Origin of the sequence: Nocardiopsis sp. NPDC058789 (assembly GCF_042745575.1) — a bacterium.
Classification (GTDB): Bacteria; Actinomycetota; Actinomycetes; order Streptosporangiales; family Streptosporangiaceae; genus Nocardiopsis; species Nocardiopsis eucommiae.
This window is the reverse complement of record NZ_JBHYOW010000018.1, coordinates 1-57,671: the sequence shown is the minus strand read 5'-3', so window position 1 is coordinate 57,671 and position 57,671 is coordinate 1. Positions and strand designations below refer to the sequence as shown.

Below are 57,671 nucleotides of genomic sequence, written 5' to 3'. Positions count from 1 at the left end.
CATGTCGGACTGGCGCAGGATCGCGTCGAGCCGGTCGCCGCGCGCCCAGCGGTGCGCGGTCCAGACGAAGCCGAGGTCGGGCTGGCGCAGGAACGACACACGGTGGCGCGCCTCCACCTCGTTGAGCTCGCCCCACAGCCGCGTCATCTCGGCCAGCGCCTCCTCCACCCTGCCCTCGGGCAGCCTCGGGTAGGCGTCGTCGTTGCGGCGTGCCTCGTAGACCAGCGCCGCGGCGCAGGCGGCCAGCTCGACCGGGTTCAGGTCCTCCCACACGCCCCGGCGCAGGCACTCGGCCACCAGCAGGTCGAGCTCGGAGTAGATCTTCGCCAGCTTGCCGCCGTCCTCGGAGACGTCGTCGCCGGAGAGGTACTCCAGGTCCTCCAGCACGCCGCACACCCGGTCGAAGGTCCGGGAGATGACGTGCGAGCGGCCCTCCACACGGCGGCGCAGGGCGTCCGTCTCCTTCTGGAGTCGGAAGTACCGCTCGGCCCAGCGGGCGTGGTCCTCGCGGTCGGAGCAACCGTGGCACGGGTGCTCCCTGAGCTCGGCGCGCAGCCGCTGGACCTCGGGGTCCTCCTGGGCCCCCCGTCCCCTGCCCCGCTCGAAGGACGGGTCGGTGCCCCGCTCCTTGAGCTTGTTGCGCAGGGTCGAGGCCAGGTCCTGGCGCGAGCGCGGTGAGCGCGCGGAGAACGACTTGGGGATGCGCATGCGCCCCGAGGGGTGCACCGGCACCGGGAAGTCGCTGGAGTTGACCCGCTTGACCTGCTTGTCGACGGTGAGGACCAGCGGTGCGGGCAGGTCGTGCCGCAGGCCCGGGTCCAGGACCACCGCGTGGCCCGAGTAGCGTCCCGCCGGGATCCGGATGATGTCGCCCGGGCGCAGCCGCTCCAGGCTCTCCAGCGCCTCGTCCCGGCGCTGGGACGAACGGTTCCTGGCCAGCAGGGACTCGCGGTCGCTCAGGGCCCGCCGCAGACGGGCGTACTCCATGAAGTCCCCGAGGTGGCACTCGGCGGCGCTGGCGTAGCCCTCCAGGGCCTCCTCGTGCTTGCGCAGCTGCTTGACCAGTCCCACCACGGCGCGGTCGGCCTGGAACTGGGCGAAGGACGCCTCCAGCATGTTCCGGCTGCGCTGACGGCCGACCTGGCCGACCAGGTTCACCGCCATGTTGTACGAGGGTTGGAAGCTGGAGTTGAGGGGATAGGTGCGCGTGCCCGCCAGGCTGGCCACCGACTCGGGGTCGGTCCCGGCCTGCCACACGACGACCGCGTGCCCCTCCACGTCGATTCCACGCCTGCCCGCACGTCCGGTGAGCTGCGTGTACTCACCGGGGGTGAGCGAGGCGTGGGTCTCGCCGTTCCACTTGTCGAGCTTCTCGATCACCACCGTGCGCGCGGGCATGTTGATGCCCAGGGCCAGCGTCTCCGTGGCGAAGACCGCCCGGATCAGCCCCTTCGAGAACAGGTGCTCGACGATCTCCTTGAAGGTGGGGAGCATCCCCGCGTGGTGCGCGGAGATGCCCGCCTCCAGGGCGCGCAGCCAGGAGTCGAAGCCGAGCACGGTCAGGTCCGCGCGCGGGATGTCCGCGCAGCGCGACTCCGCGTACTCCCGGATGTGGGCGGCCTCGTCCGGGGTGGTGAGCACCAGTCCGGAGGCCACGCACTGGCGGACGGCGTCGTCGCATCCGGCGCGGCTGAAGATGAAGGTGATCGCCGGGAGCAGGCCCTCGGCGTCCAGTTCCTCGATGATCATCGGCCGCGAGGGCGGGGCGAAGCGGGTGCGCGGACGCACGTTGCCCCGGGCCCGGGTCTGCGGGTGGCGCCGCCGGTTGGCCAGCTGGGTGGTGCGGGAGTCGTCCTCCGCCGTGCGGGTCAGGTAGGGGTTGATGAGCAGTTTGCGCCCGCCCACCTGGATCTCGCGTGGGCGCTGGTGCTGGGCGCGGCGTCGTTCCCGTTTGCGCCTGCTCCGGCCGCCGCCCCCTTCACCGTCCTCGGTGCCGTCCCCACCGCCGGTCTCCTCCGGCCGTTCGTCGACGAACAGGTCGTGGATGCGCCTGCCCACCATCACGTGCTGCCACAGCGGGACGGGGCGCTTCTCGTCGACGATCACCGTGGTGTCGCCGCGCACCTGCTGGAGCCACTCACCGAACTCCTCGGCGTTGCTGACGGTCGCGGAGAGGGCGACCATCCGCACCGACTCGGGGAGGTGGATGATCACCTCCTCCCACACCGCGCCCCGGAAGCGGTCCGCGAGGTAGTGCACCTCGTCCATGACCACGTAGGCCAGCCCGCCGAGGGTAGACGACCCCTCGTACAGCATGTTGCGCAGCACCTCGGTGGTCATGACGACCACGGGCGCCTCACCGTTGACGCTGTTGTCACCGGTGAGCAGGCCGACCTGGTCGGCGCCGTAGCGCCGGACCAGGTCGTTGTACTTCTGGTTCGACAGGGCCTTGATCGGCGTCGTGTAGAAGCACTTGGTGCCCTCGTTGAGGGCCTGGTGCACGGCGAACTCACCGACCACAGTCTTGCCGGAGCCGGTCGGCGCGGCGACCAGCACCCCGTGTCCGCCCTCCAGGGCCTTGCAGGCCCTGATCTGGAAGGGGTCGAACTCGAACCCGTAGAGCCCCTGGAAGGCCTCGATCGCGGCGCTGGAGGCGTTCTGGCGCCGGCGGAAGGCGGCGTAACGCTCGGAGTGACTACTCATAGGATTCCCAGCCTATGAGGTCAGCTCCAGCATCTCGACCGACTTCGGCACCACCTCGCACACCAGCGTCGGAATGCCCGTGGGCTCGCCGTCCGCGTAGGCGGTCCCGGCCTCTCCCCGGATGGTGACGACGCGTCCCCGCCTGAACACCACCTCGTCCAGGCCCAGGTGGGTTCCGGCGAAGACCCGCGGGAAGAGGCGCAGGAACCGGCCGAGCGGTCCCTTCCTCACGAAGACCACGTCGAGCAGCCCGTCGTCGGGGACGGCCTCGGCGCACACGTGCATGCCGCCACCGTAGGCGCTGGTGTTGCCGACCGCCACGAGCATGCCGGGTTCACGGATCCGTTCGTCGTCCACCTCGATCTCGAAGTCGATGGCCTTGAAGGAGCGGAGCTCGGCCGCGAGCCCGACGAGGTAGCCGAACCGGCCCATCCCGAACCGGAAGTTGTTCACCCGCTCGTTGACCCGGGCGTCGAAGCCGCAGGCCAGAACGCTCATGTAGTACCGCTGACGGCCGTCGGCGGTGGTCAGGCGGATCACGTCGCTGGCCCGGGTGCGCCCGGCCAGGATCGCCTCCGCGATCTGGTCGGCCGACCCCTCGGGGGCCCCGAAGGCCCGGGCCACGTCGTTGCCGCTGCCAGCCGGGATCACCGCGAGGGGCACCCCGGTGCCGACCACTCCCTGAAGAACCTGGTGTACCAGGCCGTCGCCGCCCACCGCGACCAGAGCGTCCGGGCGGTCCGCGGCGGCCAACCTGGCCAGCCTGCGGCTGTCGGCGGCCGATCGGCCCGTGTAGACGTGCACGCGCGCGCCCTGGGCGCGCAGGGCCTCCTTCAGCCGCACGGCGATGATCGCGGCGCGGCGACGGCCGGAGGCCGGGTTGACCAGAAGGGCGACATGAGGGGACATATGCCGGTCCTTACCTACCCACAAAGGGGAACGAAAGGGTGTACGGGGTCAGGTGAGGAGCCCGTACACCCGCGCGCCCGGGTGCGGGTGGTCCGATCAGTCGTCCTCGGTCGTGGACTCCCGCTCGGATTCCTCACGTTGGCGGCGATGGTACTCCTCCATCGCCTCCGGCGTGTTCAGCGGGGAGGGAACCCAGGTCGCCTCGACCTCGGTCTCGCCGCGCTGGATCGCGGCCTCCTCCTCGGTGAGGTACTCCTCCGGGATGTCGAACTCACCGTCACGGGCGCCCAGGACGAAGGCCTCCCATTCGGCGGGGGTGAAGAACAGGGTGCCCTTCTCCGGGGACTTGCCGTCGCGCACCGCGCGGAAGCCGTCCTCGAACTCGGCGACCTCCACGACCGCCTCGGACTCCTCCTTGGACAGCGAGGAACGCAACCACACCGCGTGCGTGGTGTCGTGCCACTTCTCGTTGCCCATGGCCTCGGGCGGCAGGTCCCTCTTGGCCTCTGTCTGCTCGCTCATCAGCACTTCCTAGTCCGGGAGCCCGCTCGGGAGGGGGCTCCTTGGTGTCCCAGCGGTGGGAGGGGGCGGACGGCGGTGCACGGCCCGGACGTCCGGGGCCTCCCCAGCCGAACCCTAGCGCGTCACGCGACGGCTCAGGAGCGCTTGCCGGAGCCGCCGTCGGAGTCGGTCTCGCCCAGCGGGGCGGGCGTGTAGTCCAGTTCCGAGGGCTGGTCGTCGAGCTCGGATATCTGGTCGTCGTCCAGCTCACTGGTGGGATCGCGACGCTTCTTGCGGCGGTCGTTGAAGAAGCAGAACACCTCGGCGATCTCGAAGAGGATCACGAGGGGAACCGCCAGCGCGAGCATGGAGATCGGCTCGGCCGGGGTGATGATGGCGGCGATCAGGAAGGCGGAGAAGATGATGACCCGGCGCCACTTGGCGATGGTCTCGTGGGTCAGGATGCCGACGATGTTGAGCAGGACCACCAGCAGCGGCATGACGAAGCCCAGACCGAACATGCTCATCATGATGAGCATGTAACTGAGGTACTCACCGATGGTCAGGTACGGGTCCGCGTCGTCGGGCAGGAACCCGAAGAGCATCTGGAGCGCGAGCGCGGTGATCGAGTAGGCCAGGGCCGCGCCGGCGACGAAGAGGATCCCGGCCAGCGGGGCGAAGATGTAGGCGTACTTCTTCTCACCGCTGTGCAGTGCCGGGGCCACGAAGGCCCACAGCTGGTAGAGCCAGAGCGGGGCCGTGACCAGAGCCCCGACGAAGATCCAGACCTTGAAGGCGACGAAGAAGGCGTCGAAGGGTCCGGTGACGATCAGCGAGCAGCCGCCGCCGTCGACCACCTGGGACGCGGGCAGCGAGCAGTAGGGCTGGGTGAGGAAGTCCCAGATCCGGTCGTAGAAGACGAAGCCGACCACGGCTCCCAGACACAGGATGAGCAGGACCTTGGCCAGCCTGTTGCGCAGCTCGCGCAGGTGGTCCATGAGCGGCATCCGGGCGTCCGGGTTGGCTGATCGGCCTCGGGACCTCATCTTGCGGTCACTCTCTTCTCCTTGGGCCCGCTCCGAGCGCGGACGCTCCCCGCTGACGACAGCCGACCGGCGCGGCACCCTCCGGTACCACGCCGGTCCACCGGAACGGTCTAGTTGTTGTAGGTCTGGTTGGTCGGCTCACCGGACTCGTTCACGATGCGCTGGCCGGGGGGAAGCTGCGGGTAGCCCTGCTGCGGCTGCTGGTTCTGCTGCGGCGCGGGGTTCTGCTGGGCCTGCTGCGCCTGCTGACCCTGCGGCTGCTGCTGGGCCTGCTGACCCTGCTGGTCCTCGGACTCGTTGTTCTCGTCGTCGACCAGGCCCTTGCTCTCGGCCTTGAGGATACGAGCACTGCGCCCCAGGGAACGGGCCAGGTCCGGAAGCTTCTTGGCTCCGAACAGCAGAATGGCCAGGATCACCAGGATGGCGATGGTAGGTCCGTTGAACGGTCCCATGGTTCTACCTCTCTGTGGGGCGCGACCAAGCGCCTCTGATGGTACGCGCGTTCGTCCGCGGGGCCGTCATGTCCCAGCACCGCCACGGCGGACGCGCTCACGCAGGTCAGCGCTGCTCGCCTGGTACCCGCCCGCCGCCCGTGCCACCCCATCGGACAGCACCGAGGCCGCGCGGCGCACCCTCAGACCGAGGGCGCCGACGACGAGCACTCCTGCGCAGAACACGACGCAGAGGACAGCGAAGGCGATCACGGGTTCACCATATCCCGTCCGCGATGACCTACACCCCACCCCCCGGTGAACAGGTGCGCGTCACTCCGGAGACGAAGTGGTCTCGACCAATTCGACGCGGTTCCGAGCATCGCGGTAGTGCCCCAGGGCACGCTCGGCCTCGGCCCTGACATCCTTCGCCAGCGCCAACGGAGACACCACGCGCCCCTCCCGTCCCAGGGACAACGCCAGCCGGGACACCCAGGCGGGGGCCGGGGTACGCAGGGTCGCCCTGGCCTCGCCGCCGGGCAGTTCGGTCACCGCCTCGCAGACGTAGTCCTCGGTCACCCAGCGCGCGGAGGGCTCCAGCGCCAGCGTCACCAGGGCGTCGCGCTCGGAGCGCTGGAGGACCCCCGCGGACAGGTCGCGGCGGGCCACGCCCTCGGGCACCTGGGCGGCGAAGGGCAGAAGGGTCAGTTCCAGGACCCGGTCCAGACGGAACAGCCGCACGGCCTCGCGCAGGTGGCAGTAGCCCTCCAGGAAGGTCTGGCCGTCCTGGACCACCAGCCCCATGGGATCGACGTCCCGCTCGGTCACCTGGTCCAGGTAGCCCGACAGGTACCGCAGGTGCAGACGCTGGCCGCCGTTGAGGGCCTCGGCGCAGCGCCGCTGGGTCCGGGCCACCTGCTCGTCCACCTCGACCCGTACCTGCACGGCGTCGGCCAGGTCGCTCACGGCCGCACCGGCGGCCGTGCGCAGCTTCTCGCCCACCCGGGTGAGCGCCCCGCCCTCGATCCCCTGGGCCTCGGGCAGCGCCTCCAGCAGGGACAGGCCCACCACCAGGCTGGCCGCCTCGTCCGCGGTCAGCCGCAACGGCTGGGCCAGGGTGTCGGCGTTGGCGATGATGATCTCGCCGGTCTCGCGGGCCGCGTCCAGGTCGACGTCGATCAGGTCACCGGGGGTGTACCCGGGCAGACCGCACATCCACAGCAGGCTCAGATCGGAGACCACCTGCTTCTCGCTGAGTCCGAAGTGCCGGGCCACCTCGGGCACACGCACGTCACGCCCGAGCGCGTACGGGACCAGCATGAGGAGTCGGCGCAGCTGGTCGGCGGAGCGGGGGCCGCGCGCCGGAGCCTCCACGCCCTCCCGTTCCATCGTCGCGTCGCCCTCCTCGGCCACGGCTGAGCCCTCCACCACCCCGGCCAGGTGGTCGGCCATCGCCGCGCGGACCTGCTCGGGCTCCACCACCACCGCGCGCGAGCCGTGCGAGGCCACCTGGCGCACCAACCCCGTGGTGCTGGTGTAGGGCAGGGTGAGCGTGTCCCAGCCGTCACCGGTGCTGTCCCGCTCCCCCGGGACCACGCGGAGCGCGAGGCGGCGCAGGTCGTGAGCGGCCTCGGTACGCACCCGCAGGGTCGCGGTGCGCTCGGGCACGGCGCTCTGCTGGGAGACCACCGAGCGCAGGTCCACCCCCTCGGGGACGACCACGTCGGGTCCGGTCCGCACGACGGTGACACCGCCCCGCATCCGGCCGAGACGGAACACCCGTCGGGCGTCACGCAGCCGGTCGTGGCCGACCACGTACCAGTGGCCGCGCAGGTTGACGATGCCCCACGGCTCGACCTCCCGCCGCTGGGCCGTGCTCTCCCCGGGCTTGCGGTAGTCGAAGGAGATGGGACGGCGGTCGCGGACCGCCTGCCACACGGGGCCGAAGGCGGGTTCGTCGGTGCGCATGGCGGGGGTCAGCCCGGGCGCCGCCTCGGTGTCCACCGGAACCCCGGCAGAGCGGAGCTTGAACAGGGCGTTGGCGGCGGCCTCGCCCAGGGAGGCGTGGCGCCAGGCGCGGGCGGCCAGGCCCAGCACGACGGCCTCGTCGGGCAGGAGCTCGATCTCGGGCAGCTCGTAGTCCGAGCGGGAGATCCGGTAGCCCTCCTCCCCGCTGACGGCGTCCCCGGTACCGACCTGGATGGGGATGCCGCTGTCGCGCAGCTCCCGCTTGTCCCGCTCGAACATGCGCTTGAACGCCGACTCGGTGTCCGCCTCGGCATACCCCTGCACCGTCGCCCTGATCTCCTGGGCGGTCAGGTGACGCCGCGTGGACAACAGGCAGATGACCAGGTTCAGTTGCCGTTCGGTCTTCCTGCGCGACATCGTCCGCACTCCTCTAGCCCGCTGTTCTGCCCGCTGTGGTGGACCGGGCGGGGCCGCGAGGGCGCGTCCTCCCACCTTCGGTTCAGGTCCGACGGTACCGTGCCCAGCATGATCCGGTGGCGCCGCGGTGAAGTCCTTCAGATCCTCCCCTCCTGGCCCGGGGTCCGCGTGTGCGCGGTGGCCGTGCCCGTCGGCGGGGACGGGCCGGACCAGACCGTGACCTGCACCGCCCTGGCCTACACGGACCTGGTGGGAGCCCCCGAAGTGGGCGACACGGTGCTGCTCAACACCGGAGCCCTGGACCTCGGGCTGGGCACCGGCGGATACGCGATGGTGGTGGCGGTCCCCGACCGCCTGCCCGCCGACCGCGAGGGTCCCGGGCACCTGGTGAAGGCCCGCTACACACCGCTCCAGGCCACCGTGCTGGGCGCGGACGAACAGGGCGCGCCCCACCACGAGGCGCTGCGCACGGCGGAAGGGGTCGACGGGATGCCCGTGGTCGTGGCCGACCTGCACTCCTCGCTGCCCGCCATCCTGGCCGGGGTGCGGGTCGAGCGCCCCGGGACACGGGTGGTCCACGTGATGCTCGACGGCGGCGCGCTGCCCGCCGCGTTCTCGAGGATCCTGGGGGCGCTGCGGGAGGACGACCTGCTCCGGGGGTGCGTGACCACCGGTCAGGCCTTCGGCGGCGACCTGGAGGCGGTGACCGTGCACTCGGGTCTGCTCGCCGCCCGCCACGTGCTGGACGCGGAGATCGCGGTGGTCTGCCAGGGTCCGGGCAACCTGGGCACCGGCACCCCGTGGGGGTTCTCCGGTGTCTCCTGCGGCGAGGCGGTCAACGCGACCGCCGTCCTCGGCGGCCGCCCGGTCGCCAGTCTGAGGGTCAGCGAGGCCGACGCCCGTGAACGGCACCGGGGGGTGTCACACCACAGCCTGACCGCCTACGGGCGGGTGGCCCTGGCCCCGGCGGACGTCGTGGTGCCCCGGCTGCCCGGGTTCTTCGGCGAGCGCGTCCGCGACCAGGCCTGGCCCCTGGGAGAGCGCCACACGCTGGTGGAGGTGTCCGTGAACGGCCTGGAGGACGAGGTGCGCGCGCTTCCGGTGAAGGTGTCAACGATGGGGCGCGGGCTGGACGAGGACCGGTCGGCCTTCCTCAGCGCGGCCGCCGCCGGGCGTCACGCCGCGACGCTCATCGCGAGTTGAGGTCACGCCCCTCGTCCCGGCCGATCCGCTGGTCGGAGTCGTGGCTCCCGTCGTACTGGGCGCCCGGGTAGGGGATCTCGAAGCCGGGGATCGGCGTGCGGCGGGTCGCGGCCATCATGTGGTCGGAGGGCACGTCGAAGTACCTCCCGGGCCGGAACATGGCCAGGGAGGTCGGTTCGGCGCGCACGCCCTCGTCCACCCGGAGCGACTCCGGCACGAACACCCTTCCGTCGCCGCAGGTCACACCCCATTCACGCCCCGGACCAGCGGAGACGATCTGGCCCGCGTCGCCTCCCTCGACCTCGTCGGAGAGCCGCCCGCCGCACAGGGTGATCCGGGCGCCGCCGAACATCGCGAAGGCGCCCGGGTAGGGGTCGGCCAGGGCGCGCACCATCCGGTCCACGTCCCGTCCGGCCGCCGCCAGGTCGAGGTGGCCGTCGCTGGGGCGGCGCCGGGGCCACTCCGAGCCGTGCCCTCTCTGGGGGCGCCGGGGCGCGTTCCCCTCCAGGAGGGCGTCCAGGTTCCGCACGAGCAGTTCGGACTGGAGGTGCCCGGTACGGTCGTACAGCCCGGACGCGGTGACGTCCTCGGCCACGTCGAACCAGATCCGGTCGACGACGTCTCCGGAGAAGGCCTCCCGTGTCAGGTGGAAGAGGGTGACGGCGCTGGAGCGCATGTCGCGCAGGATCGTCCACGGGATGGGGGCGCGGCCCCGTCCGACCGGGAGCGGGGAGGGGTGCAGTCCCACGCCGCCCAGGGGCAGTGAGGCCAGGACGTCCTCGTGCACCAGCTGCGACCAGCCCGCGACCACCATCAGGTCGATCCGGTGGGCGGCGAGGGCGTCGCGCACCTCGTCGGTGTTGATGTCGGCCGCCCGCAGGTGGGGCAGGCCGTGCCGACGGGTGACCTCCTCGAAGTCCGTGTAGCCGGAGCGGTGCGCGAGCTCGGCCGGGTAGGAGACCACCAGGCTCGGCGGGCTCCCCTGGGCGCAGAGCTCCTCCAGGGCCGGGACCCCGAGGCGCAGGCCCGACACGTAGCAGTACCGCCGCTGGTCCGGCATGGCTCCCCCTCGCCGCTGCTCTCCGTGAGCCACCGACTCTACGCACGCTGACCACGCCTTCTCGGCAGCGGCGCCCCGCTCTGCGTGTCACCGTCTCCGTCGCGAGCGCCGTGATCGTGCCGGGCGGACGGACCGGACGCGGACGGACACGCCGCCGCCCCCGCGTGCTCTGGGCTCGCGGGGGCGGCGGTGCGTGTCGTTCGGGGAGGGGGCTACTCCTCGGTCTCCTCCGGGTCCTCGGCGACCTCGTCGCCACCGGCGTCCTCCGCGGGCTCCTCCTGCTCGGGCGGCGGCGGGTTGTCGTAGGCGCCCAGCACGTCGACCACGAACACCAGGGGGCCGGCCGGAGCACCCATGGCCTCCTCCTCGGTGTTCCCGTACGCCAGGTCACCGGGGACGACCAGCATGACGCGGCTGCCGACCTTCTGGCCGACGATGCCCTCGTCCCAGCCCTCGATCACCGCACCGGCACCGATGGTGGTGTCGAAGGGGATCCCGCCCTGGTTCCAGGAGGAGTCGAAGACGTCGTGCTCGCCGTTCTCGTCGGCCTCCCAGCGCACGCCCGTGTACTGGACGATGACCTGCTGGCCCGCCTCGACCTCGGCGCCCTCGCCCTCGATCAGCGGAGTGACCTCGAGTTCGTCGGGGGCGTCTGCGTCGGGGACCTCGATCCGGGGCTGGCTGTGCCCGTCCTGCGTCACCGTCGGCAGGTCGCCGCCGCCGTCGCTGGACTGCTCACCCGGGACGACGGCTCCCTTGCTGAACCGGTCGACCATGTCGATCACCAGGACGCTGGCACCCTCGGGGGCGGGCTGGCCCATGGACTCGGCCTGGGTCTTCTCCTCCTCGCTCAGCGGCGGGAAGACGTAGACCGCACGGCTGCCGATGGGCTGGCTGACCAGGGTCTCGGTGATGTACTCGGGCATCTGGTCCATGCGGATGAGGTCCGGAGCACCGTTCTCGTAGCTGGACTGGCCCTCGACCGGCTCACCCTCGCCGGGCGCCGTCCACTGGTACTGGACGACGTTCGCGATGACCAGGTCGTCCGCGCCGACCAGGGCGTCCTCGCCCGCGCCCTTGCTCACGACACCCGAGATCTCCTCGTCCGGAGGCTCGATGTCGGGGAAGGTGATCTCGGGCTCCTCGCCGACATCACCGGTGACCTGGGGCAACCGGGAGTCGAGCGTGTCGTCGTTCATGCTGAGGAAGGCGGGGGTACGCCAGTCCTCCGGGAGCGAGGAGCAGCTGGAGACCGCCAAGGCGATGGCGGTCAGTGGCACCGCGAGGGCGGCAGCACGTCGGTGCATGGGTCACAACCTCTGATTTCCGGCTCAGGACAGGGTCACACTACCGAACAGTCGGAGTGTGGCCAGCCCCTGGAGGCTTCCCGATCGGGTTTTCGGCCGAGGGGAATCCGGACGGGGCGACCTCCGAAAGCGAAGAGGCAGGTGGGAGCAGCACCGAGGCCCCGGGGTGGCCGTCTCCGGCCGACCCCCGGGGCCGTGCGAACGCGCCGGGTTCACATCCCGGCGATGAGCTTCTCCACGCGTTCGTCCACGGACTTGAAGGGGTCCTTGCACAGCACGGTGCGCTGCGCCTGGTCGTTGAGCTTGAGGTGCACCCAGTCCACCGTGAAGTCGCGCCGCTGTTCCTGGGCCCGCCGGATGAACTCGCCGCGCAACCGGGCCCGCGTGGTCTGCGGCGGCACGGACTTGGACTCGAAGATCTTCAGGTCACCCACCACGCGGTCCATCTGGCCGCGGTTCTGCATCAGGTAGAACAGGCCGCGGTCGCGGTGGATGTCGTGGTAGGTGAGGTCGAGCTGGGCCACCCGGGGGGAGGACAGCGTGAGGTCGTGCTTCTCCCGGTAGCGCTCCAGCAGCATGTACTTGGCCACCCAGTCGATCTCCCGCTGGACCGTCTCCAGGTTCTGGGTCTCCACCGCCTCCAGCGTGCGCTGCCACAGGTCCAGGACGCGCTTGCCCACCGCGTCGGTCCCGTGCCGGTCCACGTAGCCCTGCACCTTCTCCAGATACTCGCGCTGGATCTCCAGGGCACTGGCCTCGCGACCGTTGGCCAGGCGCACCTTGCGGCGGCCGGTCATGTCGTGGCTGACCTCGCGGATCGCCCGGATCGGGTTCTCCAGGGTGTAGTCGCGCATGACCACCCCGGCCTCGATCATCCGCAGCACGAGGTCGGTGGAGCCCAGCTTGAGCAGGGTGGTGGTCTCGCTCATGTTGGAGTCGCCCACGATCACGTGCAGCCGGCGGAACCGCTCGGCGTCCGCGTGGGGTTCGTCGCGGGTGTTGATGATGGGCCGGGAACGGGTGGTCGCGGAGGAGACGCCCTCCCAGATGTGCTCGGCGCGCTGGCTGACGCAGAAGAGGGCCCCTCGGGGCGTCTGGAGCACCTTGCCCGCGCCGCAGACGATCTGGCGGGTGACCAGGAACGGGATGAGCACGTCGGCCAGGCGCCCGAACTCCCCGTGCCGACCGACGAGGTAGTTCTCGTGGCAGCCGTAGGAGTTGCCCGCGGAGTCGGTGTTGTTCTTGAAGAGGTAGATGTCTCCGGCGATGCCCTCCTCGTGGAGGCGCTGCTCGGCGTCGACCTGCAACCCCTCCAGGATGCGCTCACCGGCCTTGTCGTGGGCCACCAGGTCCACGAGGCTGTCGCACTCGGGGGTGGCGTACTCGGGGTGGCTGCCCACGTCCAGGTAGAGGCGGGCCCCGTTGCGCAGGAACACGTTGCTGCTGCGCCCCCAGGAGACCACCCTCCGGAAGAGGTACCGGGCGACCTCGTCCGGCGACAGGCGGCGCTGCCCCCGGAAGGTGCACGTGACCCCGTACTCGTTCTCCAGCCCGAAGATCCGTCGTTCCACGCGGCCTCACCAACTTCCGTCACCGTGGCGTCGACGACGGGGCCGCGTCGTCCACACCAGCCCGGCCGGTGCGGCGCCCGGGTGGCGCCGCACCGTTGTGCTGTCAGATCACTCGTCGGCCTCGTCCCCGGCGGTGCTCCGCTTGCCCTCCTCGATGAGGGCGGACAGGCGGTCGCCGTGGATGCGGCGGAACTTGCGGTGCTCCCTGGAACGCTCCAGGACGGCGACCTCCAGGTTGCCGGCCTCCAGTTCGCGCTCCTCGCCGTTCTCGTGGGCGAGGGCGTGGGTGGCCGCGTTCAACGCCGCGCTGAGCGGCGCGTCGGCGGCGAACCGGTCCTTGAGCTGGCTGGAGACGTGCTCCGAGGAGCCACCCACCGCGACGAAGCCCTGCTCGTCGACGATGGAGCCGTCGAAGGTGATGCGGTAGATCTCGTCCTCGGCCGCCGTGTCGCCGACCTCGGCGACCACGATCTCGACCTCCCAGGGCTTGAGGCTCTCGCTGAAGACGGTGCCCAGGGTCTGGGCGTAGATGTTGGCGAGCTGACGGCCGCTGACGTCGCGGCGGTCGAACTGGTACCCGCGCACGTCCGCGAAGCGCACGCCCATGAGGCGCAGGTTCTCGAACTCGGGGTAGCGGCCGACCGCGGCGAAGCCGATGCGGTCGTAGAGCTCACTGATCTTGTGCAGTGTGCGGGACATGTTGTCCGCCACCAGCAGGATTCCGCCCTCGTACTGGAGGACGACGGCGCTGCGGCCGCGCGCGATGCCCTTGCGCGCGTAGTCCGCCTTGTCCTTCATCTGCTGTTCAGGGGCGACGTAGAACGGCATCGACACCGCGGATCGTTCCTTACCTAGTCGGGAGAGGTCTGGAGTGGAGGCTCGGGTCGCCTCAGCTCAGGCGTGCCTTGGGTCCGTCGGGGTCGGCCGCTCGTCCTTCGACGACCTCGGTCGCCAGGCGGGCGACCTCGTCGGCTCCGATCCTGCGGTGCCCGTCCTCGGTGATGACGTCGACGAGGGGGAAGATCCTGCGGTGCAGGTCGGGTCCGCCGGTGGCGGAGTCGTCGTCGGCCGCGTCGTAGAGCGACTCCAGCGCGACCCTGATCGCCGTGGTCTCGTCCAGGTCGTCACGGTAGAGCTTCTTGATGGAGCCCTTGGCGTAGACCGAACCGGAGCCGACCGAGTAGTAACGCTGTTCCTCGTAGCGGCCGCCCACGGCGTCGTAGCTGAACACGCGGCCCTGTCGGGTGTTCTCGTCGAACCCGACCAGAAGGGGGACCACGACGAAGCCCTGCATGGCCATGCCGAGGTTGCCGCGCACCATCTGGGCGAGCTTGTTCGCCTTGCCCTCCAGGGACAGGGAGCGTCCCTCCAGCTTCTCGTAGTGTTCGAGCTCCACCTGGTAGAGCTTGGCGAGCTCGATGCCGATCCCGGCCGATCCGGCGATGGCCACCGCGGAGAACTCGTCCGTCCGGTAGAGCTTGTCCATGTCGCGGTTGGCGATGACGTTGCCCTGGGTGGCCCGCCGGTCCCCGGCGAGAAGCACACCGCCGGGGAAGGTCAGCGCGACGATGGTCGTCGCGTCCGGGGTGAGGTGCTCCGCCGAGCCGGGGGCGCCCGCCGAGCCCGTGTGGTGGCCGGGCAGCAGCTCGGGCTTGACCTCCCGAAGAAACTCGGTGAAGGACGAGGTCCCCGCACTCATGAACGCGGCCGACATCCGTCCGCCCTCGAAACCTTCGAACACGCGACTCCCTCCACTCGCGCCCCACCCCGTCTCGGGGGCGGGTGGGGCGCCTGTCGTCCCTCTGTCTGTCGTTCCCTCACGGGCCGGGGGTGGTACCGGCCGGTGGGACCGACCCTAGTCCCGTACGCCCCGGGAGCCGGTGACGGCCGGGTGCGCTGTCAGCGAACCCGTCGGTCACTGACCGCCCTTCTGCACGAACTGGCGCACGAAGTCCTCGGCGTTGCTCTCCAGCACGTCGTCGATCTCGTCCAGGATGTCGTCGACGTCCTCGTCGAGCTGCTCGTCGCGCTCCCGCGCCTCGGGTGCCGCCTCGGTCTCCTCGACCTCCTCGTCACGCCGCGAGGAGTGCTTCTGGCCGCCGCTGTCATTCGCCATCTGTCGTTACCTCCCGTTCGGGGCCCTCGCCCTTATCTTGGCCCAACGGTCCCCGCCTCAACCGTCTTCCACAGGCCCGATACTCGCTAGTTACCTCGGATCGTCCCGTCGGACCGCACGCGGCGTGAGCGTGAGCACCGGCCCCGCCCCGGGCGTGTCCCTTCCGGAGGCGTTGGCGCGGCCCGGATCCCGTTCGTGACAGTACGTCGCGCCCCACCCCCTCTCCCCCGAGGCGCGATGCGCACACATGTTCACTTAGCGAACATGATCTTCACCCTCCGCGACGCCCTGACCATGCCGTGTACGTCTACGTAGCACTTCCGTCACAGATGGCACGCGGTTCCAGTGTCCGCATCCGGCCACACAACACCCCTTGATCTACTGGTGGGTTTGTGATCCGCGTACAGCCAGTCACCAAAAGGGGAGGTCAGACGCCTCGCGACGCAGAGTGACGCCCTTATTGAATCCGATGGTCGGATGATCCTGTTGTCACCTGAGTGAATTATCCATTTCGTGGGCTTTCCCTGCCCAAGCTGTTCACTTATGGTTTGGATTCGTTTACCGACTGTCTCGGTGAACGAACGAGTCCCCCGGTTCGTCCGGAGACTCACCTGGGGCACGGCTCTCCCCCTCCGGAGAACCGTTCCCCGAACCCCCGTCAATTCCCCAAGGAGAGTAGGGATCAATGCGACCCTCCCCCGTCATCTCCGCGATCGGCACGGGAGCCCTGGCCTTCGGGCTCGCGCTCTCGGTCGCGCCCGGCGCCTCCGCCGCGACCGTGCCCGCCGAGCCCTCACCCCAGGGCGAGGCGACCACGATGCAGGAAGCGCTTGAGAGGGACTTCGGCCTCACCCCGTTCGAGGCCGAAGACCTGCTCGAGGCCCAGAAGGACGCCCTCGGGATCGACACGGCGGCGGCCGAGGCCGCCGGCGACGCCTACGCCGGTTCCGTGTTCGACACCGACACCCTGGAACTGACCGTCCTGCTCACGGACGGCGGCTCGGTGTCGGACGTCGAGGCCACCGGTGCCGAGACCGCGGTGGTCTCCCACGGCACCGACGGCCTGGCGGCGATCATGGACGAGCTCGACGCGGTCGGCGCCCAGCCGGGTGTCGTCGGCTGGTACCCCGACCTCGCCAGCGACACGGTGGTCGTCGAGGCCACCGACGTCTCCGACGCCCGCGGCTTCGTCGAGGCCGCCGGTGTGGACTCCTCCGCCGTCCAGGTGGAGGAGACCGACGAGGCGCCCGAGCTGTACGCCGACATCGTCGGCGGCGACGCCTACTACATGGGCGGCGGACGCTGCTCGGTCGGGTTCGCGGCCACTGACAGCGCGGGCAACGACGGATTCGTGACGGCCGGCCACTGCGGCACGGTCGGCACGTCCGCCGACAGCGAGGACGGCAGCGGTTCCGGAGTGTTCGAGGAGTCGATCTTCCCGGGCAACGACGCCGCCTTCGTCCGCTCCACGTCCAACTGGACCGTCACCAACCTGGTCAACATGTACAGCTCCGGCGGCACCCAGACCGTCGGCGGCTCCTCCCAGGCCCCGGTCGGCGCGGCCGTGTGCCGTTCCGGCTCCACCACGGGCTGGCACTGCGGGACCATCGAGGCCCGCGGCCAGTCGGTGAGCTACCCGGAGGGCACCGTCAACGACATGACCCGGACCGACGTGTGCGCCGAGCCCGGCGACTCCGGCGGTTCGTTCATCTCCGACGACCAGGCCCAGGGCATGACCTCGGGCGGCTCCGGCAACTGCACCTCCGGTGGTACCACGTACTACCAGGAGGTCGGCCCGGCGCTGAGCACCTGGAACCTCAGCCTCGTCACGAGCTAGACCGTACGGGGACCGCGTGGTCCCCGTACGACCGCGCCCCCGTCCGCCATCCGGCGGGCGGGGGCGTCTCGCGTTCCGGGCCGCTACACCCTCGGGCGAGCACTCGCGCCCGTCCGCTCTCCACGGTCAACGGAGAGCTCCGCAGAACGAACGAGGGGACGCTGTGCGCACGAGCGACGGTGCGCGAACGAAGCCGTGACCACTGGTGTTACACCTGTGTGTCCGAGCGGCCACGTTTGGTACGGGGTACCGGTGTCCGCATGTGGCCAGAATGCCCCCCTTGCGACAGGGGAACGGATTCGGTCGGTAGCGCATCGACTCCGACAACCGCGAGGTGGCCGTTCGCGTCGCCACGTTCTGCGACCGTCATGCGACCCATCATCGGGTGACCCCACCGAGCTCTGAATGGTCCACCGTTCTGACGGTCTTTCCCTCACCAAAACGTGCACCTATGGTTAGGCGTTGTTTACCGAATGTCTCGGTGAACGACAGGGGCCGGACGGTATTCGGCCCCGATCCCCCGTTGATCCCCCCAGGAGAGTAGGGACCCCATGCGACCCTCCCCCGTTGTCTCCGCCATCGGTACGGGAGCGCTGGCCTTCGGTCTGGCGCTGTCCGGTACCCCGGGTGCCCTCGCGGCCACCGGAGCGCTCCCCCAGTCACCCACCCCGGAGGCCGACGCGGTCTCCATGCAGGAGGCGCTCCAGCGCGACCTCGACCTGACCTCCGCCGAGGCCGAGGAGCTGCTGGCCGCCCAGGACACCGCCTTCGAGGTCGACGAGGCCGCGGCCGAGGCCGCCGGGGACGCCTACGGCGGCTCCGTCTTCGACACCGAGAGCCTGGAACTGACCGTCCTGGTCACCGATGCCGCCGCGGTCGAGGCTGTGGAGGCCACCGGCGCCGGGACCGAGCTGGTCTCCTACGGCATCGACGGTCTCGACGAGATCGTCCAGGAGCTCAACGCCGCCGACGCCGTTCCCGGTGTGGTCGGCTGGTACCCGGACGTGGCGGGTGACACCGTCGTCCTGGAGGTCCTGGAGGGTTCCGGAGCCGACGTCAGCGGCCTGCTCGCGGACGCCGGCGTGGACGCCTCGGCCGTCGAGGTGACCACGAGCGACCAGCCCGAGCTCTACGCCGACATCATCGGTGGTCTGGCCTACACCATGGGCGGCCGCTGTTCGGTCGGCTTCGCGGCCACCAACGCCGCCGGTCAGCCCGGGTTCGTCACCGCCGGTCACTGCGGCCGCGTGGGCACCCAGGTGACCATCGGCAACGGCAGGGGCGTCTTCGAGCAGTCCGTCTTCCCCGGCAACGACGCGGCCTTCGTCCGCGGTACGTCCAACTTCACGCTGACCAACCTGGTCAGCCGCTACAACACCGGCGGGTACGCCACGGTCGCCGGTCACAACCAGGCCCCCATCGGCTCCTCCGTCTGCCGCTCCGGCTCCACCACCGGTTGGCACTGCGGCACCATCCAGGCCCGCGGCCAGTCGGTGAGCTACCCCGAGGGCACCGTCACCAACATGACCCGGACCACCGTGTGCGCCGAGCCCGGCGACTCCGGCGGCTCCTACATCTCCGGCACCCAGGCCCAGGGCGTGACCTCCGGCGGCTCCGGCAACTGCCGCACCGGCGGGACCACCTTCTACCAGGAGGTCACCCCCATGGTGAACTCCTGGGGCGTCCGTCTCCGGACCTGATCCCCGCGGTTCCAGGCGGACCGACGGTCCGCTGACCTGAGTCACCAGGCGTCCCCGCCCGCTTCCAGCGGGCGGGGACGCTCGCGTCCGCACCGGGGTGCGGGGGACCGGGCGTCGGCCACGGCCCCACCCGTGACCGGACCGCCCGGGCTCAGGCCGCCCGGTGGACGACCTTCCCGTCCAGGACGGTCAGCCAGGCGTCGACCTCGCGCAGCCGGTCCTGCGGCAGCGACTCCACGTCGGCGTCGAGGACGACCAGGTCGGCGAGGTAACCCGGGCGCAGCGCGCCGAGACGGTCCTCGACCCCCAGCGCGTGCGCCGCGTCCAGGGTGTGGGCACGCAGCGCCTCGTGCAGGGTGACGCCCTGCTCCCGCCCGATGTCGGCCCCCTCCCGGGTGGTGCGGCAGACCGCGTTGGCCACGGTGTCCATCGGGCGCAGGCTGGAGACGAAGGAGTCGCTGGACAGCACCGGGCGCAGTCCGAGGTCGATCTCCTCGCGCATGGGCTGGAGCCGGTGCGCCCGGTCCCCCAGTCGGCGCAGGAAGTCGCCGCCGCTGTCGTAGAGGAAGTTGGGCTGGTTGACCGGGATCACCCCGTACTCGGTGAAGCGCTTGGCCTGCTCCACCGTCGGGTAGCCGCAGTGCTCGATCCGGGGGCGCGGATCGGGGCCCGAGACACGGGCCGCGGACGCGATGGCCTCCAGGGTGTGCTCCATGGCGGCGTCGCCCTGGGTGTGGATCGCGACCTGCCAACCCTCCTGGGCTGCCCGCGTCACGAGGTCCACCAGCTGGTCGGGGTGGTGGTAGAGGCTGCCCGGGAACTGGCCGCGCTCGCCGTAGGGCACGCTGAACTTCGCGGTGCCGCCCAGCAGGGTGCCGTCCGAGTAGAACTTCATCCCGGTCAGTCGGAGCCAGTCGTCACCGAACGGGCTCGCGAGACCGGCGTGGGTGAGCGAGTCGAGCTGGTGCGAGAGCGGCATACCGAAGGTGCGCAGGGGCAGGGTTCCGGCCGCACGCGCCGCCCGGTACACCCGCAGCTCGCGGGCGGAGACCTGGGGGTCGCAGACCGTGGTCACGCCCGCGGACAGGTACGGCGCGGCCGCGTCGGACAGCCATCCCAGCAGGTGCTCGGTGGGCAGCGCGGTGTGGAAGTTCGGCCCGTGGCAGCCGATGTCCACGGCCAGCGGCAGCAGGAGCTCCATCGCCGCGTCGGTGACCATGCCGGTCAGCCGCCCGCCCTCGTCCCGGACGAAGGAGCCACCGGCCGGGTCGGGCACGTCCTCTCCGATCCCGCTCCAGGCCAGCGCGGCGGAGTTGACCACGGCCTGGTGGCCGGAGACGTGGTAGACGATCACCGGGTGCTCGGTGGTGGCCTCGTCCAGGTGGCGGCGGGTGGGACGACCGCCCGGGTACTTGGCGTCGTCCATGGAGAAGGCACGGATCCACTGACCCGCGGGGGTGCGCTCGGCCTCGGCCGCGATCGCGGCGACCAGGTCGGCGGCGCTGCCCACCCGGGGGTAGCGCGCGTCCACCGCGGCCAGGGACTCGGCGGTGGAGAGCAGGTGGTTGTGCGGGTCGATGAAGCCGGGAAGGACGGTGCGCCCACCCGCGTCCACCTCCACGGCTCCGGGTCCGGCCGCGGCCCGGGCCGCCTCGACACCGCCGACCAGACGGACCCGACCCTCGCGCACGGCGACGGCGGGCGCGGTGGGGTTGGTGTCGTCCATCGTCAGGACGCGGGCGTTGTGGATGAGCAGACCGGTCACGGGTGGGTCCTCCTCAGGAGTGGGTGGTGCCGCCGTCCGGGCGGACGGCGGTACCGGTGCGGTTGGGGATCGGGGGGCCGGGTCAGGCCGAGGTGAGCAGTTCGGAGTCCCGGTAGCGGGGCGCGCGGGCCAGGCAGACGATGCTCAGCAGCACCATGGCGATCAGGAGCCCGACCACGGACAGGATGCTGCCGGTGGCGGCGAACAGCGCGGTGCAGGCCAGCGGGGCCAGACCACCGAAGATCGCGCCCGCTGTCTGGTAGGCGATCGAGATGCTCGTGTAGCGGGCCTGGGGCGGGTACATCTGGGCGAGCACCCGGGCGATGGGTCCGTAGACGGTGGCCATGGCGACGCGCATGACGCACAGCATGAGGACGATGAGCAGCGTGCTGCCGGTCTCCAGGATGAGGAACTGGGGCAGGGCGAGCACGCCCACGCCCACCAGACCGATGGTGACGACCCTGGCGGTGCCGTAGCGGTCGCCCAGCCAGGAGACACCGAGCGTGACCACCAGTTCCACGAAGGCCGCGATGCTCAGACCGGTGAGGATGACCTGTTCGCTGATCCCGACCTCGGTGACCCCGTAGGCCTGCAGGAACGTGGTGACGATGTAGTAACCGCCCACGGCCACGGGCAGCACGCCCACACCCAGCAGGAGGGTGCGCCAGGAGGTGCGCAGGGCGTAGCCGAGCGGGAGGCCCTTGGGCTGTTCGTCCTGCACGGCGTCGAAGACCGGGGACTCCTCCACCTTGAAGCGGATCACCAGGCCGACGGCCACGAGCAGGACCGACGCCAGGAAGGGCAGACGCCATCCCCAGTCGTAGAGGATCTCGGTGTCCCACGCGGCGATCAGTCCGAAGGAACCCGTCGCCAGCAGCGCGCCCGCGGGGTTGCCGAGCTGGGCGAAGGCTCCGTAGAACGTCTTGCGGTTCTCCGGGGCGTGCTCCACGGCCATGAGCACCGCGCCGCCCCACTCCCCGCCGACGGCGATGCCCTGCACGAAGCGCAGCACCACCAGCAGCAGCGGGGCCAGGAACCCGACCTGCTCGTAGGTGGGCAGCAGGCCCACGCTGAACGTGGCCACGCCCATCATGAGCAGGGTGATGACCAGTGCCGACTTACGACCGAGCCGGTCGCCGTAGTGGCCGAAGAGCAGGCCCCCGAGCGGTCGGGCGAAGAAGCCCACCGAGAAGGTGGCGAAGGAGGCCATCAGCCCCACCATGGGGTCGATGTCGGCCGGGAAGAACAGGGTCGCGAAGACCAGGCTCGCCGCGGTGGCGTAGATGTAGAAGTCGAACCACTCGATGGTGGTGCCGACGAAGGCCGCCACAGCCGCACGTGCGGGGTGCGGTGACGTGGGGGCGGTCCGCTCTGACATGGGAACTCCGATGGCGCGTGGCGTGGTCGTCGGCGACCACGACCGATGTGATCCGGCGTGTTGTTGTGACCGTAGACACTCCACGTCCACCGACGGCGGGATGGTCCGCACAGGTTGTACCGTGACAAATGTGCGGGTCGCACAGCCGACGGAGGACGGGAGGGGTCCCGTGAGCATCACCGTTCGCGACATCACCGCCTCGCCAGACCTGGAGGTCACCGCCTCGGCCGGGCGCTCCGGGCTGGACCGTGTGGTCCGTTGGGCGCACGTGACCGAACTCCCCGACCCGGTGCGCTGGCTGCGCGGCGGGGAACTCGTGCTGACCGCCGGCCTCGGGCTGGGCGGGGACCCGGAGGGGCACCGCGCCTACGTGCGACGGCTCCACGGGGCGGGGTGCGCGGGCCTGGCGTTCGCCATCGACATCTGGCTGAACGAGATCCCGCCCGAGGTCCTGGACGAGGGCGACCGGCTGGGCTTCCCCGTCCTTCGGGTCGAGGGCGAGACGTCGTTCGTCGCCGTCGTGGAGACCGTCGCCGACCACTACGCGGCGGAACGCACCCGTGCACAGGGCCGGGTGCTGGCCGCCCAGGACGCGATGGCCCGTGCCGCCCTGCGCTCGGGCCCGGCCGGGGTGCTGCGCGAACTGGCGTCGGCGACCTCCGGGGAGTGCCTGCTGCTCGACCGCAACGCGATGACGAGTCGAGCGGTTCCCGAGGTCGAACCGGCCTGGCACTCCCTGGTGCGCGCCGAGGTACTGGGAGCCGCGCCCACCCCGGGGATGCGGGTGCTGGCCGACGACGGGGCGTCCATCCTCCTGCAGACGCTGGGCACGACCGGCCGCACCCTCGGCTGGGTGGCGCTGCGCTGCGCGGAGCCCTCCCCCAACGTCCGGGTGCTCGCCAACCACGCCGCGTCGCTGCTGGCCGTGCATCTGCTGCACTCACGGGACGCCCGGCGGGCCATCTTCGGCGAGCGCGCGCCGCTGTTGCGCGCCGCCGCACTGGGGCAGGCGGTGGGGGTGCCGTTGACCCTGCCGCCCCCGCCCTGGGAGGTCGTCTGCTTCCGGACCTCCGCCCCGGGCGCCCTGGACGACGCCGCCGACGCCCTCGTCGACGTACTGGGCGACACGGAGGCGGCACGGTCGAGCGGGCTCTGCCGCCTGGGCGAGCAGCTGCTGGCGGTCCTGCCCGACACGGGCCGTCCGTACGCGGGCGAGCGGCTGCTCGCCCTGATCGACGGGGTGTCGGCGGCCGGAGCGTGCCGGGCACGCGGCCCGGGCGAACTCGCCTCGGCCGTGGCCAGGGCCCGCGGTGCGCTCCCCTCCGAGGGGTACCGGCACGTGGACGAGGCCGACGCCTGGGCCCTGCTGCGGTCGACAGTGCCCGAGAGCGGGTCCCGAGCGTTCACCGAGGCGGTGCTGGGGCCGGTCGTGGAACACGACGCGCGCAACGGCACCGATCTGGCGCACACCCTGCTCCACTACCTGGACAGCAGCGCCCACGTGGAGGAGACGGCACGGGAGCTGGGCGTGCACCGCAACACGCTGCGAGCTCGGCTGCGCACCGCCGAGCGGGTCCTCGGCCGCGACCTGGGTGACCCGCGTACCCGCCTGGAGCTGTGGACGGCGCTGAGTCTGCGCCCGATGCGCTGCGTGGACGGCGTCTGGCACGACTGACGAGCCGTCCCGGGCACGCGGTGGCCGGACGGTTCCCCGGGCGCCGCGGGGCACCCGGGGAACCCCGGGTCACTGCCGCCGGTTGCCCACCAGGACGGCCAGCAGGTCGGCGGCGGTGGCGGAGGCGTCCAGGAGACCGCCCACGTGCTCCTTGGTGCCCCGGCGCGGCTCCAGGGTGGGCACGCGCTGGAGGGAGTCGTACCCGGGCAGGTCGAAGATGACGGAGTCCCACGAGGCGGCCGCCACCTCGTCCGCGTACTTGGCCAGGCACCGGCCCCGGAAGTAGGCGCGGGTGTCCTCCGGCGGTGCGGTGACGGCCCGGGCCACCGCCGCCTCGTCCACCAGGCGCCGCATCCGTCCGCGCGCGGCCAGGCGGTTGTAGATGCCCTTGTCCTCGCGCACGTCGGAGTACTGGAGGTCCACCAGATGCAGACGGGGATGGGACCAGTCCAGCCCGTCCCGGGACCGGTAGCCCTCCAGGACCTTGAGCTTGGCGACCCAGTCGAGTTCGGTGGCCAGGTCCATCGGGTCGACGGCCAACCGGGACAGGACCGACTCCCAGCGGTCGAGCACGTCGGCGGTGTCGGGGTCCACGTCGGTGCCGAAGCGGTCCTCCACGTACTTGCGCGCCTGGTCCAGGTACTCGCCCTGGAGCTCCAGCGCGGTCATCCGGCGCCCGTCCCGCAGTCGGACCCGGTGGGTCAGCCCCGGGTCGTGGGAGACCTCCCGCAGGTCGGCCACCGGTGTCTCCAGGGACAGGTCGGCGCTGAGGAAGCCGTCCTCGATCATCGACAGCACCAGCGCCGTGGTCCCCAGCTTGAGGTAGGTGGAGACCTCGCTCATGTTGGCGTCGCCGATGATGACGTGCAGGCGCCGGTACTGGTCCGGGTCGGCGTGCGGTTCGTCCCGCGTGTTGATGATGGGGCGCTTCAGGGTGGTCTCCAGACCCACCTCGACCTCGAAGAAGTCCGCCCGCTGGGAGATCTGGAAGCCGCTGCCCTGGCCGTCCGCCCCGATCCCGACCTTACCCGCGCCGCAGATCACCTGCCGGGAGACGAAGAACGGGATGAGGTGCCGGACGATGTCCGCGAAGGGCGTCGACCGGTTCATCAGGTAGTTCTCGTGGCACCCGTACGAGGCGCCCTTGTTGTCGGTGTTGTTCTTGTACAGCTGGATCGGTTCGATGCCCGGGGTGGCACCGGCGCGGGCGGCCGCGTCGGCCATCACCCGCTCCCCCGCCTTGTCCCACAGCACCGCGTCGAGGGGGTTGGTGACCTCCGGCGCCGAGTACTCGGGGTGCGCGTGGTCCACGTACAGCCGCGCGCCGTTGGTGAGGATGACGTTGGCCAGCCCCAGGTCCTCGTCGGTCAGCTGCGTGGGGTCGGCGACCTCGCGCGCCAGGTCGAACCCGCGGGCGTCGCGCAGCGGGTTCTCCTCCTCGAAGTCCCAGCGTGCCTTCCTGGCCCGTGCCGCCGAGGCGGCCAGGTAGGCGTTGACCACCTGGGTGGAGGTGACCATCGCGTTGGCTCCGGGGTTTCCCGGCACGGAGATCCCGTATTCGGTCTCGATACCCATAATCCGCCGCACACTCATGATGAGAGGTTATCCGCCACGGACCTGTCTTGAACGCTTCCGCGCCAATTGTGGCCTAAGCGCCGTCTTCCCGGGCGTTTCCACCGGCGTTCCTTGGGCGTGTCGTCCCAGTTCAGGACGGTTCGGAGTGGATTCTCGAAAAAGCGGACCGGATCCGGTACGGGAGTTCCCGGCCCGGCCCCATTGTGTGGCCCGGCAATCCCGCACCAACGACGGAGCGGGACCCGCCGAATCGTACGCGGGCCCCGCTCCGAGGCGCTCCTACAGGTACTGGCCGGTGTTGGCGACGGTGTCGATGGACCGACCGGAGTCGGCCCCCTTCTTCCCGGTCACGAGCGTCCGGATGTAGACGATGCGCTCGCCCTTCTTGCCCGAGATCCGAGCCCAGTCGTCCGGGTTGGTGGTGTTGGGCAGGTCCTCGTTCTCGCTGAACTCGTCCACGCAGGCCTGGAGCAGGTGCGAGACGCGCAGCCCCTTGGACTGCTGGTCGATGAAGTCCTTGATGGCCATCTTCTTGGCCCGCGAGACGATGTTCTCGATCATCGCGCCGGAGTTGAAGTCCTTGAAGTACAGGACCTCCTTGTCACCGTTGGCGTAGGTGACCTCCAGGAAGCGGTTCTCCTCACCCTCGGTGTACATCCGCTCCACGACCCGCTGGATCATGGCGTCGACCGTGGCCCGGGACGATCCGCCGTGCTCGGCCAGGTCGTCCTCGTGCAGCGGCAGGTCCTCGGTCACGTACTTGCCGAAGATGTCGCGCGCGCCCTCGGCGTCGGGCCGCTCGACCTTGATCTTGACGTCCAGGCGGCCCGGCCGCAGGATCGCCGGGTCGATCATGTCCTCGCGGTTGGAGGCGCCGATCACGATGACGTTCTCCAGCCCCTCCACGCCGTCGATCTCGCTGAGCATCTGCGGGACGATGGTGTTCTCCACGTCGGAGGAGACGCCCGAGCCGCGCACCCGGAAGATCGAGTCCATCTCGTCGAAGAACACGATGACGGGGGTTCCCTCGGAGGCCTTCTCCCGCGCCCGCTGGAAGACCAGGCGGATGTGCCGCTCGGTCTCGCCCACGTACTTGTTGAGCAGCTCCGGGCCCTTGATGTTGAGGAAGAAGCTCTTGCCGACGTCCTTGCCGGTGCGCTCCGCGACCCGCTTGGCCAGCGAGTTGGCGACCGCCTTGGCGATCAGCGTCTTGCCGCACCCGGGCGGGCCGTACAGCAGCACGCCCTTGGGCGGGGTGAGCTGGTGCTCGCGGAAGAGGTCCTTGTGGAGGAAGGGCAGCTCGACCGCGTCGCGGATCATCTCGATCTGGCCGGTCAGGCCACCGATGTCGGTGTAGGAGATGTCGGGGACCTCCTCGAGGATGAGCTCCTCGACCTCCGACTTGGGAATCCGCTCGTACACGTACCCGGAACGGGGTTCGAGCAGCAGGGAGTCGCCCGGTCGGATCGGTTCGTCGCGCAGCGGCTCCGCCAGGCGGACGATCTTCTCGTCGTCGTGGTGCGAGATGACCAGGGCGCGCTCGCCGTCCTCAAGGAGCTCCTTGAGCATGACGACCTCACCGACCGTCTCGAAGGACTCCACCTCGACGACGTTGAACGCCTCGTTGAGCATGACCTCCTGGCCCGGACGCAGGTGGTCCAGGTCCACGGAGGGACTGACGTTGACCCGCATCTTGCGGCCGTTGGTGAAGATCTCGACGGTGTCGTCCTCGCGGGAACCGAGGTAGACACCGAAGCCCGAGGGCGGCTGAGAGAGCCGGTCGACCTCCTCCTTGAGTGCGACGATCTGTTCGCGCGCCTCCTTCAGCGTGGAGACGAGCCGTTCGTTCTGCCCGTTGGCGCCCGCGAGGCTGGCCTGGGCCTCCCGCAGCCGCTCCTCGAGCAGACGCACGTGTCGGGGTGAGTCGGCGAGCTTGCGCCGGACCACGCTGAGTTCCTTCTCCATGTAGGCCACCTGGGCCGTGAGCTCAGCGACTTCACGGTCCCGATCGCCCTGACGCTCGTCCTCGCGTTCGGCCACGTCCGCCACCTCCCTGTAGGAACTACTCGGGAACCTACCTACCCATGCCCGTTTCCTAACCTGTAACCCCGCACGAGTGTCGTGGACCTCTGGTGGGGATCTTGCGTAGAAGCAGGTCACGGTGGTAGCGAAGGGCCCGACGTAATGAGAAAGTAACCTCCGTGGCGGGGCCGGGGCAAGCACCTCCCCGGCCGCGCGACACCCGTGGGCCGCCGGGCGCGCCGCTTTCCGGACACCCTCGAACACGAGGAAGGGGCCCGACCGGATCATCTCCGGAGGGCCCCCGCGCGTCGGGCGCGGCGCGGTGGCTACTCGCCGCCCTCGGCCACCGGCGCGGACTCGGTCTCGGCCGTCGTGGCGGACGCGGGAGCGGCCGCCTTCGCACCGGCGTCCGCCGCCGCCCTTGCGGCCTCGTAGTCCTTGCCGTAGGCACCCTTGGCCGGGCGGCGACGGCGCTCGGGGGCCTCCACCCCGTCGGCCAGACGGCGCGCGACCACGAGGAAGCCCGTGTGGCCGATCATCCGGTGGTCCGGGCGCACGGCCAGGCCCTCCACGTGCCAGGTGCGCAGCATGGTCTCCCAGGAGCGCGGCTCGTAGAAGCGGTCGTCGCCCCGGAGCTCCTCCACCACGCGCGAGAGCTGGGTGGTCGTGGCCACGTAGCAGCACACCAGCCCGCCGGGGATCAGCGCCCGGGCGACCGCGTCCAGGCACTCCCAGGGGGCGAGCATGTCCAGGAAGACCCGGTCCACGTCGGTCTCGTCGAGCTCCTCGACCAGGTCGCCCACGGTGAGCCGCCACGCCGGGTGCGGGCCGCCGTAGAAGCTCTCGACGTTCTTGCGGGCGATCTTGGCGAAGTCCTCGCGGCGCTCGTAGGAGTGGACCATGCCCTGCTCCCCGACCGCGCGCAGCAGCCAGTTGGACATGGCGCCGGAACCGGCTCCGGCCTCCACCACCCGGGCGCCCGGGAAGATGTCGGCCTCGACCATGACCTGGGCCGCGTCCTTGGGGTAGACGATGGTGGCGCCGCGCTTCATGGAGAGCGTGTAGTCGATGAGCAGGGGGCGCAGCGCCACGTAGGCCGTGCCGGTGTTGGAGCGCACCACGCTGCCGTCGGGCTCACCGATGAGGTCGTCGTGCTCGACCTTGCCCTTGTGCGAGTGGAAGGTCCCACCCTCGCGCAGTGTGATGGTGTGCATGCGACCCTTCGGGTCGGTCAGCTGCACGGTGTCGCCGTCGGTGAAGGGGCCGCGGCGGCCATGGATACCGGTCAACGTCGCTCTCGTCTTCCCACGTCGCGTTTGGTCTGGGCAGTCGCCCAGCGTATCGGCCCCCGGGCACCGCGACGAACCGGCGGGCGTTCCGGGCGGGACCGGGCGGGCGTGCGAAAGCCCCGCCCGTTGGGCATCATCAGGCGTGTGGACCCACGTGCCACGCTCATCGGAACACGAGGACCTCGGGAGACACGACCCATGTCACAGCAGACCACGGGCCTGGGAATCGACATCGGTGGCAGCGGGATCAAGGGCGCGCCGGTCGACCTGGGCTCGGGTGAGTTCCTGCGGGACCGCCTGAAGATCCTCACCCCCGACCCCGCGAAACCGGCGGCCGTGGCCGAGATCGTCGCCGAGATCGCCGCGCACTTCCCCGAGACCGAGGGCGCTCCCCTGGGCGTCACCTTCCCCGGGGTGGTCCAGGGCGGGGTCGTGCGCACCTCCGCGAACCTGGACAAGAGCTGGGTCGACACCGACGCCCGCGCTCTGTTCGCGGAGGCCGCGGGCCGACCGGTGCGGGTGCTCAACGACGCCGACGCCGCCGCCCTCGCGGAGAACCGCTACGGCGCGGCCAGGAACGTGGACGGCACCGTCCTGCTCACCACCCTGGGCACGGGCATCGGCACGGCGCTGGTCGTGGACGGCCGCCTGGTGCCCAACACCGAGTTCGGTCATCTGGAGATCGACGGTCACGACGCCGAGTCGCGCGCCTCCTCCGGCGCCAAGGAACGGGAGGGGCTCTCGTACCACGACTGGGCCAAGCACCGGCTCCAGCGCTACTACCGGACCATCGAGGACCTGGTGTGGCCGGACCTGATCGTGGTCGGCGGCGGGGTGAGCCGCAAGGCCGACAAGTTCCTCCACCACCTGCACATCCGGACCCCGATCGTGCCCGCGGAGCTGCGCAACACGGCCGGGATCGTCGGGGCGGCCCTGTCCGCCGCGGAGGTCTAGGGGTCCTCCGCGGCGGACCGTCCGGGGGGGGGTGAGGGGCCCCGGGTCCCGGGGCAGGGCACCGGGACCCCTCAGGGGTGGACACCGCCGTCCTCGCCAGGATCACCGGTCAGGAGGCGTGACCGGCGTGGGCGGTACCGCTTCGGGTGCCGAACGGGTCTGGGGCCCGCGCAGAGGGAGACTGGGGCACGGACACACCCCAGACCCCGTTCCGACACCCGGGACCGTGCGCGTGCACAGCCCGCTCAGGGGTCCGGACGCGGCGGTCGTCCACGTCCGGACGGTCCGTCAGCCGCCCTCCGCCGAGGTGGTCAGGGCGCCGACGATCCTTCGTGCCGCGTCGGAGGTGCGGTCGACCGGGGTGAGCGGGACCCCGTGCAGCTCCGTGGGGAGTCCTTCCTGGCGGGGCCAGCGCATCCACCACCAGAGGTCGCCCCGGTGGGGGCGCAGGAGGGCACGCTGCGGGCGGGTGGCCGGACCGGCGTCCACCACGCCGAACACGCCGTCCTCACGCGCCTCGACCCCGCGCGCCCGGAGTTCGGCGGCCATGCCCCGCAGGGCGAGCGCGGCCAGGTCCACCCGGCACACGGCCTCGGCGGGAGCCTGGGCTCCGAACACGCCCATGGGCGGGGTACCACGATGCTCGCGTCCACTCCCGGCCAGGCTCGGACTCCCCGCCGGTGGTGTCTCAACGGTCACGCGGCCTCCCTGCCTTCCTCACGGGCCCGGCGCGACACGTCGTACGCCGGACCAACGACACACCAACTCTGCACCACCCTGAGCAGCGGTGAGCACCCGTATGCGGATCACGCATCACACTTTCTTTTTCACACATAGCCACCAAGCGCTCACGGAATCCCTAACCTGAGCTGCATGCCCCAACGAGACGGTGAACTGCCCCAGGACCTGTGGACCCGCCCGCGGATGGCCGCCGCCCTGGCCACCTGTGACATGCCGACGGTCATCGAGGGCGTGCGCTCGGCGCGCGGGTGGTCCCAGGGGGAACTGGCCCAGGCACTGACCTACTCGCAGAGCTGGGTCTCCCGGGTCGTCAACGGCCAGCAGTCCCTCACCGTCAGTCAGGTCCACGACCTCGCCCGGCGGTTGGACATCCCGCTCCACCTGCTGCGGTTCGGCGGGGCGGGGGGCGCGGAGGCATCCGGTGTGGAGCGGGGGTCCGGCGCGCTGGACGGCACGCGGGAACCGGACGACGTGGGGACACGGGGGCTGGGCCGGGGCGCGCGCGAGGAGCTCGACGGCACGGGGCGCAACCCCTCCAGACGCCGGGCCCCCGGGCGGAGCGTCGCCACCGGTCCCTCAGCCCTCACGGGCGGGCGCCCCGCGGGTGGATACGAGGGGTACCACGGCATCAACGAGACCACCGCTCCCGCGCTGCGCTCCATCACCGGCGGCCAGCGCCGCATGGACGCCACCTCACCCGCGCGCCACCTGCTGCCCGGCGCCGTCGCGCACGTGCACCTGGCCGAGCGGATGCTCGGCAACGCGCGCGGGACCGCCTTCCACACCGAACTCAGCGCGGCCGCGAGCGAGGCCTCCGGTTTCGCCGCCTGGCTCAGCGCCGACCTCGGAGACATGGGGTCGGCGCGGATGCACTACCGGACCGCGGTGGTCCGGGCCCGTCAGGCCGGGATGCGCCTGCTGGACGTCTACATGCTCGGTTCCCTGGCCGCCTTCGAGATCGACGTCGCGGAGGACCCCGAACTCGGCCTCGGACTGGTCCGGGAGGCCGAGCACGTGCTCGGGCCCACCGCCCACCCCACCGCCCGCGCCTGGCTGGCCTGTATCGGCGCGCTCGCCCACGCGGGACTGGGCGACCGCGTCTCCGCCGCCCGCTCCATCCGGCGCGCCGAGCGCGAGGTGGACAGCCCGGACAACGCCCAGCCGCCCTGGCCGTGGGTGTTCGCCTTCGACCAGGCCAAGGTCGCCGGGTACCGCGCCCTGGTGGGGGTTCGGCTGCGCAGCCCGCACGACGCCCGGGCCGCCTTCGCGGAGGCGGTGGCACCGGCGCCGCGCAACGTCAAGCAGTCGGCGCTGCTCAAGGTCGAACTGGCTTCCGCCCACGCGGAGGCCGGTGACGTGGACGAGGCCTTCCGGCTCGCGCAGGAGGCCCTGACCACCGGCGTGCGCTTCGACTCCGAGCGCGTGGTGGGCAGGGTCCGCTCCTTCCGCAGGCGCTACCAGGGCCCCCGCGCGCACTGCGTCGAGGACCTCGACGACAGGCTTTCCTCACTGGTTACCGGTATCCCCCTGAGTGGGTAGAAAGTCCGGGAAGCGAGCAGCAGGGAGGTCATGTGATTCGTATCGGGATCACCGGACACCGCAACCTGACCCCTGACGTGAGCGGCGCCGTCGCCGGTCTGGTCAGGGCTCACCTGGAACCGTACGGATGCGAGATGGTGGGCCTGTCCTGTCTCGCGGACGGCGCCGACGTCCTCTTCGCCGAGGCCGTGGTGGCCACCGGCGCCCCGCTGGAGGCGATCGTCCCCGCGTCCGGCTACCGTGAGGCGCTCCCGGACGAGCACCACCCGGTGTACGACCGCCTCCTGAAGCAGGCCGTCCTGGTCCACTCCCTGCCGCACGACGAGTCCGACCCCCGCGCCCACATGGCGGCGGGGCGCCTCCTCGTCGAGCGCTGCGACCAACTGGTCGCGGTCTGGGACGGAGAGCCCGCCCGGGGCCCCGGAGGCACCGCCGACGTCGTCGCCTACGCGCACCGGGTGGAGCGCCCCGTGACGGTCCTGTGGCCCGAGGGTGCCCGCCGCTGACCCCTTCCGGGTCCAGGCGCTCCGTCGCACTCGGACCCGGCGGCCCTCCCGCCTACCGTCCTCCGGTGGCCCGTCCGGTGATCACGGCGTTGACGTCCGAGGCCCGCAGCACTCCCAGGATCGCGCCGTCGGCCTCCACGACCAGGTACTCGGGCAGCGGGTACCGGGTGAGCTCCGTCAACAGCTCCTCGCCCTCCAGGTCGGCGGAGACGGTCGAGTGCTCCGTCAGCGCCCGCGCCACGTCCGACACCGGAACCCAGGCCCGGCGCGCGTCGGTGATCGCCTCGGCCGCCGCCGGGTGCACCACGGACAACGGTGTTCCGGCCCCGTCGGTGACCACGACGGACTCCGCTCCGCCCTCCCGGGCGCGGAGGTCGGCCTGGGCCAGCGGGAGGTCGGCCGGGACGGCCACGGCGCGACGGGTGAGCGAGCGCGCCCTCAACCCGGGCACCCGGGCCCGGACGCGCGCGTTGTCGAGCGCCTCCGAGGCGCCCATCCACATGAACCCGGCCAGGACCAGGCCCCACACGATCGCCCACGGCCCGGGGGCGCTCCCCGCGCTCCAGGCGAACAGGAACGGCAGCGCCGCGACGACGAGGGCGAGGACCCGTCCGCCCCAGGCGGCGACCACGCTGCCCGTGTGCGGACGGCCGGTCATCTTCCACACCCCGGCGCGCAGGAGGCGGCCACCGTCCAGTGGAAGCCCCGGCAACAGGTTGAACACGCCCACGAGGAGGTTGGCGATCCACAGCTGGAAGAGCAGTTCGCCGGGCACGCTGAAGGGGTCCGCGAAGTGCGCGAGCACGAACGCGACCGCCGCCAGGACCAGCGACAGCAACGGCCCGGAGAAGGCGATCCAGAACTCCCGGCCCGGGGTGGGCGCCTCCCGGTCGATCTCCGAGACCCCGCCCAGCACGTACAGGACGATGCGGCGCACCGGCAGTCCGTACCAGCGGGCCACCAGCGAGTGGGCCAGTTCGTGCACGAGCACGGAGGCGTAGAGCAGGACCGCGAAGACGAACGCCAGCAGGTAGGCCGAGGGACCCAGTGCCAGACGCGACTGGACGATCCCGCCGTAGACGAGGGTGATCAGGACGGCGACGATCCACCACGACGTGGTGACGTAGACCGGGACCCCGAAGGGGCGGCCCAGCAGTAACCCTGGCTTCTTCCGTTCGCTGTCGTCGGGACGGGGTCGGGACTGGTCACTGCCTCTGCTCACGGCTCCACACTAGGCCCTGTCCCGCCGGGGTCCCCAGCAGGTCGGGGCTGAGCCGCCCCGGTCCGTTCGTGGTGCCTCCGTCCACGGTGTCCCGTCCGCTCCGGGCGGGTGCGCTCCTCTCATAGGCTCGGTGTATGACCATCGCGCCGCTTCCGACCGCCCTCTCCCCCTCCCGGGCCTCGGACTTCCTCCAGTGCCCGCTGCTGTTCCGGTTCCGCACCATCGACCGCCTCCCGGAGGCGCCCAGCGCCGCCGCGCTGCGGGGCACCCTGGTGCACGCCTGCCTGGAGCGCCTGTACGAACTGCCCGCGGACGCCCGCACCCCGCGCACGGCGGAGGGCCTGGTCGAGCCGCAGTGGGCCCGGATCCGGGACGACAAGCCCGAGGTCGCCGAACACCTCTTCCCCGGTGAGGAGGGGCTCGCCGCCTGGCTGGACTCGGCCCGCGCCCTGGTCCGCCGCTACTTCGACCTGGAGGACCCGGAGCGCCTGGAGCCGCGCGAGCGCGAGATGCGCCTGGAGGTCGCGCTCCCCACCGGCCTCCGGTTGCGCGGCTACGTGGACCGCCTGGACGTGGCCCCCGACGGGCAGATGCGGGTGGTCGACTACAAGACCGGCAAGTCGCCGCATCCCCGGTTCGAGGACAAGGCCAAGTTCCAGATCTTCTTCTACGCGGTGATGATCTGGCGCGACCTGGGCGTGGTTCCCGCCCGTCTCCAGCTCGTCTACCTGGGTGACGGCTCGGTGCGCTGGTACGACCCCACGGAGGAGGAGCTCCTGGCGGCGGAGGCGGAGATCGGCGACATCTGGGCGCGGATCGAGGCGGCCGGGCGCGCGGGGAGCTGGGAGCCCAGGCGGAGCAAGCTGTGCGGCTGGTGCGAGCACCAGGCCCTGTGCCCGGAGTTCGGGGGCACCCCGCCGCCGCTGCCGACCGCCTGAGGTCCGGCGCCGACGACCCCGAACACGGGTAGATCGGTGGTGTGGGTCTCCCCGACACGGGTAGTGTGACGCGACTCCGACCCAGATCACGGGTGGGTCACGGCGTTTACGGCCCCGGCGACCGTCGACTTGGGGGAGAATCGGGCCGTGTCCGACTCCGTATCCGTCTCCGTCCTGCTCGCCGACGACCAACCCCTCGTCCGCGCCGGCTTCCGCATGATCCTGGAGTCGTCCCCCCACCTGTCCGTCGTCGGTGAGGCCTCGGACGGCCGTGAGGCCGTGCGCTCGGCCCGGAGCCTGCTCCCCGACGTCGTCCTCATGGACGTCCGCATGCCCGGCGTGGACGGTATCGAGGCCACCCGACGGATCGTCGAGTGGGCCCGCCCGCTCGGCCACCGGGTGCACGTCCTCGCGCTGACCACGTTCGACCTCGACGAGTACGTCGTCGGGGTGCTGCGCGCGGGCGCCTCGGGGTTCCTCCTCAAGGACGCGCCGCCCGCGGAACTCGTCTCGGCGGTCGAGGTGGTCGCCCGGGGCGGTTCCGTGGTCTCCCCCACCGTCCTGCACCGCCTCCTCGACCGCTTCGCCCCCCTCCTTCCGACCCCCGAGCCCGAACCCGAGCCGGAGCGGGACACCCTCACCGCCCGCGAACGCGAGGTGTTCCAGCTCATCGCGCGGGGCTGGTCCAACGGGGAGATCGCCGCGCACCTGGTCGTCGGCGAGACCACCGTCAAGTCCCACGTGGGAAGCATCCTCACCAAGCTCGGCCTGCGCGACCGCGTGCAGGCCGTCGTGCACGCGTACGAGAGCGGCCTGGTCCGCCCCGGACAGCAACCGGAACAGGACGGGGCACGTGACTCGCGTGCCCCGGGTCCCCCGTCCTGAACACCGTCACCGAGCCCCGCGAGCGCCCGAGACCCGGCGCGTCGCCCACCATGACGAAGCACGCCCCTTGACAGGATGATCCGGTGACCGAACTCACCGCCGCCGCCGCGGCCGGAGGGCGAACCGCGCGCACGGGCGCGGCGTCCCCCTTGGGGTTGCCGAGGCAGTACGCCGATCATCTGGGGTGCGGGCGACGGGGAGGAAACGGAGTACAGCCATGCCAAGCAAGCGGGATCGCTCGGGGCCGCCGAGCGAGGAGTTCATGCTCAGCCGGATGCGCGACTGGCGCGCCGAGCACGAACGCGAGCTGACCCCGGACAGCCTGGAGGACGGCGAGGACGTCAGCCTGCCCGACGCCCGGGTGATCAACCTGGTGCTGCGGGTGGGCGAACTGATGCTGGCCAGCGGGGAGGGCACCGAGGCGGTCAGTGAGGCGATGCTGAGCCTGTCGGTCGCCTTCGACCTGCCCCGCTCCGAGGTGTCGGTCACCTTCACCACGATCTCCCTGTCCACCCACCCCGGCGGCGACAGCCACCCGGTCACCGGGGAACGAGTGGTGCGTCGCCGTACCCTCGACTACTTCCGCGTCAACGAGCTGCACACACTGGTCCAGCAGGCGGCGCTGGGGCTGCTGGAGCTGGAGGACGCGAGCGCCCGCCTGGAGCAGATCCGCCGGGCCCGGATGCCCTACCCCAACTGGCTGATCGCGGTCGGTTTCGGACTGATCGCCTCCAGCGCCAGTCTCATGGTGGGCGGTGGCCTGATCGTGGCCGCCGTCGCCTTCCTCGCGACGGTGCTGGGCGACCGCACGTCGGTGTTCCTGGCCAACCGGGGGGTCGCGGAGTTCTACCAGATGTCGGCGGCGGCCGTGGTGGCCTCCTCCATCGGCGTGGGGCTGCTGTGGGTGAGCACCGAACTGGACCTGGGTCTCCAGGCGGGCGCGATCATCACCGGTAACATCATGGCCCTGCTGCCGGGCCGTCCGCTGGTCTCCAGCCTCCAGGACGGGATCAGCGGCAGTTACGTGTCGGCGGCCGCGCGACTGCTGGAGACCTTCTTCATCCTGGGCGCGATCGTGGCGGGCGTGGTCTCGGTGGCCTACACCGCCACCCGTCTGGGTATCGACCTGGACCTGGAGAACCTGCCCTCGGCGGGGACCGCCATGGACGTCCCGGTCCTGATCGGCGCGGCGGGGATCGCCATGGCCTTCGCGATCTCCCTGGCCGTGCCCCCGCGCATGCTGCCCACGATCGGCGCCTTGGGCGTGATGATCTGGCTGATCTACGCGGGTCTGCGCCTGCTCCTGGAGGTGCCGCCGGTGGTCGGGACGATCGTGGGCGCGATGGCGGTGGGCGTGGTCGGCCACTGGCTGGCCCGGCGCACACAGCGACCCGTGCTGCCCTACCTGATCCCCTCCATCGCGCCGCTGCTGCCCGGAAGCATCCTGTACCGGGGTCTGATCGAGATCACGCAGGGAACGGCCGTCTCGGGGCTGCTGAGCATCGCCGAGGCGGTCATGGTGGCGCTGGCGCTGGGCGCCGGGGTCAACCTCGGCGGTGAGCTGGTGCGTGCCTTCCAGCGCGGTGGCCTGGCGGGGGCGGGGATGCGCAGCCGACCGGCGGCACGCCGCACAAGAGGTGGCTACTGAGTGGTGGCGACACCGGCTCCCGGCCGCTGGTACGGGGCCGGTACCGACGATCCGGACGGGAAAAGGTGACCCGGGGCAGAACCGGTCGAGCGTGTGGCGTGTCTCACTTGGCGAGGCCCAACAAGACACGCCGATGAACGTTGTCGACCTAAACCGACAACATCATGTGATGTCAGCCACTAATGTTGGCCTCAGCTCAACGAGGAGCACCCGACGAAAGGCTCTGACATGTGCAGCCATTCACCCGCCTGCCCTTCCTTCGAGGACACTGACCGCGAGGCCGCCCGCGTCGTCTCCAGCCACCCGGAACAGGGCTGGAGCCTGCTCTGCAACGGCGTCGTCCTCTTCGACGACACCGGCGAACTCCTCCCCGACGGCGCGGTCGTGGCCCCGCACCGCCCCCGGGCCGCCGCCTGACCCCGAGCACTCCCGAGCACGCCGTCCCCGGGTCCATTCCGGACCCACGGCTCAGCCGCCGTCCGGCCAGTGCTCCGGCAGGACGTCCTCACCCATCGCCGCGCTGAGCCGACGTCTGAAGTCGGCGTGCACGGAGGTCCCCCACACCAGTTCGCTCGGTGTGCGCAGGGCCGTCTCCATCGCCGCGCGCAGGGCGGCCGGGCGGGATTCGCCCTCGACGACCGGGACGGCCAGCAGTGCGTGCATCTGGGTGACGACCGCGAACAGCTCGCCCGCCAGCGCGGGAGCGCTGGAGGTGGCCACGGCCTCCTCCAGGTAGTCCTCCCACCACGGCGCCGCGTGTTCGCCACCGTCCTGCGCCGGGTACGCGAAGGGGCGCCGCAGGCGTCCCCGTACGGCGTCCGCCGTGTTCCGGTCACGGCTGTCCAGGCCCGCCCGCCAGACCCGTTCGGCGGCGTCGGGCTCCCCCTTCAGGGACAGCAGGCCGGCGAGCAGTTCCACCGCCGCGCCGGAGGTGCGCGGTTCCGGGCGCGGGCCCGACTCCCCGTCGGACCGTCCGGCGTCCACCACGGAGCCCACGTCCGCGATCGCCCTCTCCAGGTGGGTGGCGGCGCGCAGCATGCGCAGCCCCGGGTCGTCGCCCACGCTGAGACCGCGTTCGACCGCGACGGCGGCGGCGTCCGGCCGTCCCCGTTCCAGGAGCCGACCGGCCAGGTCACGCGCGGCCTCCACCACGGTGGCGGCGTGCAGGCGACTGATCGCCGCGTCGCCGGGCGGCAGCTCCAGGGCCGCCTCCCAGTGCTCCTCGGCCTCGTCCTCCTCGCCGCGCGCCTCGGCCTCGCGCGCCAGTCCGTAACGGGCCACCGCGGCGTGGGCGGGGCCGCCGAGATCGAGCAGGCGCCGCCAGACCCGGACCGCCTCGCCGTGCGCGCCCTCCTGTTCCAGGGAGAGCGCCAGGTGGTGGGCGGCGCGCGGCGCGTACCGGGTGTCACCGGTGGAGAGCGCGCGGCGCGCGGCCTCCCGGGAGGCGGCCAGGTCGCCTCGCTGGTCCTGCACCACGGCCAGGCCGAGCAGCGCCCTCGCCTGGACCCGGGGCGGCGGGTTGGCCGCGACGGCACGCTGGTACAGCTTGGCGGCCCGCTTGAGGTGCCCGTTCTCAGCGAGGTCCTGGGCCTGGTCGCACAGGTCCGGGGCACCCTCCGGCGTCGGCCCGGAGGTGTCCTCGACGTCGTCGGGGTCCGTGGCCCGAGGCTCTGGTTCGGCGGGGTCGGCGGGGCCAGAGCGTGCGGGAGGTCCGGACGTCGTGGTCATTCGTTCCGCTTTCCATGGGGGTGTCGGGCCCGCGCGACGGGGAGCGCGTGCCGCAGGCGTGGCCGCGACCGCTGGGCGGTTCCACGGCTGTGCAAACTCTAACGCGCCGCCCCCGGACGTCGCGGGCGCCCGGTTCGGGTGTCGGCGCGGTGCGCGGCCCGTCGGTTCTCCCCGCACCCCTCGGGGGACGCGGAAGGGGCGCCCCCGCGCGGGTGGGCGCCCCTCACACGTTCACGGAACCCCGGTGGCCCGTGCTCGCCTTCCTACAGCTCGAAGGCCTCCGGCGGCGGGCAGGAGCAGACCAGGTTGCGGTCACCGTAGGCCTGGTCGATCCGGCCGACCGGCGGCCAGTACTTGTCCTGGCGCAGCGAGGGCAGCGGGTAGGCGGCCTCCGCGCGGGTGTAGCCGCGGTTCCACTCGTCGGCGGTGACCGCCTCGGCGGTGTGCGGGGCGCCGCGCAGCGGGTTGTCCTCGGCGTCCCACTCCCCCGAGGCCACGCGGTCGATCTCGCCCCGGATGGAGATCATCGCCTGGATGAAGCGCTCCAGCTCGGCGAGGTTCTCGCTCTCGGTGGGCTCGACCATGAGCGTGCCGTTCACCGGGAAGGACATGGTCGGCGCGTGGAAGCCGTAGTCCATCAGGCGCTTGGCGACGTCCTCGTTGCTGATACCGCTGGCCTTCTGGAGCGGGCGGATGTCGATGATGCACTCGTGCGCGACCAGACCGTTGGCGCCGGTGTAGAGCACCGGGTAGTACGGCTCCAGGCGCTTGGCCACGTAGTTGGCGGAGAGCACGGCGGTCTCGGTGGCGGAGCGCAGGCCGTCGCCGCCCATCATCCGCACGTAGGCCCAGGAGATGGGCAGGATGCCCGCCGAGCCGAACGGCGCGCCCGAGACCGGTCCGACGCCGGTGTGCGGGCCCGCCTCGGGCTGGCCCGGGTGGTTGGGCAGGAAGCCCGCCAGGTGCGAGCGGACCGCGACCGGGCCCACGCCCGGACCGCCTCCGCCGTGCGGGATGCAGAAGGTCTTGTGCAGGTTCAGGTGGCTGACGTCCGCGCCGAACTCGCCCGGCTTGGCCCAGCCGACCAGGGCGTTCAGGTTGGCGCCGTCCACGTAGACCTGGCCGCCCGCCTCGTGGACCAGGCGGCAGACCTCGGTGATGGTGTCCTCGTACACGCCGGCGGTGGAGGGGTAGGTGACCATGATGGCCGCCAGTTCCGCACCGTGCTTGGCGATCTTGGCGCGCAGGTCGTCGAGGTCGACGTTGCCGTCGTCGGCGCAGGCCACCACGGCCACCCGCATGCCCGCCATGACCGCGCTGGCGGCGTTGGTGCCGTGCGCGGAGCTGGGGATGAGGCAGACGTCGCGGTGATCGTCGCCGCGCGAGCGGTGGTAGCCCCTGATGGCCAACAGACCGGCGAGCTCACCCTGGGAGCCGGCGTTGGGCTGGAGGGAGACGGCGTCGTAGCCGGTGACCTCGGCCAGCCACCCCTCCAGGTCGCGGATGAGCGACACGCTCCCGGCCGCCTGGTCGAGCGGGGCGAACGGGTGCAGCCCCGCGAACTCCGGCCAGGTGATGGACTCCATCTCGGCGGTCGCGTTGAGCTTCATGGTGCACGAGCCCAGCGGGATCATCGTGCGGTCCAGCGCGAGGTCGCGGTCGGACAGGCGGCGCATGTAGCGCAGCAGGGAGGTCTCGCTGCGGTGGGTGTTGAACACCTGGTGGGTGAGGTAGTCGACGCCGCGCGCGAGGTCGGCGGGGAGGCGGTCGGCGTCTCCGTCCACGGACACCGGGCCGCGCTCGGCACCCCGGTCGGCCTCCCCGAAGGCGGCGAGCACCTTCTCCAGGTCCTCCACGGTGGTGGTCTCGTCCACGCTGAGGCCGACCGTTCCCTGGTCGACGCCCAGCAGGTTGATTCCGGCCTCCAGGGCGCGCTCGACCACGCGGTCGGCGCTGGGCACGCGCACGCGCAGGGTGTCGAAGTAGGTCCCGTGGAGCACCTCGAAACCGCGCTGGGCGAGTGTGTCGGCCAGGGCCGCCGTGCGGGTGTGGACCTGGCGGGCGATCGCACGCAGTCCGTCGGGGCCGTGGTAGACGGCGTACATCCCGGCCATGATGGCCAGGAGCACCTGGGCGGTGCAGATGTTGCTGGTGGCCTTCTCGCGGCGGATGTGCTGCTCGCGGGTCTGGAGGGCCAGACGGTAGGCGGGCTTGCCCGCGTCGTCCACGGAGACGCCCACCAGGCGACCGGGCAGCTGACGGCGGAGCTTCTCCCCCACCGACATGTAACCGGCGTGCGGGCCGCCGAAGCCGAGCGGGACGCCGAAGCGCTGGGTGGAGCCCACCGCGATGTCCGCCCCCAGGTCGCCGGGGCTGCGCAGCAGGGTCAGCGCGAGGATGTCGGCGGCGACCACGGCCAGGGCGCCGCGCTCGTGCGCCTCCGCGATGACGGCGCTGGGGTCGCGCACCACACCGCTGGAGGCCGGGTACTGGACCAGGACGCCGTAGACGTCTCCCTCCGGCAGGCCCTGGGTGAGGTCCGCGACGACGACCTCGATGCCCAGGGGTTCGGCGCGGGTGCGCAGCACCTGGAGGGTCTGCGGGAAGACGTCGGAGTCGACCACGAAGACGTCGCCCTTGACCTTGCTGACGCGGCGGGCCAGGGTCATGGCCTCGGCGGCGGCGGTGGACTCGTCCAGCAGGGAGGCACCGGTGATGGGCAGACCGGTGAGGTCGGAGACCATGGTCTGGAAGTTGATGAGGGCTTCGAGCCGGCCCTGGGAGATCTCGGGCTGGTAGGGCGTGTAGGCCGTGTACCAGGCCGGGTTCTCCATGATGTTGCGCAGGATGACCGGGGGCGTGAGTGTGCCGTAGTAGCCGCGGCCGATCATCGGGGTGGTGGGCCTGTTGCGCGAGGCAAGGTCGCGCAGTTCCGCCAGCGCCTCGGCCTCACCGATCGCCGCGGGCAGGTCGAGCGTCGCGCTCTGGCCGGGGGCGCTGAGGATGGACGCGGGCACGGCCGCGTTCATGAGATCGGCGGTGGAGCCGTAGCCGACCGTCTTGAGCATCTCGGCGGTCTCGGCGGGGGCGGGTCCGATGTGGCGGTCCGCGAACACCCGGGCGGGGGCGCCCGGGGTGGGGACGTTCGACGGGTCAGGCACGGAGACCTCCTGGTGACAGGGCCGATCGGGTCGGCGGTGTTCCTCACGGTCTCCCCCTCTGTCACCGGGCACGACCGCGCCCAGGCTTCAGAGCGGCCTACTCCGCGCGGTCCATGGTGCCTGAGAGGTTACTGGGGAGTATTGCCCCGTCGGCGCCTCGTTGCCGAGGTCTCTCCCGCGCGGTATCAGCGGCCTGCTGACGCTCTGTATGTGTGTACAAGCAGGGAGAATGTCGGTTTTCATCCCCGTTGTGACTACGACCGTACTCGATCCGGCCCCGTGGCACCGAGTCAGGGCGCACCTTCACCGTGGTCGACGCGCCCGCGCCGGTACCGCGTTCACCCGGTGCGCCGCTCCCGGCGCCGCATGGCCAGCTCGTCCACGACCTGGGGTGCCGCCGCGGGCAGATCCGCTCTCTCCTCGGCCGGGACCACGCCGAGCGCCTCCTCCAGTTCACGGGAGACGTTGGCCAACGCCAGACCGAACATGCCCTGGCCCCGCTGCATGAGGTCGACCACCTCGTCGGGCGAGGTGCACTCGTACACGCTGACGCCGTCGCTCATGAGGGTGATGCGGGACAGGTCGGTGGCGGGGCGGCCGCGCAGGTGGTCGACGGCCGTGCGGATCTGTTGGAGCGATATCCCGGTGTCCAGGAGACGCTTGGCCACCTTCAGCATCAGGATGTCGGGGAGGCTGTACAGCGGAGCGTTGTGGGCACCCGTGCGCACGCTCGGCTCCACCAGGCCGGTCCTGGCCCAGTAGTCCAGCTGTCGATAGGTGATCCCGGCGGCCGTACACGCCGCTGGACCCCGATACCCGACGTCCGTAGGCAGCGCCATCACGTCCTCTTCGCACAGTAGGCCCTGCTGCCCCGCTAGCCGCAGCGCGGACCGCCTGTCATGGTGATCCCGCTTGCCGCTCGCTACCGCCACGCCGACCTCCGGCTTCTCGTCCCACGGCGGCATCGACAGGGGAGTCCACTCAGGGAACGGGCGCGCCGTGGGTTTCACAGCACTGACGGTAGGACGACCGCAGGGCAGCGTCAACGAAGGCGCGCGGCGCGTCGCCAAGTGCGCACACCAAGGAAGCCGCGGTCCCGGCCCCCGCCGGGCCGAAACCCACTGGGCGGTTGTCGACTGCGCCCTCCACGACCATTCCGTTCACCCAATCTATCACCGGTGCGACCCATGAACCCGCAGGTCACGGCCGCGAATAGACGAATCGGGGCCCGCGGAGGGCGAGCCCCGACCGTCTCAGGTACCTCGTTGGCCGAAATCCTCGGGCGAGATGTTGTCCAGAAACTCCCGAAACGCCTCGACCTGGTCCTCCTGCTCGTCCGGGATCGGCATCCCGGCCTCCTCGATCACGTCCTCGTGGGCGTAGATCGGGGTGCCGGTCCGTAAGGCCAGGGCGATGGAGTCCGAGGGGCGCGCGCTGACCTCCACACCGTTGCTGAAGACCAGCTCGGCGTAGAAGATGCCGTCACTCAGCCCGGTGATGTTGACCGTCTCCAGCCCCGTGTCCAACGCGTCCAGGACGTCACGGAACAGGTCGTGGGTGAGCGGGCGCGCGGGCGAGACTCCCTGCTGGGCGAGCGCGATCGCGGAGGCCTCCACCCCACCGATCCAGATCGGCAGGTAGCGGTCCCCCTCGGATTCCTTGAGCAGGACAATCGGTTGGTTCGAGGGCATCTCAACCCGGACGCCGACGACCTCCATGTGTTTCACAGCGGCTCCGTCCCACGAGTCGTCATGCCGGATGGGCGCTCGTCCCTGCTCCCCCGTCGGATCAGGACCCGAGGGCGAAATCGGCACCCTTCGTTACAAAGCTCTCCGGAGGCGGGGGGCCGCAAACCTCCTCGGCACACCCGCCCCCGTCGACCGTGGTCAGCGCGCCGTCATCGGCGCGGCTTGGTCAGCAGGACCATCCGGAACTTGCCGATCTGGATCTCGTCCCCACCGCCCAGCTCGGCCTCGTCCACCGGTTCGCGGTTGACGTAGGTTCCGTTGAGGCTGCCGACGTCACGGACCCCGAAGCCGTTGCCGCGGCGGAAGAACTCCACGTGGCGTCGGGACACGGTGACGTCGTCGAGGAAGATGTCGCTGTTGGGGTGTCGGCCGGCGGTGGTGACGTCGCTGTCCAGCAGGAAGCGACTCCCGGCGTTGGGGCCCCGCCGGACCACCAGCAAGGCGGTCCCGGGTGGAAGCGCGTCGGTGCTGGCGGGATCGTCGCCGCCGAGTTCATCGCCCTGTTCCTCCTCCTCCAGCGCCTGTATACCGGAGATGGAGATGGTCGACGTGACATCCCCAGCGGAGTCACCGCCGGCGTTGGGCCGTGGGCTCTGCTGTTCGGCCCTGCGGACCGGTGTTCCACAGTGGGAGCAGAAACGGGCATCATCCGCAACGGCGTGACCGCACTGCGTGCAGTAAACGCTCGACATAGGTCGGCTCGGCCTCCTACCGCACGGGGCGGTGCTTGATTCGGCTGATCGGTGGCGCGTTCCGGGCGCCAGGCGGGCAACGGGGCCCGCTCACCGTCCGGAACACGGTGAGTCGGTCCACTGTCCACGGTCGCGGCAGCGGTTCGCCTCACACGGTCGGTCGCTAGGTCTCATCCCCCAAGTAGGACTCCTTGTCACCCCCGTTGGATGTCCGCCGTTGCCGGGATTCCGTGGCGGGAGGTGACACGGTGCTTCAGGGAACACTCGACTTTAAACCATATCCCTGTCCAGACAGGGTTTCGCTCCCCCTCGGCCCGCCGCGAACACCCGTCGGGGCGCCCGCGTGGCGGGGTCCGCTCGCGTCGGTGCCCGGGGCACCGCCACGACCGGAGACAGGCCTCATGGGGAGACCCACACCTGTTCTGGAGCAGATGCCCGGCCCGGGCGTTTGGTTCTCCGTCACGCGGGGTGGATTTTCGTGAACTTCCGGCCCCTGCCTCGACCTGCGCCTTCGTCCACTTTATCCCCCGCTCCGCCCCGGGGTGGGAACACCCCGGGGCGCGACCCGGACACGGAACGTGGGCACGGGCGTCACCCTCCGCCCGTGCCCGCGCGCCAGAGGGCGCGGAGCCAGGCCGCTAGCTCTCGGCCCGTTCCACCACGGCGGCCCACTCGTCGAGCAGACTCTGCACCGTGTCCGAATCAGGACCTTCAGCCCAAAGATGGGTCACGGCCTCCGCCGTGTCCGGCAGGACCAGTGCCCAACTGCCGTCGGGCTCGATCACCCGGACACCGTCCGTGGTGTCCAGTTCGCGGTCTCCGGCGGCCTCCACGACCGCGCGCATCACGCTCCCCTTGACCGCCCACGGGGTGGGCACCGAACGGCGCAGGAGGTGCGCCTGAGCGATCGCACGGTCGATCTGGCCGAGCGAGCGCCGGGTCCGCGCCACCAACCCGAGCAGCCGCACGAACGCGGCGATCGCGTCACTGGTCGGACTGAACTCGGGGACCACGAAGCCGCCCCGGCCGTCAGCGGCGAGCACGATCTCCGCGCCCTCCGAGCGCACCGCCTTGGTCAGCTCGTCCGTGGCGGTGGCCGTCCACAGCACCTCGGCACCGTGCGAACGGGCCACCTTCTCCGCCACCCGGGTCGTGGTGACCGGCAGCGCCACCCGGCCTCCGCCGCGTTCGGCGGCGACCAGGTCCAGGACCACCAGCAGTGCGCGGTCGCCGTCCACCAGCTCGCCGTTCTCGTCCACGATGGAGAGCCGCTCGGCCACCGGATCGAAGCGCACGCCGAAGTCGGCGCCGGAGTTGGCGACCAGTTCGCCCAGCCGCTCCAGGTCCCGCATCTTCTTCGCGACGGTGTCGGTGGGCGAGGCCTCGTCCAGCCGGTTGTTCACCGTGAGCACGTCCACGCCGATCCGGCCCAGCAGCGAGGGCAGGATCAGCGAACCCGTGCCGCCGGCGCAGTCGACCACGACCTTGAGCTCGGCCTCGGCCACACCGGACGTGTCCACGGACCGCAGCAGCTCATGGGAGTAGTTCTCCACGTTGCGCGACGGGAAGGACAGCTCACCGATCTCCCCGGGGAAGGCGCGCCGGTACTCGGCTCGGGAGAAGACCCGGTCGAGCTTGCGCTGGGCTCCCGGTGAGAGGTCGGCGCCCTGTCCGTCCAGGAAGATGATGTCCACGGACTCGGGGTCGCCGGGGCTGGTGCGCACGGTGATGCCGCCGCTGACACCGCTCTGCGAGGTGTGGAAGCGCGCCACCGGCAGCGGGACCACCTCCAGGTCCCGCACCTCGATGGCGGCGGCCGTGAGCGCGCTGATGATCGCGCGCTTGAGCGTGCGCGCCGCCCGAGAGACGTCACGGGACGTCGTGACGATCGCGCCCTTCTTGAGCGTGGTCGCGTAGGCGTTGGCCAGCCGCACCGCGAGCTCCGGGGTGATCTCGACGTTGATCAGCCCGGACACGCCCCGGGGACCGAACAGCGAACGCTGCCCGCGCGACTCCCAGATGACGTTGGTGCTGACCACCGCACCGGCCTCGATGGTCTTGAACGGGTACACCTTGACGTCGTTGCTCACGTACGCCTCGGACTCGATGACGCAGTCCTCGCCGACGATCGCCCCCTCCTCGATCCGGGCGGCCGCCATCACGTCGGTGTTCTTGCCGATCACCGTGCCGCGCAGGTTGGCGCCCCGGCCGATGAACACGTTGTCGTGCAGCACCGTGCGGTGGCAGAAGGCCTCGGCCCGGACCACCGTGTTGCTGCCGACCACCGTGTACTCCCGCAGCTCCGCCCCGGCCTCGACCTTGGCGTAGTCACCGACGTAGAGCGGGCCCTTGAGCACCGCGCTGGTGTCCACCTCGGCGCCCTCGCCGACCCACACCCCCGGCGAGACCTCGAAGCCGTCGATCTCGACGTCGACCTTGCCCGAGAGCACGTCCGCCTGGGCGCTGAGATAGCTCTCGTGGGTGCCCACGTCCTCCCAGTAGCCGTCGGCGACGTACCCGTACAGGGGCGCGCCCTCCTCCAGCAGTTCGGGGAAGACGTCGCCGGACCAGTCGACCACCTCGCCCGCGGCGACGCGGTCGAGCACCTCCGGTTCCATGATGTAGATGCCGGTGTTGACGGTGTCGGAGAAGACCTGGCCCCAGGTGGGTTTCTCCAGGAAGCGCTGGATGCGGCCCTGGTCGTCCACGATGATGATGCCGAACTCCAGCGGGTTGGGCACCCGCTTCAGGGCGATGGTGACCTTGGCTCCGCGCTCCTTGTGGAACCGGACCATGTCGGTCAGGTCGATGTCGGTGAGCGCGTCACCGGAGATGACGATGAACGGTTCGCCGCGCAGGTGCTCCTCGGCGTTCTTGACGCTCCCGGCGGTGCCGAGCGGAACCTCCTCCGCGACGTAGTGGAGCTTCATGCCGAGCTCCTCGCCGTCCCCGAAGTAGTTGCGGATGAGCGTGGCCAGGAACTGGACGGTGACCACGGTCTCGGTGAACCCGTGTTTGCGCAGCAGGCGCAGCACGTGCTCCATGATGGGGCGGTTGACCACCGGGAGGAGCGGTTTGGGCTGGTTGGCCGTCATCGGGCGCAGGCGCGTGCCCTCGCCGCCCGCCATCACGACGGCCTTCATGGGGGGTGCGGTGGCCTCACCCGGGGGGACGGGTGCGGAGTCGGGTGCGGTCATCGCGCGCACCCCCGAACGGCGGTGCCGTCAGGAGACGCGGCGAAGGACGGTTTCTCGGAACGCGCACGGTCGCGCGCGGTGGGACATGTTCTCATTGCGGAGACGACACTCCCTTTCGATCCGACAGGACTCTGGTGAGCCGGTCCGCCGGTTCGCTCGGTGGATCAGGGCGCGGTCCGGCCCTGGTCCGGCAGGCCCGGTCCGTCCGAGCCCTCGGGTTCCGCGCCGGGTTCGCCGTCAGCGGTCGCCGGAGCGGACGGATCGGGTCGGTCCACACCGTCGCCGCGTGCGGCGTCGCTGTCCCGGGAACCCCTGGGGGAACCCGTGTGATCATCGCGTTCGTCGCGGCGGGACTGGCCGATCAGACCCAGTCCCTGGACGGCGTAGAGCAGTCCGGCCCACCAGTAGAGAGCCGTTCCCCACAGCGCGAAGGCCCAACCTATAATCCGTGCCACATCTCCGACGATGGACGCGTACCCGGCGAGGAACAGCAGGGGGAACGAGTACAGCAGGCAGAGGGTGGCGGCCTTGCCCGCGAAGTTGACGGGCAGCGGCCCGTAGCCGAAGTGGCGCAGCAGCGGCAGCGCGCCGAGGATGAGGACGTCGCGCAGCACGAGGATGCCCATCAGCCACCACGGGATGATGCCGCGCAGGACCAGACCGAGCAGGGCCGCGAAGATGTACAGGCGGTCCGCGAGCGGGTCGAGGATCTGACCCAGTCTGGTGGCCTGGTTCCAGGCTCGGGCGATCTTGCCGTCCAGCCAGTCGCTGAGCCCGGCCAGGGCGAGCACGAGCAGCGCCCACCAGTCCGCCTGGGGTACCAGGACGAGCCAGAGGAACAACGGCACGCCCAACAACCGGAGCATGCTCAACAGGTTGGGAACCGTCCAGATGCGGTCACTGACCACCGGGCTGGCCACGCTGCCCCCCGCTTCGTGTCTGCCTTCTTGCGCGGATCGCCCCATACCGCCAACGATAACGGGCGGGACCGTCGTTCCCGCCACCCCGCGCCCCGCCGGAACCCGGGGCCCGGAAGGACGTCCGCACGCTGATCGTACCGTGTACGGGCTTCCCCCTGGACCGGGGCGCGACCTGCGGGGACACACACTCCGTCGGTGGTTCAGCCGAGGTCGAGGATGCGGTCGGCCTCCCGCCGTCCGGACAGCAGGGCGCCGTGCACCGTCGCGGAGTGCTCGATCTCGGTGGCCTCCCCGGCGAAGAAGAGGCGGTCCCGGACCGGGTCGCCCAGGGCCACGCGGTCCCCGTCTCCCGCACCGACGGCGGTGAACGAGAACCCGCCGCGCGCGAAGGGATCGTCCATCCAGTGCGTCACGTGGTGGTCCACCGGGTCCGGGGCCTTCCTGAACATGCCGCGCAGGGAGGCCATGGCGTGCTCGACCACGTCACCGTCCTCCATCCCGGCGAGGAACCTGGCCGCGTTGCCGCCGTTGCGGCTGACCAGGATGGGCTGGCCCAGGACGTTCTGTCCGGCGTACCAGTGGAACCAGGTGCCCTCCTCGGTGCCCAGGTGGACCAGGACCTCCGCGTCACCCCAGAAGACGTCGTCGAAGCGCAGGAACAGCTTCTCCAGCCGGCCGTTGCCCAGGCGCGCCAGTGCCTCCCGCTTCTCCTCGGGCAGTTCGGGGGAGAATTCGACCTGCCCGGACTGGAGGACACCGAGGGGCAGGGAGACGAGGACCCGGTCGGCGGTCAGTGTCTCCTCACCGTCGGGTGTGTCCACCCGCACGCCGACCCCCTGGTCGTCGTGGGTGACCCCCAGGACCACGTGCTCCAGGCGGACGTCCAGCCCCCGCGCGAGATAGTCGGTGAGCTGGCTCATGCCGTCCGGGAAGACCACGTCGTCGCCGCTGAACTCGTGCCGCGAGGCGACCGCCGCGAAGGCGACCTCTTCGGCGTCGGCTCCGTGGTCGGCCTCCGCGAACCGGTGAACGATCTCGGCCGCGTCCCTGGCCCGGGAGCGCACGAGGTTGACGTCGTAGAGGGCGTGGTTGATGCCCTCCTCCATCGACTCCTCCGGGCTCGCGCCGACCGTCGCCCAGTACATGTGCTCGTGGAGGAGGTTGACGTCCTCCAGGTTGCGGCGGTGCCGGTCGAACAGGAGCCTGCGGCCCTTGGGGTCGTAGGCGGTCTCGGTGGAGCGGTTGAAGACGGCGGTGCGTGCGCCCGCCTCCTCCACCAGCCGGGACAGCGGGTTGTTCTCCTCGCCGCGCATCCAGGAGGCCCCCACGTCCAGGGTGGATCCCTCCCAGTCGCGCACCGAGTGGATACGGCCTCCGGTGCGGTCCCTGGCCTCGACCACGGTGACGCGTTCACCCTGCTCCGCGAGGCGGTCGGCGGCGGCCAGCCCGGCCATCCCGGCGCCCACGACGATGGTGTGGCCGCGCCCGGGCGCGGCCTCGCGTCCACGCGGCTCGGGCTCGGCACGGGGGGCCTCCCCCTGCTCGTGCTCCTCGCCGGAGACCTCCTCCTCGGTGATCTCCGCGCCCACGTCCTCGCTCATGGCGTCCCCCCTCCGTGTCGGCGGCCCGACACGAGTGACCCTAAGCGCCCGGTCTGTCCCGACCCGGGAGGGACACACCAGAGGACCCCGGCACGGAGCGGTCAGGGTTCGACGTGCGCGGCCAGGTGGGCCAGTGACGAGGCGAGGCCGACCGCGTGGTCCTCGGGTCGGATGCCCGGGGGCACGTCGGTCGCCTCGATCGTCACCGTGGTGCCCTCGGGGACCGGCTCCAGCCGCCAGGTCATGACCATGGCCCCCAGGAAGGCGGGGTCGTCCGACTTGAAGTCGATGACCTGCACGATCCGCTGATCGGGTACGAGTTCGTCGAAACGCACCTCGGTGACGTCGGTGGACTCCGAGGTCTTGCCGTGCCCGGAGTCGGCCTCGCGATAGGTGAGCTCCATCCGGTACCCGCCGCCGGGCCGGGGGTCGAAGTCCTCGATCCGCCCGGACATGCCCTCCGGGGGCAGCCAGGCCTGAAGGGCGGCGCCGTCGGTCAGCGCGCCGTAGACCTCGGACGGCGGCGCCGCGATGGTCCGCTCCGCCCGGTCGACCCGTCCGTTCCCTCGCACACTCATCCGGTCTCCTGCCTCCGCACCGCCCGGTCGGTCCGGGCGTGGGCCACGACTGTAACGCGAGGTGGGGACGGAGCGAGGGAGGTCGGAACGAGGGCGGGCGGGACGGCGGTCAGCGCTCTTCCGACTCACCGCCGTCCCCACGTGCGCGGGCCCGTCCCGTCCTGACCGGCCCGAACGAACGAGTGGTCCCGTCCTGACCACTCCGGGCCCCCGGGTGGCAGAGCCCGGGGTCCACGTCCGCACCGGGGGTCATGGTGTCACCACCGACGCCCCGGCGTCCGTCAGTCAGGAAACCTAGTGCGCAATGCTTTCAGATTTCTTCCGCTCCCGGAGGGGTCAGAGGAGTCGGCCCTCACGGGCGACGACCCGCCCCGCGCGGACGACCGCGTGGCGCGGGGGCAGGTCCACCACGACCTGCGGCAGGCACTCGCCGTCCACCAGCAGGAAGTCCGCGGGCGCACCCACCGCGAAGTCGGCGCGCGGCAGGTCCACCAGGGCCGCCCCGTCGTGCGCCGCCGTGAGGAAGGCGTCCGAGAGCTGCTCGTCGAGCCGTGCGCGCAGCGCCCTGGCCAGCAGGTGGGCGCGGTGCAGCATGTCGGCGTCACCGAACGGGCTCCAGGAGTCACGGACCCCGTCCGAGCCGACGCCGACCCGTACCCCGTGCTCGCGCAGCCGCGCCACCGGAAGCACGCGGGACGGGTCCGGGGCCACCGTGGTGAGCGCGACCCCCGCCTCTCCGAGACCGGCCGCCACGGCCTCGAAGTCGCCGGCCGCCGGGGTCACCCCGAAGGCGTGGCTGACCGCGACGTTGCCGCCCATGTCCAGGGCCCGGGTGCGTTCGATGATCGCCCAGATGGTGCGCGAGCCCACGGATCCGCTGTCGTGCAGATGGATGTCGACCCCCACCCGGTACCGGTCCGCGAGGCCGAACACGAGGTCGAGCTGGCCGTCCAGGTCGTCGTCGAAGCCCTCGGGGTCGATCCCGCCGACCAGGTCGGCGACGCCGGTACGCAGCGCCTCCTCCAGGAGGGCGTCGGTGCCGGGGGCGCGCCGGACCCCGTGCTGGGGGAACGCGACGACGCGCACGTCCAGCGCGTGCTCCAGTCGACGGGCGGCCTCCCGCACACCGTGGAGGCCGTCCAGCCCGTAGGCGGGGGCGATGTCGGCGTGCGCGCGCATCGCCCGGGTACCGCGCGTGACGGCGTGACCCATGAGGCGTTCGGCGCGGTCGGCCACGGGGCTGGGGCAGTTCCGGAAGAACGCGGCGTCCTGTTCACCCAGTTCCGCGATCCCCTTCGCGGGCCGGCGCGACTGCCAGGGCTCCCCCCAGGAGGTCTTGTCCGGGTGGATGTGCGCGTCGACCAGCGTGGGCAGGGCGATCCGCCCGCCGCAGTCGACCACCTCGGCCCCGCCCACGGGGGCGCTCTCGGCCACCACCCCGTCGACCACCACCAGGTCGACGGGGTCGCCGCCCATGGGACGTACGTCGCGGAAGATCGTGGGGGGATTCTGCTGGGTCATGACAGCCTTCCTGGTAGCGGTATACCAAAAATACCGAGGAAGCCGACCCAGGCAAGTGGCCCCTCGGTCGAGGGGCCACTCGGAGGTAGCGTGAACCACGCGTCGGGTCAGGGAGCGTCGTCGGGGCCCCGTGGCGGGAGCCCGTCCTCGTCCTCGAAGTCGATGCGCTCCTTGCGGAGTTCGCCCTCGATGTGCTCCTCACGGGTGACGTCCCGCTTGCGGACGTGGACCTCCTCGACGGGCACCTCCTCCTTCGAGACGACCGGACGCTCCTCGTACAGGGTGAAGGTGCGCTCGTCCTCCTCCATGTGCCCGGGGTCCAGGACCTGGGACGGGTCGGTGATGGGTCGCCGCTCGACCTCCAGTTCCTCGTGGTGCAGCGGGACGGTCTCCTCGAAGCGCTCGGTCTCGACGTGCCTGCGCATCCGCGCCTGCCCGCCCTCGCGGCGCTCGACCCCGATGTCCACCCGCTCCTCATGGCGCAGGACGGAGAGGTCGTCGGTGTCGCGGGACCCGCCGAGGCGCTCCTCGCCGTGGTACCGGTCCAACGGGTCACCGGCCTGCGGCTCGTCTCCCCGCCCCTCACGCGGGTCCGCGAAGTCACCGTGGCCGCCTGTCCCCGCGGGCACGCCCGCGGCCGTGGTCTGGTGGCCCGGGCCGGCCGCCCCGGCGTCCGGGTCCGCGGTCCTGGTGTCGCCCTCCCCCTGGGCCTGCCGGGGGAAGCCACCCTGTCGCGCGAAGTAGTCGCGGACGAGGGCCTCGTCCTCCGGGGTGATGTGCCGCTCGGCGTCGACCTGTGGAGCGTCCTTGACGACCCCCTTGTCGTAGGGGACCTGGATGTCCTCCTCCACGGGTCGCGCCCCCTGGAGCGGAACGAGGGTCTCCCGCATGCCGAACAGCCCGGTGTGGACCGACACCCAGCTCGGTTCCCCGGTGCTGTCGTCGAGGAACACCTGCTTGATCTTCCCCACGTTGGTGCCCTCGGCGTCGAGCACACGGTGGCCGACGAGGTTCTCTGGTACGAGTTCGCCTGTCACGGGGCCTCCCTCCCTGTTCACGGAACGGGACGTGTGCCCCGTACTCGCCGGGCCCGTACCCCCGGCACGGAGCCCGCAAAGGCCCCGCGGTCACTCCCTGAACAAGGAAGTGCCAGCCATAAGACCCCACTTGGCCGGGGCCGACTCTCGCGAACCCCACATGACGTCCCATGGCACGGCTCTTGACGTCGGCGCACCCCGAACACGAAGAAGCGCCCACCGCCCTCCAGCTGTCGCGCTTCGCGTTCGGGAGGCACGATGAGCCGCTGGTCCTCCGCCAGGACACGGTGGAGAGCCCCTGAGACGACGACGCGTGTGGTGTGCTGGAAAGCATGGATGAGGATCGGCGCGAAGCTGGCAACGAGGGCTCCGAGCGACACCGGACGTTGTCCGACACACTCGCTGCGGCCGACATCAAACGGTTGGTGCGCGCGTCGCGTGAGGGTGATGGGGACGAAGCGGAACGGATCCGCCGAAGGCACCTGAAAGTGTAGTCCGCTTACGGCCAGAAGCCTTAGCGGGCAGGGGTTCCCGTGTTAGTTTCAGGCTCCGCGGAACGTTCTCCCCAGGCCTGATCGGAGCACCATGGAGCTGGAACTGCTCGCGACCGACGACAAGTCCGGCGGCAAGGGCTGCCCCTCCGTCTACATCAGTGACACCGGCGAGTTCGTCGTCCAGGGGGCCGGGCTCGCTGACGCCGACTTCGCGAAGCTGGCCCATCCGCTGCCCGGTGAGACCGCCGTACGCATCTCGCCCGAGATCGTGCTCGCCGCCGTCGATCAGTACCGGCGGAGGGGTGTGTGACCCCTCCGAAAACCGGTTCCCGCCCACTGCGAGAAGGCGAGTTCGATCGCTTCTTCGAGGAGTGCCGCTACACCGCCTTCCGGTTGGAGACGCTCCAGGTCTACGACGTCGGCTATGAGGAGGAGGCCTTTCGGCGTTTTCTGGCCGACGGGGAGAGGATCTCCACCGCGTCCCACCGGGAGTGGACCCGCATCGTCGGGAGCGGACGACGCTTCCGCCGTGTCCACGTGGTCACCGAACCCCTCACCGAGTACCTGCGGTTCGAGAGTGTGTGCGCCTACCGCGCCAGTGTCGAAGCGGGCGAGGACGTCAACATCCTGCCCGTCGACGAGGGATCCTGGCCGAAGGGCATCCCTCGATTCGACTACTGGCTGTTCGACTCGGAGCGTCTGGTGCGCATGAACTACACCACGGACGGAACCATGCTCACCCCTGAACTGGTGACCGCCCCGGAGGAGGTCGTGCGGGCCAACGCCGTACGCGACCGGGCGCTGCACGTGGCCACACCCTTCCCTGAGTACGAGAAGCGTTTCGACGCGGATATGCGGCCTCTGTGACGGACACCGAGAACCGTGCGACCACCAACACCGCGCACGGCTCCCCGGAGGCCCTGTTGCAGACGGGAGCCGTGCACGGGGATGTCCACATCACCTCGAAACCCGCCCGTGCCGTCGCCGCTCCACGTCAACTTCCGCACCTCAGCAGGGTGTTCGTGGATCGCGAGCATCACCTGCGGCGATTGGACGCACTGACGGCCCAGGCGTCAGGGCGGAGTGTCCCGGTCGCGATCCTGGCCGGGCCACCAGGCGTCGGCAAGACCGCCTTGGCCGTGCACTGGGCGCATCGGTCACGTGTCCGGTTTCCGGACGGGGATCTCTACGTCAGCATGCACGGCCACGCCCCCGGACCGCGTGGGCAAGCCGCCCAGGCGCTCGACTCGATCCTGAGAGCCCTCGGGGTGCGTGCCGACCGCATACCCCTGGACATGGACGGCCGCTCGGCGCTGTACCGATCCGAGGTGCACGGCCAGCGCCTTCTGGTGGTCATCGACGACGTACTCGATCCGGCACAGGTGCGGCCTCTGCTGCCCGCCTCGACCGGAAGCATGGTGGTGGTGACCAGCCGAAGCACGCTACCCGGACTGGTCGCTCGCGAAGGAGCGGAGCGCCTGCTCCTGGGGGCACTCCCGCTCGTCGAATCCGTGGACCTGCTTCGAGGAGCGGTGGGAGCCCGGGTGGACTCCGAACCGGAGGCCGCGCGCAGCCTGGTCGAGCACTGCGCCCGCCTGCCGCTGGCCCTCAGAGTGGCGGCGGAACGGCTCGTCGACCGGCCGGACACAGCGCTGATCGAGCTGGTCGACGAGCTGGCGGCCGAGGAATCCCGTCTGGACACTCTCGCGGAGGAGGACGAGTTGAGTGACCTGCGTTCCGTGATGAGCGCCTCCTACCAGGGCCTGGACGCCGGCACCGCACGATTCTTCCGCTCCCTGGGACTGCATCCGGGGCCGGAGTTCTCCGTCGCGGCAGCTGCCGCGCTCACCGGTGTCCCGGGTGCCGAGGCCCGCAGGCTGCTGGATCGACTGAGACGAGCCAACCTCGTGGAACGCCCGCACGTCGACCGCTATCGCCTCCACGACCTGGTGCGTCTGTTCGTCGTGGAACGGGTGCGTGCCGAGGACGGACTCCCAGCGATTCCCGAGAGCATCGGGCGGCTGGCTCGGTGGTACGTCCATGCCGCCTCCCGGGCCCAGCTGGCCGAGCACCCGCACTTTCCCGTCGTACCCGGTGGTGAGGCTCCTCAGGAGCTACCCGACTTCACCTCTCCCGAAGAGGCCCTGTCGTGGTTCGAGGCAGAGCGCACGAACCTGATCGCCGTGACAACGGCCGCCTTCGACCACGGTCAGTACGGTGTCGCCTGGCGCCTGCCCGCCAGTGTCTACCCTCTGTTCGAAGTCCACCGGCACTGGCACGCGTGGGTGGACCTGCACAGGGTCGGTCTGAGAGCGGCGGAGAAAGCCGGGAGTCCCTTCGGGTTGGCCCGCAACCATCTGGGGATGGGCGACGCCCTGTGGCTCTTGGAGGACCTCGACGAAGCCGAACACCACTACCGGACGGCCCTGGCGAGCGGTGACTCCTGGGTGCGGGGGTTCGCGCTCCGGCAACTGGCTCTGGTGGCCTGGCAGAGCGGCGAACGGGGGCCCGGCACCGTGGAGAGGATGGAGCGCTCCCGTGCGATCTTCCGGGAGGCGGGAGAGCGGCGGGGCGAAGCCATGTCCCTGCTCGGTCTGGCGGATTTCCGCGCCGATCTGGGCAGCTGGGAGGAGGCTCTCAGCCTCTGCCGAGCGGCGGTCGACGCCTTCGAGGAGATCGACGCCGAATGGAGCGAGGCCTGGGCCCGCTGTTCCCTGGGACGGATCCTCACCGGCACGGGCAGGGCCGCGGAAGCCACCCTTGAGTACCGATCGGCCATCGCCGCATTCGACAGGTACGAGGACTCCGACAGCCGAGCCGTGGCACTGCGCGGCCTGGGCAGGTCCCACGTCGAGCTGGGCGAACCGGAGCGGGCGCGTGAGGTCTGGACAGCCGCCCTGGACTATCTCAGGGACCACGACGATCCGCGTACCCCTGAGGTGGAGGAACAGCTGAGAGCCCTGGACACCTGAGAGACGACGCGGCGCCCGCACCTGGTTCGGGTGCGGGCGCTCGGGACGGTCAGACCTTGCGGTGCTGGGGCACCCACACGCCGTCCTCGACGGTGTAGTCACCGAAGAGCGCGGGGGCCTCCTCCTTCAGAGTCTCGCCGATGAGGTTGAACAGGAGGCGGATCTCCTCCTCCGCTCCGGGAGCCGTGCGGGCCTCCAGGGTGTGCCGCAGCGTGCGCACGTTGGCGGTCCACACCAGGCCGGTCGCCACGCCCTCGGGGGCGAAGCGGCGCATGAAGGAGGTCTTGTGCTTCTTCTCCGCGAACTTCACGCCCTCGTCGTCCAGGCCGAAGTGCTCCGCCATCCAGAACTGGAACTCCTCCATCTGCTGGAGCATCGCCGTGGCGCGCTCCATCAGCTCGGGGTCCTCCTCGGCCCACTCCGGGAACCAGAACGGCAGGTCGGTCAGGCGCACGAACCGCAGGGACTCCTGCGAGACGGCCACACCGGGGCGGTGTCGGATGAGCTCGTGGGTGAGCACCCGCGAGACGTTGTGCAGCACGAAGCTGAAGCTGACGTGCTCCAGCACCGAACCGTGCAGGCTCGCCAGGATGTTGCCCAGGTAGGCGTCCTGGTCCTTGCGCACCCGGGTGACGTTCGGGTTCAGGCCCGGCTCCCACGAGCGGTAGCACAGGCGCCCAGCGAACTCCGCGAGGTTCTGGGGGTCGTTGAGGTGGGCGTCCAGCTCACCCCGGTCGAACCGCTCCAACCACGCCTCGCCGCCGACCTCCTTGAGGTAGTCGGTGATCGCGTCGTAGTCCACCTGCGGACGTGCAACCAGGCGGACCTGGGGCTCGACCTTCTTCACGGCACCCTCTCCTAGCAACTCCCCCGCCCAGGGCACGCGTCATGGCCGCGACCAGGGATTCCGGAGCACGGGAGCGTGTGTGGGGCGGGGCCGATTGACCTCCCCCGAGGGTACACGTCCCGTTGCTTCGCCGTGGTCGGTCCGGAGCCGGGCCGACGAGCCGAGGGGCCGGGGGGGGGGCCCCCCCCCCCCGGGGGGGGGGGGCCCCCCCCCCCCCCCCCGCGAGAAAAAAAAAAAAAGAAGACACACCACCAAAAAAAGTATAATAA

Annotated in this window: 47 protein-coding genes and 1 riboswitch (1 of these 48 running past the window's edge); of the genes, 15 read left to right on the top strand and 32 right to left on the bottom strand. The window is 71.1% G+C overall.

All coding sequences use genetic code 11. From position 1 onward, the window contains the following. From ACFW3L_RS22875 to ACFW3L_RS22845, 7 genes are all read right to left on the bottom strand, one after another. Nucleotides 1-2,703: the 5' portion of a DEAD/DEAH box helicase gene (locus tag ACFW3L_RS22875; protein WP_378744055.1), read on the bottom strand. Its footprint begins 153 nt before the window's first position; only the first 2,703 of its 2,856 coding nucleotides appear in the window; it begins with the start codon at nucleotides 2,701-2,703; the stop codon falls past the left edge of the window. Nucleotides 2,704-2,715: 12 nt separating this feature from the next. Then, complete coding sequence (locus tag ACFW3L_RS22870) at nucleotides 2,716-3,612, bottom strand: diacylglycerol/lipid kinase family protein (protein ID WP_378744046.1); 897 nt, start codon at nucleotides 3,610-3,612, stop codon at nucleotides 2,716-2,718. Nucleotides 3,613-3,708: 96 nt separating this feature from the next. Further along, the gene (locus ACFW3L_RS22865) at nucleotides 3,709-4,134 is read right to left on the bottom strand and encodes a DUF397 domain-containing protein (protein ID WP_378744039.1); all 426 of its coding nucleotides are present in this window, start codon (nucleotides 4,132-4,134) and stop codon (nucleotides 3,709-3,711) included. Nucleotides 4,135-4,268: 134 nt separating this feature from the next. Further along, the gene (gene tatC / locus ACFW3L_RS22860; RefSeq protein WP_378744389.1) at nucleotides 4,269-5,120 is read right to left on the bottom strand and encodes a twin-arginine translocase subunit TatC; all 852 of its coding nucleotides are present in this window, start codon (nucleotides 5,118-5,120) and stop codon (nucleotides 4,269-4,271) included. 149 nt (nucleotides 5,121-5,269) lie between these two features. Continuing rightward, the gene (gene tatA / locus ACFW3L_RS22855) at nucleotides 5,270-5,611 is read right to left on the bottom strand and encodes a Sec-independent protein translocase subunit TatA (protein ID WP_378744031.1); all 342 of its coding nucleotides are present in this window, start codon (nucleotides 5,609-5,611) and stop codon (nucleotides 5,270-5,272) included. A gap of 66 nt (nucleotides 5,612-5,677) precedes the next feature. Beyond that, nucleotides 5,678-5,863 (bottom strand): hypothetical protein, encoded by a 186-nt coding sequence (locus ACFW3L_RS22850; RefSeq protein WP_378744020.1) that lies wholly within the window; start codon nucleotides 5,861-5,863, stop codon nucleotides 5,678-5,680. Between the two features lie 60 nt (nucleotides 5,864-5,923). Beyond that, nucleotides 5,924-7,975 carry a helix-turn-helix transcriptional regulator gene (locus ACFW3L_RS22845; protein ID WP_378744012.1) on the bottom strand — a complete coding sequence of 684 codons (2,052 nt, stop codon included), beginning with the start codon at nucleotides 7,973-7,975 and terminating at the stop codon, nucleotides 5,924-5,926. A 108-nt stretch (nucleotides 7,976-8,083) separates the two neighbouring features. Here ACFW3L_RS22845 and ACFW3L_RS22840 point away from each other — a divergent pair, with 108 nt between their 5' ends. Beyond that, nucleotides 8,084-9,178 carry a DUF3866 family protein gene (locus tag ACFW3L_RS22840; RefSeq protein WP_378744005.1) on the top strand — a complete coding sequence of 365 codons (1,095 nt, stop codon included), beginning with the start codon at nucleotides 8,084-8,086 and terminating at the stop codon, nucleotides 9,176-9,178. Here the strand turns inward: ACFW3L_RS22840 and ACFW3L_RS22835 are convergent. The 6 genes from ACFW3L_RS22835 to ACFW3L_RS22810 all read right to left on the bottom strand — a co-directional run bounded on the left by ACFW3L_RS22835 (nucleotide 9,165) and on the right by ACFW3L_RS22810 (nucleotide 15,232). Beyond that, on the bottom strand, nucleotides 9,165-10,238 hold the full coding sequence (locus ACFW3L_RS22835; RefSeq protein WP_378743994.1) for a methionyl-tRNA formyltransferase: 1,074 nt from the start codon (nucleotides 10,236-10,238) through the stop codon (nucleotides 9,165-9,167). The genes ACFW3L_RS22840 and ACFW3L_RS22835 overlap by 14 nt on opposite strands. Before the next feature lie 212 nt (nucleotides 10,239-10,450). Continuing rightward, nucleotides 10,451-11,545 (bottom strand): FKBP-type peptidyl-prolyl cis-trans isomerase, encoded by a 1,095-nt coding sequence (locus ACFW3L_RS22830; RefSeq protein ID WP_378743983.1) that lies wholly within the window; start codon nucleotides 11,543-11,545, stop codon nucleotides 10,451-10,453. Nucleotides 11,546-11,757: 212 nt separating this feature from the next. Continuing rightward, entirely contained in the window at nucleotides 11,758-13,116 is a 1,359-nt protein-coding gene (gene pafA, locus ACFW3L_RS22825; protein WP_378743940.1) for a Pup--protein ligase, read from the bottom strand. A 108-nt stretch (nucleotides 13,117-13,224) separates the two neighbouring features. Next, complete coding sequence (prcA, locus tag ACFW3L_RS22820) at nucleotides 13,225-13,950, bottom strand: proteasome subunit alpha (RefSeq protein WP_378743918.1); 726 nt, start codon at nucleotides 13,948-13,950, stop codon at nucleotides 13,225-13,227. 55 nt (nucleotides 13,951-14,005) lie between these two features. After that, nucleotides 14,006-14,857, bottom strand: coding sequence for a proteasome subunit beta (gene prcB, locus ACFW3L_RS22815; RefSeq protein WP_378743892.1), 852 nt, complete (start codon nucleotides 14,855-14,857; stop codon nucleotides 14,006-14,008). 174 nt (nucleotides 14,858-15,031) lie between these two features. Further along, the gene (locus ACFW3L_RS22810) at nucleotides 15,032-15,232 is read right to left on the bottom strand and encodes a ubiquitin-like protein Pup (RefSeq protein WP_378743875.1); all 201 of its coding nucleotides are present in this window, start codon (nucleotides 15,230-15,232) and stop codon (nucleotides 15,032-15,034) included. Nucleotides 15,233-15,917: 685 nt separating this feature from the next. Here ACFW3L_RS22810 and ACFW3L_RS22805 point away from each other — a divergent pair. Both ACFW3L_RS22805 and ACFW3L_RS22800 read left to right on the top strand, forming a co-directional pair. Beyond that, the gene (locus ACFW3L_RS22805; RefSeq protein ID WP_378743854.1) at nucleotides 15,918-17,069 is read left to right on the top strand and encodes a S1 family peptidase; all 1,152 of its coding nucleotides are present in this window, start codon (nucleotides 15,918-15,920) and stop codon (nucleotides 17,067-17,069) included. A 551-nt stretch (nucleotides 17,070-17,620) separates the two neighbouring features. Further along, complete coding sequence (locus ACFW3L_RS22800; protein ID WP_378743847.1) at nucleotides 17,621-18,769, top strand: S1 family peptidase; 1,149 nt, start codon at nucleotides 17,621-17,623, stop codon at nucleotides 18,767-18,769. A 151-nt stretch (nucleotides 18,770-18,920) separates the two neighbouring features. Here the strand turns inward: ACFW3L_RS22800 and ACFW3L_RS22795 are convergent, their stop codons facing one another. After that, nucleotides 18,921-20,534, bottom strand: a complete 1,614-nt coding sequence (locus tag ACFW3L_RS22795; RefSeq protein ID WP_378743837.1) for an amidohydrolase — start codon at nucleotides 20,532-20,534, stop codon at nucleotides 18,921-18,923. A gap of 82 nt (nucleotides 20,535-20,616) precedes the next feature. Continuing rightward, entirely contained in the window at nucleotides 20,617-21,912 is a 1,296-nt protein-coding gene (locus tag ACFW3L_RS22790) for an MFS transporter (RefSeq protein ID WP_378743820.1), read from the bottom strand. Between the two features lie 169 nt (nucleotides 21,913-22,081). On the opposite strand from ACFW3L_RS22790, the gene ACFW3L_RS22785 reads away from it, so the two are divergent. Further along, nucleotides 22,082-23,587, top strand: a complete 1,506-nt coding sequence (locus tag ACFW3L_RS22785) for a PucR family transcriptional regulator (protein ID WP_378743806.1) — start codon at nucleotides 22,082-22,084, stop codon at nucleotides 23,585-23,587. Nucleotides 23,588-23,656: 69 nt separating this feature from the next. Here the strand turns inward: ACFW3L_RS22785 and dop are convergent, their stop codons facing one another. The 3 genes from dop to ACFW3L_RS22770 all read right to left on the bottom strand — a co-directional run bounded on the left by dop (nucleotide 23,657) and on the right by ACFW3L_RS22770 (nucleotide 28,473). Further along, nucleotides 23,657-25,180, bottom strand: a complete 1,524-nt coding sequence (dop, locus tag ACFW3L_RS22780) for a depupylase/deamidase Dop (protein ID WP_378743791.1) — start codon at nucleotides 25,178-25,180, stop codon at nucleotides 23,657-23,659. Nucleotides 25,181-25,441: 261 nt separating this feature from the next. Further along, nucleotides 25,442-27,211, bottom strand: a complete 1,770-nt coding sequence (gene arc, locus ACFW3L_RS22775; RefSeq protein ID WP_378743769.1) for a proteasome ATPase — start codon at nucleotides 27,209-27,211, stop codon at nucleotides 25,442-25,444. 299 nt (nucleotides 27,212-27,510) lie between these two features. Beyond that, nucleotides 27,511-28,473, bottom strand: a complete 963-nt coding sequence (locus ACFW3L_RS22770) for a tRNA (adenine-N1)-methyltransferase (RefSeq protein WP_378743743.1) — start codon at nucleotides 28,471-28,473, stop codon at nucleotides 27,511-27,513. Between the two features lie 198 nt (nucleotides 28,474-28,671). Here ACFW3L_RS22770 and ppgK point away from each other — a divergent pair, with 198 nt between their 5' ends. Further along, nucleotides 28,672-29,427, top strand: a complete 756-nt coding sequence (gene ppgK / locus ACFW3L_RS22765; protein WP_378743727.1) for a polyphosphate--glucose phosphotransferase — start codon at nucleotides 28,672-28,674, stop codon at nucleotides 29,425-29,427. Nucleotides 29,428-29,715: 288 nt separating this feature from the next. On the opposite strand, the gene ACFW3L_RS22760 is transcribed toward ppgK, so the two are convergent. Then, nucleotides 29,716-30,051: a hypothetical protein gene (locus ACFW3L_RS22760; protein ID WP_378743712.1), complete on the bottom strand. Its 336-nt coding sequence runs from the start codon at nucleotides 30,049-30,051 to the stop codon at nucleotides 29,716-29,718. Nucleotides 30,052-30,351: 300 nt separating this feature from the next. Between ACFW3L_RS22760 and ACFW3L_RS22755 the strand changes: the two genes are divergently transcribed. Both ACFW3L_RS22755 and ACFW3L_RS22750 read left to right on the top strand, forming a co-directional pair. Beyond that, entirely contained in the window at nucleotides 30,352-31,707 is a 1,356-nt protein-coding gene (locus ACFW3L_RS22755; RefSeq protein ID WP_378744375.1) for a multiprotein-bridging factor 1 family protein, read from the top strand. Between the two features lie 32 nt (nucleotides 31,708-31,739). Continuing rightward, nucleotides 31,740-32,213 (top strand): hypothetical protein, encoded by a 474-nt coding sequence (locus ACFW3L_RS22750; protein ID WP_378743705.1) that lies wholly within the window; start codon nucleotides 31,740-31,742, stop codon nucleotides 32,211-32,213. A 52-nt stretch (nucleotides 32,214-32,265) separates the two neighbouring features. Here ACFW3L_RS22750 and ACFW3L_RS22745 read toward each other — a convergent pair whose 3' ends face one another. Then, a complete protein-coding gene (locus tag ACFW3L_RS22745) occupies nucleotides 32,266-33,435 on the bottom strand; it encodes a site-2 protease family protein (protein WP_378743699.1) in 1,170 nt (389 codons plus the stop codon). Nucleotides 33,436-33,569: 134 nt separating this feature from the next. Between ACFW3L_RS22745 and ACFW3L_RS22740 the strand changes: the two genes are divergently transcribed. The 4 genes from ACFW3L_RS22740 to ACFW3L_RS22725 all read left to right on the top strand — a co-directional run bounded on the left by ACFW3L_RS22740 (nucleotide 33,570) and on the right by ACFW3L_RS22725 (nucleotide 37,323). Continuing rightward, nucleotides 33,570-34,373 (top strand): RecB family exonuclease, encoded by an 804-nt coding sequence (locus tag ACFW3L_RS22740; protein WP_378743692.1) that lies wholly within the window; start codon nucleotides 33,570-33,572, stop codon nucleotides 34,371-34,373. A 147-nt stretch (nucleotides 34,374-34,520) separates the two neighbouring features. Then, a complete protein-coding gene (locus ACFW3L_RS22735) occupies nucleotides 34,521-35,258 on the top strand; it encodes a response regulator (protein WP_378743674.1) in 738 nt (245 codons plus the stop codon). Nucleotides 35,259-35,475: 217 nt separating this feature from the next. After that, nucleotides 35,476-36,906: a threonine/serine exporter ThrE family protein gene (locus ACFW3L_RS22730; RefSeq protein WP_378743661.1), complete on the top strand. Its 1,431-nt coding sequence runs from the start codon at nucleotides 35,476-35,478 to the stop codon at nucleotides 36,904-36,906. Nucleotides 36,907-37,134: 228 nt separating this feature from the next. Beyond that, a complete protein-coding gene (locus ACFW3L_RS22725; protein ID WP_378743644.1) occupies nucleotides 37,135-37,323 on the top strand; it encodes a DUF5999 family protein in 189 nt (62 codons plus the stop codon). Between the two features lie 51 nt (nucleotides 37,324-37,374). Here ACFW3L_RS22725 and ACFW3L_RS22720 read toward each other — a convergent pair whose 3' ends face one another. The 11 genes from ACFW3L_RS22720 to ACFW3L_RS22670 all read right to left on the bottom strand — a co-directional run bounded on the left by ACFW3L_RS22720 (nucleotide 37,375) and on the right by ACFW3L_RS22670 (nucleotide 53,089). After that, nucleotides 37,375-38,634, bottom strand: a complete 1,260-nt coding sequence (locus ACFW3L_RS22720) for a tetratricopeptide repeat protein (protein ID WP_378743631.1) — start codon at nucleotides 38,632-38,634, stop codon at nucleotides 37,375-37,377. A gap of 263 nt (nucleotides 38,635-38,897) precedes the next feature. After that, nucleotides 38,898-41,795: an aminomethyl-transferring glycine dehydrogenase gene (gene gcvP / locus ACFW3L_RS22715; protein ID WP_378743620.1), complete on the bottom strand. Its 2,898-nt coding sequence runs from the start codon at nucleotides 41,793-41,795 to the stop codon at nucleotides 38,898-38,900. Nucleotides 41,796-41,892: 97 nt separating this feature from the next. Continuing rightward, a riboswitch (glycine riboswitch) is annotated at nucleotides 41,893-41,983 on the bottom strand. 150 nt (nucleotides 41,984-42,133) lie between these two features. After that, on the bottom strand, nucleotides 42,134-42,634 hold the full coding sequence (locus ACFW3L_RS22710; RefSeq protein ID WP_378743609.1) for a MerR family transcriptional regulator: 501 nt from the start codon (nucleotides 42,632-42,634) through the stop codon (nucleotides 42,134-42,136). Nucleotides 42,635-43,048: 414 nt separating this feature from the next. Continuing rightward, entirely contained in the window at nucleotides 43,049-43,522 is a 474-nt protein-coding gene (locus ACFW3L_RS22705; protein WP_378743599.1) for a bifunctional nuclease family protein, read from the bottom strand. Between the two features lie 170 nt (nucleotides 43,523-43,692). Further along, nucleotides 43,693-44,235 (bottom strand): FHA domain-containing protein, encoded by a 543-nt coding sequence (locus ACFW3L_RS22700; protein WP_049566369.1) that lies wholly within the window; start codon nucleotides 44,233-44,235, stop codon nucleotides 43,693-43,695. 638 nt (nucleotides 44,236-44,873) lie between these two features. Then, a complete protein-coding gene (locus ACFW3L_RS22695; RefSeq protein ID WP_378744369.1) occupies nucleotides 44,874-47,378 on the bottom strand; it encodes a sugar phosphate nucleotidyltransferase in 2,505 nt (834 codons plus the stop codon). A gap of 218 nt (nucleotides 47,379-47,596) precedes the next feature. Further along, nucleotides 47,597-48,352, bottom strand: a complete 756-nt coding sequence (locus ACFW3L_RS22690) for a CDP-alcohol phosphatidyltransferase family protein (RefSeq protein WP_378744359.1) — start codon at nucleotides 48,350-48,352, stop codon at nucleotides 47,597-47,599. A gap of 200 nt (nucleotides 48,353-48,552) precedes the next feature. Continuing rightward, nucleotides 48,553-49,953, bottom strand: coding sequence for a flavin monoamine oxidase family protein (locus ACFW3L_RS22685; RefSeq protein ID WP_378743545.1), 1,401 nt, complete (start codon nucleotides 49,951-49,953; stop codon nucleotides 48,553-48,555). Nucleotides 49,954-50,054: 101 nt separating this feature from the next. After that, a complete protein-coding gene (locus tag ACFW3L_RS22680; RefSeq protein WP_378743536.1) occupies nucleotides 50,055-50,531 on the bottom strand; it encodes an SRPBCC family protein in 477 nt (158 codons plus the stop codon). Between the two features lie 336 nt (nucleotides 50,532-50,867). After that, a complete protein-coding gene (locus tag ACFW3L_RS22675; RefSeq protein WP_378743527.1) occupies nucleotides 50,868-52,052 on the bottom strand; it encodes an amidohydrolase in 1,185 nt (394 codons plus the stop codon). Nucleotides 52,053-52,159: 107 nt separating this feature from the next. Further along, nucleotides 52,160-53,089, bottom strand: coding sequence for a PRC and DUF2382 domain-containing protein (locus ACFW3L_RS22670; RefSeq protein ID WP_378743526.1), 930 nt, complete (start codon nucleotides 53,087-53,089; stop codon nucleotides 52,160-52,162). Between the two features lie 170 nt (nucleotides 53,090-53,259). Here ACFW3L_RS22670 and ACFW3L_RS22665 point away from each other — a divergent pair, with 170 nt between their 5' ends. From ACFW3L_RS22665 to ACFW3L_RS22650, 4 genes are all read left to right on the top strand, one after another. After that, entirely contained in the window at nucleotides 53,260-53,391 is a 132-nt protein-coding gene (locus ACFW3L_RS22665; RefSeq protein ID WP_378743525.1) for a hypothetical protein, read from the top strand. 283 nt (nucleotides 53,392-53,674) lie between these two features. Then, nucleotides 53,675-53,893: a hypothetical protein gene (locus ACFW3L_RS22660; RefSeq protein ID WP_378743524.1), complete on the top strand. Its 219-nt coding sequence runs from the start codon at nucleotides 53,675-53,677 to the stop codon at nucleotides 53,891-53,893. After that, nucleotides 53,890-54,450, top strand: a complete 561-nt coding sequence (locus ACFW3L_RS22655) for a DUF6879 family protein (RefSeq protein WP_378743523.1) — start codon at nucleotides 53,890-53,892, stop codon at nucleotides 54,448-54,450. Before ACFW3L_RS22660 ends, ACFW3L_RS22655 begins: the two co-directional genes overlap by 4 nt. After that, entirely contained in the window at nucleotides 54,447-56,555 is a 2,109-nt protein-coding gene (locus tag ACFW3L_RS22650) for a tetratricopeptide repeat protein (protein WP_378743522.1), read from the top strand. The genes ACFW3L_RS22655 and ACFW3L_RS22650 overlap by 4 nt, the downstream gene beginning before the upstream one ends. A gap of 49 nt (nucleotides 56,556-56,604) precedes the next feature. Here ACFW3L_RS22650 and thyX read toward each other — a convergent pair whose 3' ends face one another. Then, on the bottom strand, nucleotides 56,605-57,402 hold the full coding sequence (gene thyX / locus ACFW3L_RS22645) for an FAD-dependent thymidylate synthase (protein WP_378743521.1): 798 nt from the start codon (nucleotides 57,400-57,402) through the stop codon (nucleotides 56,605-56,607). Nucleotides 57,403-57,671: the final 269 nt, after the last annotated feature.

What these genes read in the sequence shown, in the direction of transcription:
- ACFW3L_RS22725 (WP_378743644.1), top strand. Translation starts at nt 37,135, where the DNA reads ATGTGCAGCCATTCACCCGCCTGCCCTTCCTTCGAGGACACTGACCGC.
- ACFW3L_RS22700 (WP_049566369.1), bottom strand. Translation starts at nt 44,235, where the DNA reads ATGTCGAGCGTTTACTGCACGCAGTGCGGTCACGCCGTTGCGGATGAT.
- ACFW3L_RS22730 (WP_378743661.1), top strand. Translation starts at nt 35,476, where the DNA reads ATGCCAAGCAAGCGGGATCGCTCGGGGCCGCCGAGCGAGGAGTTCATG.
- ACFW3L_RS22790 (WP_378743820.1), bottom strand. Translation starts at nt 21,912, where the DNA reads ATGTCAGAGCGGACCGCCCCCACGTCACCGCACCCCGCACGTGCGGCT.
- ACFW3L_RS22665 (WP_378743525.1), top strand. Translation starts at nt 53,260, where the DNA reads ATGGCACGGCTCTTGACGTCGGCGCACCCCGAACACGAAGAAGCGCCC.
- ACFW3L_RS22760 (WP_378743712.1), bottom strand. Translation starts at nt 30,051, where the DNA reads ATGGGCGTGTTCGGAGCCCAGGCTCCCGCCGAGGCCGTGTGCCGGGTG.
- ACFW3L_RS22685 (WP_378743545.1), bottom strand. Translation starts at nt 49,953, where the DNA reads ATGAGCGAGGACGTGGGCGCGGAGATCACCGAGGAGGAGGTCTCCGGC.
- ACFW3L_RS22710 (WP_378743609.1), bottom strand. Translation starts at nt 42,634, where the DNA reads ATGGCGCTGCCTACGGACGTCGGGTATCGGGGTCCAGCGGCGTGTACG.
- dop (WP_378743791.1), bottom strand. Translation starts at nt 25,180, where the DNA reads ATGAGTGTGCGGCGGATTATGGGTATCGAGACCGAATACGGGATCTCC.
- ACFW3L_RS22680 (WP_378743536.1), bottom strand. Translation starts at nt 50,531, where the DNA reads ATGAGTGTGCGAGGGAACGGACGGGTCGACCGGGCGGAGCGGACCATC.
- ACFW3L_RS22755 (WP_378744375.1), top strand. Translation starts at nt 30,352, where the DNA reads ATGGCCGCCGCCCTGGCCACCTGTGACATGCCGACGGTCATCGAGGGC.
- ACFW3L_RS22865 (WP_378744039.1), bottom strand. Translation starts at nt 4,134, where the DNA reads ATGAGCGAGCAGACAGAGGCCAAGAGGGACCTGCCGCCCGAGGCCATG.
- ACFW3L_RS22845 (WP_378744012.1), bottom strand. Translation starts at nt 7,975, where the DNA reads ATGTCGCGCAGGAAGACCGAACGGCAACTGAACCTGGTCATCTGCCTG.
- ACFW3L_RS22870 (WP_378744046.1), bottom strand. Translation starts at nt 3,612, where the DNA reads ATGTCCCCTCATGTCGCCCTTCTGGTCAACCCGGCCTCCGGCCGTCGC.
- ACFW3L_RS22740 (WP_378743692.1), top strand. Translation starts at nt 33,570, where the DNA reads ATGACCATCGCGCCGCTTCCGACCGCCCTCTCCCCCTCCCGGGCCTCG.
- ACFW3L_RS22805 (WP_378743854.1), top strand. Translation starts at nt 15,918, where the DNA reads ATGCGACCCTCCCCCGTCATCTCCGCGATCGGCACGGGAGCCCTGGCC.
- ACFW3L_RS22810 (WP_378743875.1), bottom strand. Translation starts at nt 15,232, where the DNA reads ATGGCGAATGACAGCGGCGGCCAGAAGCACTCCTCGCGGCGTGACGAG.
- ACFW3L_RS22660 (WP_378743524.1), top strand. Translation starts at nt 53,675, where the DNA reads ATGGAGCTGGAACTGCTCGCGACCGACGACAAGTCCGGCGGCAAGGGC.
- tatC (WP_378744389.1), bottom strand. Translation starts at nt 5,120, where the DNA reads ATGCCGCTCATGGACCACCTGCGCGAGCTGCGCAACAGGCTGGCCAAG.
- ACFW3L_RS22675 (WP_378743527.1), bottom strand. Translation starts at nt 52,052, where the DNA reads ATGACCCAGCAGAATCCCCCCACGATCTTCCGCGACGTACGTCCCATG.
- ppgK (WP_378743727.1), top strand. Translation starts at nt 28,672, where the DNA reads ATGTCACAGCAGACCACGGGCCTGGGAATCGACATCGGTGGCAGCGGG.
- ACFW3L_RS22695 (WP_378744369.1), bottom strand. Translation starts at nt 47,378, where the DNA reads ATGAAGGCCGTCGTGATGGCGGGCGGCGAGGGCACGCGCCTGCGCCCG.
- ACFW3L_RS22840 (WP_378744005.1), top strand. Translation starts at nt 8,084, where the DNA reads ATGATCCGGTGGCGCCGCGGTGAAGTCCTTCAGATCCTCCCCTCCTGG.
- tatA (WP_378744031.1), bottom strand. Translation starts at nt 5,611, where the DNA reads ATGGGACCGTTCAACGGACCTACCATCGCCATCCTGGTGATCCTGGCC.
- ACFW3L_RS22835 (WP_378743994.1), bottom strand. Translation starts at nt 10,238, where the DNA reads ATGCCGGACCAGCGGCGGTACTGCTACGTGTCGGGCCTGCGCCTCGGG.
- ACFW3L_RS22800 (WP_378743847.1), top strand. Translation starts at nt 17,621, where the DNA reads ATGCGACCCTCCCCCGTTGTCTCCGCCATCGGTACGGGAGCGCTGGCC.
- ACFW3L_RS22830 (WP_378743983.1), bottom strand. Translation starts at nt 11,545, where the DNA reads ATGCACCGACGTGCTGCCGCCCTCGCGGTGCCACTGACCGCCATCGCC.
- ACFW3L_RS22720 (WP_378743631.1), bottom strand. Translation starts at nt 38,634, where the DNA reads ATGACCACGACGTCCGGACCTCCCGCACGCTCTGGCCCCGCCGACCCC.